A 56,261-nucleotide genomic window follows, 5' to 3' on the forward strand; every position below is an offset into this window, starting at 1 on the left:
GGCCGGAGCCACCGTCGCCGGGCGTTATGCCGAGCGCACGCTGTTCGATGGCGTCGGGCGCAGTCGATAAGCGGCGGGCATTTTCTTGGAACGGACGACAGCTCGCATTTCATGGCCGAAAAACGAATCGCATAGCTGGGCAGGGAGACGCCGAATCCCAAAATACTTCTGCACAATTCCTACACAGGCAAAAATCTCTGAAAATTACTTATATATTGCAATTACTTATATAAGTCCAAAAGAATGGAGCGGGTGAAGGGAATCGAACCCTCGCCATCAGCTTGGGAAGCTGAGGTTCTACCATTGAACTACACCCGCAGGTTAATTGCCCCTATTAGATAGCGCTTGGCGCCGTTCCTGTCAAAGGGGAACGCGCGCCCCGGGCGGGCGCATATCATAGCAGGGGGTCGGCCACGGCGGTGAGCCCTCCCACCCGATTCTGCTTAAAATAACCAGGGCGGCACGCCGGCCCCGGGGCTCCGCACGAAATCCCGGAATACGCGGAACGATCCAACAAAATCCGGTTGGCCCACAATCGACAGCGGCTAATTTCCCACGGACACCGATAGGGTGGCGGGGCAAGACACCTGGCGCCGCCGCGCCGGGCGGCCCGGGCCAGCTGCCGGCCCCGGTAACACGTTTTGGTATACAATGCGGAAAACACACGGATATTCCACTCAACCGGCATGCCCGAATGGTGATGGAGATAGTCCTGAACGGCGAGCCTCGGCAGGTGGCGGACGGGATCAGCGCCGCCCAGTTGCTGGATGAACTCGCGCTCGCTGGGCAACGGATCGCGCTGGAGGTCAATCGCGCGATCGTCCCGCGCAGCGCCTTCGGCGCCTGCCGCCTCCAGCCCGGTGACCAGGTGGAGATCGTGCGCGCCATCGGCGGAGGCTGACGCCCGCCGGCCCCGAGTCCGGCCTTCCCTGATCAAGAGGATCACCGTTCGTCATGTCCACCGTCATCGATACCCAGTCCCAGCGCCACTCAGACCCGCTTCGGGTCGCGGGGGTCGAATATCATTCGCGTCTCCTGGTGGGTACCGGCAAGTACCGCGACCTGGAGCAAACCCGACGTGCGGTAGAGGCCAGCGGCGCGCAGATCGTCACCGTGGCGATCCGCCGCACCAACCTGGGCCAGAACCCCGGCGAACCGAATCTGCTGGACGTGCTGCCTCCGGGGCGCTTCACCCTGCTGCCGAATACCGCAGGCTGCTACAACGCCGCGGACGCGGTACGCACCTGCCGATTGGCCCGGGAACTGCTGGACGGCCATGACTTGGTAAAACTGGAGGTATTAGGGGACGAGAAGACCCTGTTCCCGGACGTCGTGGAAACCCTCAAGGCCGCCGCGGAACTCATTCGCGACGGTTTCAAGGTGATGGTCTATACCAACGACGACCCGGTGCTGGCACGGCGCTTCGAAGAGTTGGGCTGCGTGGCGGTGATGCCGCTGGCGGCCCCCATCGGCTCGGGCCTGGGTATCCGCAACCCCTACAACATACTGACCATCGTGGAAAACGCCGGGGTGCCGGTGTTGGTAGACGCCGGGGTGGGCACCGCCTCGGACGCTGCGGTGGCCATGGAGCTGGGCTGCGACGGCGTACTCATGAACACCGCCATTGCCGGCGCCCGGGATCCGGTGCTCATGGCCAGCGCCATGGGTAAGGCGGTGGAAGCGGGCCGGGAGGCGTTTCTCGCCGGTCGCATCCCGCGCAAGCGGTTCGCCAGCGCGTCCTCGCCGATCGACGGGACATTTTTCTAGAACCCAGATCAAAACCCATCTCGGCCACGCATGCGGCGTTGCGGACCCCGCTGCGGTGCCCATTTACTACGTGTAAACTGCGTTCCTCGCAGGATCCACGCCGTGCCTGAACGTCCGATCCGCGATTTCTGCGATAGGCTCTAGGCAACCTGCTGGACTTAGGGGTCCGGCGCACGCGCCGGACCCAGACCGCCAGCCATTGATCCCGCGCTGGCCGGCACACCGATTCGCGGCACATACGATGCAGAGTCTCCTCCCCCCCTCCACAGACAGCCCCCACCGACGCACGGTGCGCAGTTTCGTGCGCCGGCAGGGACGCATTACCCACGCCCAGCGCCGGGCCCTGGAAACCCTGTGGGTCCGCTATGGCGTGGAACCGCAAGCCGCGGCCGTCCTGGATCTGGACCGCGTTTTCGGCCGCTGCGCCCCGCGGGTACTGGAGATCGGCTTCGGCAACGGGGACGCCCTGCTGGCCCTGGCCGAGCGTCACCCCGGGACTGACTTCCTGGGCATCGAGGTACACCGTCCGGGCATCGGCCACCTGTTCCTCGGCTTGGAGGCGCGGGGCCTGGGCAACGTGCGGGTACTTTGCGCCGACGCCCGGGAGGTGTTGGAACAGCACCTGGGGGATGGCGTGCTGGATCAAGTCTGCCTGTTCTTCCCCGATCCCTGGGTCAAGAAGCGCCACCACAAGCGCCGACTCGTCCAGGTGGACTTCGCGGAACTGGTGCGCCGGCGCCTCAAACCCGGTGGGCGTTTGGACATGGCCACCGACTGGGGCGACTACGCGGGCCACATGATGGAGGTAATGGGTGCCGCTCCGGGCTTCCGGAACCTCGCGGGGCCCGATGCCTACGCGCCACGCCCGGACTTCCGCCCGCCCACGCGCTTCGAACAGCGCGGGCAGCGGCTCGGCCACCGGGTCTGGGATCTGGCATTCCAGCGCGACGACCCGCCGGCCTCCGGGGGCGATCCAGAGGGGTGAGCGGCGGGCGCTTGCAATTGCCATAGCGCGCGGTACGGGACGCAAGGACACAGTCGGGCCCGCCCACTTTGATTCATCGTCACGCCGGTGGGTCGCGCCCTGGTGGCAACGGGGATCCTGTACTAGCGTGGTGTCCATGAGCGGCGTGGAGAATGCCGAGGTTCGCAGTCAGGGCCACGCCGCCCTGGCACGCACCCCATTGGCATGGCGGGACGGCACGTAAGGCCCGCTAGCCCGAGCGCCAACGCCGGGTGTGCCAGACCGGTCCCACAGGCCAGCGCTGAAGCACTCCGCCACCCGCATCGATCATGCAAGCAGCGGGGCAGCCCTTGCCGACCCCGCCCCTCCTGGGGCAAAATGGCCAATCCTGCGGCACTCGCCTTCGTGCCCGTCAGGCTGATCGAACGCGATCTCCCGGGCACCCAACCCCAGGTCCACCCAGCGCACGCGGCGCCCACACGGTGAACCCGCGCCCGGATAGAATCGCGTCGACGCTGTGAATTCATCAGGTTTTTTAAATCTTTCTGGACCAGGAGTGGCACATGTCGGAAAAGCATCCGATCGTCGCGGTAACGGGCTCTTCCGGGGCCGGTACCACTACCGTCAAGAGTGCGTTCGAACACATCTTCCGCCGCATGGGCATCAATCCCGTGGTGGTGGAAGGGGACAGTTTCCACCGCTACGACCGCGAGGCGATGAAGAAGGCCATCGCCAACGCCCACGGTGAACACCGCATCCTCAGCCACTTCGGACCGGAAGGGAATCTGTTCGACCGGTTGGAGTCGCTGTTCCACGAATACGGCGAACATGGGAGCGGCGAACGCCGCTTCTACCTCCACAACGAAGGGGAGGCGGCCCCCTACAATCAAAAGCCGGGGACCTTCACTCCGTGGGAACCGATTCCCGCGCAGACCGACCTGTTGTTCTACGAGGGGCTGCATGGGGGCGTGGTCACCGAAAAGGTCAACGCCGCGCGCCATGTCGACACCCTGGTAGGAGTGGCCCCCATCGTCAACCTGGAGTGGATCCAGAAGATTCATCGCGACTGCAAGGAGCGTGGCTACAGCGCCGAGGCGGTAACGGACACCATCCTGCGGCGCATGTACGACTACGTGCATTACATCACGCCGCAGTTCTCCCGTACCCATATCAACTTCCAACGGGTACCGACGGTGGACACATCCAACCCGTTTATCGCGCGCGACATCCCGACGCCGGACGAGAGTTTCGTCGTCATCCGCTTCCGCGACCCGAAGACGACGGACTTCTCTTACCTGCTGCGGATGCTGCACGACTCGTTCATGTCGCGGCCCAACACCATCGTGGTCCCGGCCGGCAAGATGGGGTTTGCCATGGAAATCATCCTCACGCCGATCATCGAGCGGATGATGGAGCGGAAGAAGCAGCTCCATAAGGGCTGACCCGTGCGCCGATGATGGGCGTGTTTCGGACGCTGCTCTCGCGTTACCACGCGCCGCTCGACGATCCGCGTATACTCTTGGTGCGGTTCCTGGGCCGCTACATGAACCGCACCATCATCGTCCACCGCGGACTCCCGGTACCGTGGCTGACGGAGTTGCTGAAGGAGCCCGGCGGGGCCGGCCACTTCCGCTTCGACGCGCGTCCGGCGCCGGGGCGACACCCGACCCCGATCGAGTGGCTCGCCCATCGTCACGTGCTGCCGTTCGGGCTCCCGGTGCCACTGATCGTACTGGTTCGCGAGGACGCCCTGCGGGTACGGCACCTGCTGCGCAAGGACCGCCTGATCCTCCCCAGCGAAATTCCCTGGCTACTGGACGAGATCGACACCCGGTATCACGCGCTGCTACGGCCCACCGAGCAAGGCCTGGCCGCGACGGCGGGAATCCCTCCGGACGACAACCGGATCGAAAGTCCCTACGGCGCGTAGCCCTACCCGCGGGGCAGGAACCCGGATCAGCCGCTGGATGGCCAACGCCGGCGGTGATCAGCAAATCAGGGCACCGGTCACCAGGTGCCGGAACCCCAGCGAACAGCAGGAGTAGAGTCCATGGGTTCATTTTCCTTCGCCCACAGCGCCGCGGGTCAGTGGCAGGAGGCCGCCGAGCACTGCCTGGCGGCCCTCGGCACACCGCCACCGGGAGCGAGTCTGGGGTTCCTCTACGCCACCGATGAACTTGCGCCGCACCTGGATGCGCTGCTGGAGCGGGTCCGGGAGCGCACCGGTGTCCCCCATTGGGTCGGCACCGTGGGGGTGGGAATCTGCGCCGGTTCCCAGGAGTATTACGAGCAGCCCGCCCTGGCCCTCATGGTCACGGACCTCCCCGGCGATTCGTTTCGGGTGTTCCCTCCGCTGCGTGAAGGGATCGAGGAGTTGGACGATGGGCTGGACGCCTGGCGGCAAGCCAGTGGCTCCCATGTGGCCCTGGTCCACGGGGACCCGCGCAACCCGGCGGTACCAGACCTGATCGAGGCGCTCGCCGGACGGGCCGCGGGCGGCTTCCTCGTCGGCGGGCTCAGCTCGTCGCGGGCCCACTACGCCCAGATCGCCGACGGGGTGGTCGACGGCGGCCTGTCGGGAGTGATGTTCGCCCGGGACGTGGCGGTGCTCACCGGCCTTACCCAGGGCTGTACCCTCATCGGCTCCAAGCATGTGGTCACCCGATGCCAACGCAACGTTGCGGTGGAATTGGACGGGCGCCCGGCACTGGAGGTCTTCTACGAGGAGATCGGCGAGGTACTGGCACGCGATCTCAACCGGATCGCGGGTTACATTTTCGTGGCCCTTCCGGTGCCGGGTTCCGACACCGGTGACTATCTGGTCCGCAATCTGGTGGGGATCGATCCCGCCAAAGGGCTGTTGGCAGTGGGCGACATGCTGCATACCGACGATACCCTGCAGTTCTGTCGCCGTGACGGTGCCAGCGCGCACACCGACCTGGTGCGCATGCTGCGTGACCTGAAACGCCGGGCGCCGGACCGCGCCCCCCGTGGCGGCGTGTATTTTTCCTGCCTCGGACGCGGGCGCAGCATGTTCGGCGCGGACTCTGCGGAGCTGCGCACCATTCAACGCGAGCTCGGCGAATTTCCGCTGGTCGGATTCTTCGCCAACGGTGAGATTTCACACGACCGGCTCTACGGCTACACGGGGGTGCTGGTGCTGTTTGCCTAGTACCTATCTCAAAATCGTGGATCGGGCGTTCAGGCAAGACGCGGACCCTGCGAGGGACGCAGTTTATCGGCAGCCAATAAGCACCGCAGCCGGGTCCACAACGCCGCATGCACGACCGCGATGCATGGTGAAATTGGTTCTAGGAGTCGGTCGGACTTAGGCGATCGTAGCGAGCAAGGTGGGAGAGTGAGGACCGTTTTTCGATCGTTTGAGGAGAATAGCCATCGCTATTGGACCAAACGGATCGGAAAAATGGACCGCTCTCCCACCAGCGCAGTAGATCAGTCCTAAGTCCGACAGACTCCTGGTGTAGTGTTTCACGTTTGGAGGCCCGCCATGCCCATGCGATACCGGAACCTCGGAGACACCGACCTGAAAGTCAGCGCCATATGCCTAGGCACAATGACCTTCGGGGAACAGAACAGCGAACACGAGTCCCATGGACAGCTCGACTACGCCCTCGACTGCGGCGTGAATTTCATCGACGCGGCGGAAATGTACCCGGTACCGCCGCGGCCGGAGACCCAGGGCCGCACCGAGACCTACATCGGTACCTGGCTGGCACAGCGGCGTTGCCGCGAGCGGATCATACTCGCGTCCAAGGTAGCCGGCCCCGGGGACGAGCTGCACTACCTGCGGCGCGGCAGAATCAGGCTCGACCGCCGCAATATTCTCGCCGCGCTGGACGCAAGCCTGGCACGCCTTCAGACCGACTACCTGGATCTCTATCAGGTCCACTGGCCGGACCGGCGCACGAATTTCTTCGGCCAGCTCGGCTATGCGCACGACCCCGAGGAGGACGCCGTGCCCATCGTGGAGACCCTGGAGACATTGGCGGAGGTGGTGCGTGCGGGAAAGGTGCGCTACATCGGGGTATCCAACGAGACGCCGTGGGGCGTGATGACCTATCTGCAGGCGGCGGAACGCCACGGATTACCGCGGATCGTCAGCGTTCAAAACCCCTACAACCTGCTCAACCGCACGTTTGAGGTCGGGTTGGCGGAGATCGCGCATCGGGAACGGGTTGGGCTGCTGGCCTACTCTCCCCTCGCATTCGGTGTGCTGAGCGGAAAATATCTGGGTGGCGCCCGCCCGGACGGAGCGCGACTCACACGCTTCGAGCGGTTCCAGCGCTACCACAACCCGCAAGGGGAGGCGGCCACCCGGGGTTACGTGGAACTGGCGCGCCGCCACGGCCTCGACCCGGCTCAGATGGCCCTGGCCTATGTGAACGCCCGCGGGTTCCTGACCGCCAACATCGTCGGCGCCACCTCCCTTGCGCAACTCGCATCGGACATCGCCAGCATCGACCTGACCCTATCCGAACCGGTGCTGGAAGGCATCGAGGCGGTCCATGGCCGACACCCGAATCCCTGCCCCTGAACGGATGACAGTGGTGCGCCCCGCACGCCCGGCTACAGTTCCAGCGCGCGCGTCAGCTCCGCCTGGATCGCAACGTCCGCCCCTGGTCCGTAACGGGTGTGTCCCGGCTGGAAGACGTCGGTAAAGGCGTATTCGTATTTCACATCCTGCAGCCCCAGTACACCGAGTAGACGATTTTCGTACGAGTCGTCGTCGGGACGGGGTATCAGGGTGGGCCAACCGGACTCGCCCGGGCTCAGGATCGGTCCGAAGAACACCACTCCGGGCTTGTTGCGCAGACGTAAAGCGCCACTGCCGCGGGTGCGCCCGGACATGAGCAGGAAATCGATGGTACGGGTGAGCCGGGACTTGCGGTGCAGGGGAATATCCACATGGCCTGCGATCGCCGGCGTCTCCGCCTCGAACGCCAGGGTCTGCGCCCCATAGCGGGCGCGCCAGGCATCCACGTCCCGCGCACCGAAATGGCTCGGCAGGAATACGTAGCGGGGGCTGGCCACCGCAGCGATGCGCCGTGCCAGCGCTTCCGAGAAAGGTGGGGTATTGACCAGGATCCCTCCCGCCTCCCGGTCCACCACCAAGTAGGCCGTGGCATCTTCCGCCGCTCCGTGGAGGCGGAAGATTTTGCGCCCAGGCACCACCAGGACCGATTCCATGCTACCCACCCCCAGCGTAGGGGATCGAAGTACGACCCACGGACCCGCTCATGGTGCCGGGCGGGCACCGGCGGCGCAAGGACCTAACCTAGCGTTGCTCGCGTAGGATAACCCTGAATCGGTCTCCACGCTTGCAGCGCTACATTTATGTCCCGCCTTGACGGCCGCACCGGGCGTCTTACTATAGGGGGGAAGCGGGCCCCTTGTGCGCCGCCAGAGAACGCCATGAAGCTCAACGAATATCTGGCCACCTGCCGGGAGCTGGCCGGGTTCTGCACTCAAAACGGCTGGATCGACAACGACACCTTGAGCGTCGACGTGCTGGAACGCAGCGACCGGGCGCTGGTGGCGGCGGTAACCTTCGATGAAGTGGTGATGGAAGGGTCGGGCTGCGTAGCCGATCGCGTCTCCTGTTATGGCCGCGTACGTGTGCTGCTGGACCCGAGCGGCGATGTGCAGGACCTGAAACTCCTGTAGACGCCGCTCCGCACCCGGAGCCGGCGCGGAGGGAACACACCGTGGCAACGGAAGCTGACGCCCGGAACCGGATACTGGACGCCGCGCTGGTGATCGCCGACGCACGCAGTTGGGAAGCCGTACGACTGGCCGAGGCCGCGCGGGACGCGGACATTCCGCTGGCCCAGGTGCCGACTTGGTTTCGCGAAAAGGAAGATTTGGTGGACGCCTGGTTCGCCCGGGCTGACCAGGCCCTGCTCCGCGATGCCGCCACCCGCGACTGCCAGGGATTGGCGCCCCGAGCACGGATGCACCGGGGTATCATGACTTGGCTTGGGGCCCTCGCACCCCATCGGCGCGTCACCCGCCAGATGGTCCTGGGACGGCTGGAGCCGGGACACCTGCACACGCAGTACCGCGCCCTGCGCGGGGTCAGCCGTACCGTGCAATGGCTGCGGGAAGCGGCGGGGCGCGATGCCCGTTATCCCTGGCGCGCCGTGGAGGAGACGGTGCTCACCGGAATCTTCATGACCACTTTCACCTACTGGTTGTGGGACGATTCCGCGGACGCGGTGCGCAGCGCCCGCCTTCTGGACCGTCTGCTACGCTGCGCCGAACCCATGGCCCGAGTCACACCGCTGGGCGCGCGCCCCGCTACGCATAGACCGGGGGCCGAAGATCCACCCCGGCGCAGCTCCAAGACGCCACCGCCGGCTGGCGCACCGGGGCCTTAACGGGCTTGGATCGAAAAACTGTCCTCACTCTCCCACCTTGCTCGCTACGATCGCCTAAGTCCGACAGACGCCTAGCGGATCAGGAACGCGGCCCGAATCCCGTCCAATACGAACTGGACCGCCAGGGCCGTCAGCACCAAGCCCAGGACCCGGCTCACCACATTAGCTCCAGTCTCACCCAGCCAACGCATCAAGTGCCCGGTCAACAGCAGCGCCCCGAGCGTCAGCAGCAACACCACCCCCAACACGAGAAGCACACCGGCGACGGCGGCGGGATCGCCACGGTGCCCTGCCAGCACTAACAGCAGGGTGGTAATCGCACCGGGCCCCGCGATCAACGGGAAAGCGAGGGGGAAAACGGAGATGTCGTGGCGGCGCACCGCCTCGCGCTGCTCGCTGCGAGTGGTGGAACGCAGGCCGGACTGGCGTGCGAAAACCATATCGATGGCCAGCAGAAACAGCAATGCCCCGCCCGCGATCTTGAAGGCCGGCAGACCGATCCCGAGGGCGGTAAGCAGACGGTTGCCCGCGAACGCAAACACCAGCAGGATAGCCCCCGCAAGCAACACCGCCTTGACCGCCATGCGGCGTTGCTCGAGCCGCGGGGACTCCTGGGTCAAGGCCCCAAACAACGGCACCAGGCCGACGGGGTCCACCACCACCAACATGAGGATAAACGTGTTGAACAGGAGATCAGACATCGCGCGCAGCACCGCCTCCTTACCGGGCCCACCGGTCTGCTACCGGCCGTGGACCGGAACTCTTCCGGCCGGCAGAGCGCAGACACCCGGGGGGGACCCGCTTCCAAACCCCCGGCGGGGGGCTTAATTTATGCGTGGGCGCGCCGAAACAGCCAGCACGGGTCCGCTTGCGTCGCCATGGGAATGGTCCTATAACTTAACCGTACACGGGACTTCGGACATCCTACGGCGCGCAGCGGCGTGCAGCAATGGACCAAACGCCGCGCGCGACACCAGGGTGAGTCGCACCCCGCGCAGCAGCATGAAGGGAGGTACCCAACATGCCAGGAGAACTTGAGCCGAGGGTCGGCGACTGGTACCGGATCACCGGCGGGGGACAGTTCGAAGTAGTCGCCGTCGACGAAGACGACGGCACCGTCGAGATCCAGCATTTCGACGCCACCGTGGAAGAGATGGATCTGGACGCTTGGTTCGAGATGGACCTGGAACCCATCGAACCACCGGAGGACTGGTCGGGGTCCCTGGACATCGAGCGCGACGACTATGGGGTCGACCTCGGGCCCGGACCAGAGGACTGGGCCAATCCCCTGGACGAGTTGGACTGACCGGGATTGACCCGAAGCCAGCCAACCCACTGCGGGCCAGTAGGGTCCGACCACGCTGACCAACCCAATGCCCCAGTACCGCGGGCGGGTTCCACCCCGCCGTCGCCGGAGTCCGGCCGGCGACGGCGCAACCCCACTGTTTCGCAATAAATTAATTTATTTTCAATATTTTATGATCTCCATGCAGGTATCCGACGGCAGCCCTCCGATGAACTATACTTCCAGTATCAAGCGTATCCGCACGCCGGGTGCGCTTGCCCCTATCACGGAGGAAGGAGGTCGTTATGCGCAGACGACTGTATTTCCTGCTGCGGGACACCGCCCAGGCGAAACGGGTGGTCAACGAGTTGCTGCTGGCCCGTGTTGAGGCCGGTCATATCCATGTGCTGGCCAAGCAGGGCACGCCCCTGGAGGACCTCCCGGAGGCGGGACTGCTCCAGAAGAGTGACTTCGTCCATGGCGTGGAGCAGGGACTCGCGCTCGGTGGTCTGACCGGTGCCATAGTCGGCGTGGTATTGATCGCCGTTGCCCCGAGCGGTTTAGACCTCAATGGCGTGGCAGTGCTCACCATGGCGCTGGCCGGTGCCCTGATGGGTGGCTGGGCATCGGGCATGATCGCCACGGACGTGCCCAACAGCCGCCTGAAACGATTCAAGGCGGCCATCGAACAGGGGGAAGTCCTGATGATGGTGGACATCCCCAAGACCCGAGTCCAGGAGGTCACCGCACTGATACGCAGTCATCACCCCGAGGCCGGCATGCACGGAACCGAGCCGACGATACCGGCCTTTCCATAAACCATCGGCCGGCACAGACGGTCAGCGGGAGCCATCCCGCTCTCTGCCCCCGGTGCCAGAAGCGCCGGGTTTTTTTTGTGGCCCCGCCACCGCGTTATCCCCCGTCGCCATCGTAGGGACGGTGGATCCGGGATGCGCCGAAACCGCTCACTCACCCACGTTCAGCAGCAGTCCGCGATGCCGCGTCACCCTTCGATACTGGCCCTGGAGTAGACCGCAAGGACCTCCCAGAAATCCGCCTGGACCTGATCCCTGGGCAGCCCCAGCAGACCTTCACGGGAAGCCTTCGCCAGGAACTCCTGGGCGTCGGGGTTACCGGACTGCGCGGCGCGTTGATACCACATGAGGGCCTGTTCCTCGTCCTTCACGACGCCGCGGCCTTCCGCAAACAGGGTCCCCAGGTTCGCCTGCGCGCCGCTGTGGCCCTGGAGTGCGGCGCTGCGAAACCAACTGGCCGCCAATCGATCATCCCGAGCCACGCCGTGTCCTGTGGCATAGAGAAACCCCAAGGCATTCTGGGCGTCGGCGTGCCGGAGCATCGCGGCGCGACGATAGCGCTGGAACGCCGCGCGATCATCCGCAGTAACCCCGATACCCAGTTCGTAACGGCGTCCTTCCTGGTAGTGCGCATGGGCCCGATCCTGGAGCGTCGCCCGCTCGTCTGCCCGTGGGTGTGATCGCATGGTATTCATTTTGGTCGGCCTCCCGTGACTTTCCACTCCGAGGAACCGGCCTGGGTCCCCACCCGAGCGGAAAGCAGTTGACGGTCTAGGCGCTCCCTGCCGTCACCAGTCCTATCGCCACTGTGGAGGTTCCCTGTGGAACAGCGCACGCCGACTCTGTGTTCCAGATCACAACTCACGTGCCTGCTCTGCGTTAAAGCATAAGGTGTGCCAACCTCATCGGGGTGACATAGAACAACCGCTTAGAAGGGATGCGGGCAGACCCGGAAATCCCGGGGTGACACTTGGCGTCACCATTTGCCCCTTACGGGCGGACGTTTGGCCTGTGTGGGGCCCTCAATCCCGCGCCCGGTATCCGGGACAAGACACCATCATGCATGAAGGCACCAGAGGACGCCGCTCCATCACGACGAGCCCACGGGACGGGGGTGATGCCCATCCCGGACATCACGGTCCAAGGGAGCAACGCGATAGCGGCCGCGCCGTGCAGGAACGGCAGTCAGTACCACTTCCAGCGGGACCCACAAGCGGAGCAACAAAATAATACCGCAAATCATGGAAACCGGTCCGGGTATCTAAGGTGGACGCTGGGGTCCAACAGGACGACGTGGCCGTCCCGCACCGCTATGTCCACCGGGATCAGGGAGCGCCCGTGACAAGGGCCGTGCACACAGTAGCCATCCTCGATCCGGAACAAGGCGTCGTGGTTGGCGCACTGAATCAGGGTGCGCTCGCGGTTCAAAAACTGGTCCGGAAGCCAGTTCAGGGGCGCCCCGGTATGGGGGCAGCAGTTGAGATAGGCGTACACCGTGGGCCCGCGGCGCACCAGAAACAGTTCCCGTGACCCTCTGGGGGTCTCCAGGAGAAACCCCCGGGTACCGTCCCGTGGAACCGTATCCAGGACACAAAGCGCCTGATCCTGGACCGGCCTCACGCAGCGCGAGCCCGCCACCATCCGCGGCGCGTACGCCGGGCCGGCGGCGCGATGCGCGCGGACCTTCGGGGACGGATTTTTCCCCTACGGGATGCGCGGCGAGCACCCAATGACCGAAGGCGCGTATCTTGGTCCGTGGATTCCATGGCCATTGTGGTGGTCCCCCGTAGTCTGCATGGCACGCAGCGCAATCCCTGGATTCCGGTCTGCGTCCAGGCTGCCCAAGCGCCAAATGTTGAAGCCGGACCAGACCATTGAGCTGATCCGCGGAACGCGCGGGAACCTCGTGCCTCTACGATATGCGCACTACGTCAGTGCCATTCCGCTCAGGCCCCACTGTCCACATTTCTGGCCCGCGAGCCGACAGGCCCGTGGAAGAGTCTCCTCCAGGGCCCACCCGCGGACCAAGCCGTCGATCACAGCGGCGTTGAATACATCGCCCGCCCCCAAGGTATCCACCACCCGTGCTGGGGGCACCGCGTCGCTGCGGACCGCTCCACCCCTCCGATCCAGGGCCGCAGCCCCCTCCGCACCCCAGGCACAAACCAGCCACTCCGCCGGTGTCTGGCCGCGCACCGCTTCCAGGAGGTCCAGGGGGTCGTCGTAGCCCGCGTGGCGCGCGTACGCCCGGGAGAACAGCAGGAGATCGGCGTCCGCGTAGAGGGACTCGATCCCCGGCCGTGGCTTCTCGATCTCCACTGAGCACGCCACCCGCGGGGCCACCTCCCGGACCCGCCGCAGCATGCGCCGGGTCTCTGGGACGTTGCGCCCTTCGAAGTGCAGCCAGTGAAACCGGCCTGGATCCACGGTGGAAAAATCCGCGCTGCTGAATTCCGGGAGATCGCGGTAGTGGATGATGGATCTGGACCCGTTGCGCTGGTTGATACAGATACAGGAAGTCGGTATGCCCCCCAGACCCGTGGCGGTGGCACGCTCCGGTGTCGATTCCGTAGCGTTCTAGATCACGGTCGATAAGTGCCGCGGCGGGCGCAGTGCTGAGCACCCCGGCGAAGCTGCACCGATGGCCCAACTGGCTGAGGACCACCAGGCTGTTGGAGGCGTTTCCACCCCGTTGCACGTGATGCGCCACGGACCGTACCTCCGTATCTTCCTCTGGATATCCATCAACCACGTTGATGACATCCAGCGTCGCGACGCCAACGCCCAGGATCTCCGTCATGCCCATCCCCCGCCCCGGCGTGCGCGCGGCCATGGCCCGCCTAGCGCCTGCGCGCCGCATCCCGTACCATTGCGATTCCAGAATCCGCACCGGCCCTCAGCCGATCCAGCCCCGTCACCGGAGCCCGCGCAGGTGTCCGACATCGAATTCGCCACCCCCCAGGAAGCCGAACAAGCCTTCTATCAGGCCTTCGAACGGGCCGATCTGCCCGCGATGATGTCAGTGTGGGCGGATCTGCCCAACACCGTATGCATCCACCCCCTCGGGCCCCGGCACCAGGGTCGGACCCAGATCGAGGCCAGCTGGCGCGAGATCTTGAGTGCGGGCCTGCGTCTGCGGTTCACCATAACGGAAACCCAGTATACCCAGGACGCCCTTCTTGCCGTGCATGTGGTCCAGGAGAATATCCAGGCTACGGGCGAGTCCGGACGCCGGACACCAATCCTCAGCACCAACATTTATCAGCTCATGGATTCGGGCTGGCGCATGATCCTGCATCATGCGTCCCCGGCCCCCCGGGCGGCAGAACACGGCCGGTCACCGTCACTCCACTGAGCCCGCGCGCGGCATTTACGGATTGGGCCCCAAGCCGCGGATACCGCACCGGTCTGCAACACGGGCTGGAGTAGCGCTAATGCCCGGGGCCTATTTTTGGGAACCGCAGCTCACGCACCGTCCAACGGGCGGCCGTGGCCTCTAATATCAGGCAGGAAGGCCCACCAAAGGTCCGTGCCCGCCCTCCCGCCCCAGGATTGAGCACCCACGGCCGTTGGCTCCGATCACACACCATCCGATGGCTGTGGCCGTAGCTGATCGCCCGAGCGTGGGGAAACGCGCGGCGCAGCCGGACATGCCGGTTGGCTGCAGGCACGCGATCGCCATGGACCACCACCAACCAGCCGCCGGGCAGTTCCAGCTCGGCCTGTAGGGGAAGACCGTCGAGGCACCGGCGTTGCGCACCGGTCCACCGATCAGGTACATCGTTGTTTCCCCGTACTGCCACGATACGGCCGGTCCGTGGCCTCAACGCCGCAAGCACGGCGACGCCGCCGATGTCACCGCAATGGACGACCATGTCGCACCCCGCCACCGCGTCAGCGACCTGTGGATCCAAAAAGCCGTGGGTATCCGCTATGATAGCAACGCACACCCTAACACTTGCGGTGTCGCACTGTGGCGTCATCGATCCCGCTCCGCCGCAACCCGGGGGCTGAATCCCAGGGGCGCCAACGCCACCCGCCGGGACCCGCCGGGACCATTCGATCCACGTGCCCTGGTCATTACCGTTCCCACTTTTCTTCCCGAAGCCGGCCCGCGCCACAGAACCGGAGCCGATCCCAACACAGTTGTTGCCAGCGGTAGATCAGCGGCTCGTCGGCAGCGCGTATCCAGCATAATTTCAGGCTTTACGCGCACGCAACATGTGCTATCTTTAGTGCGCCTGTTAACCTCAACCCAACCCTTATATAGAAGGAGCTCATCGATGGCCGCGAAGAAAAAGTCTGCTTCCCGAACTTCAAAGAAGGCTGCCGCCTCGAACAAGCCCGCCACGAAATCTGAAGTCTACTCGTACCTCTCGGACAAAACCGGTTTGACCAAGAAGGACGTTGGGGCCGTTTTCGACGCGATGTCGGGCCTGATCAAGCGGGACCTCAAGAAGGGGCCCGGCATATTCACGGTGCCCGGTCTGATGAAGATCAAAGTAGTGCGCAAGCCAGCCACCAAGGCACGCAAGGGCATCAACCCCTTTACCGGCGAAGAGGCCACCTTCAAGGCCAAGCCGGCCCGGAATGTCGTAAAGGTTCAGCCGCTCAAAAATCTCAAGGACATGGTATAGGGCGCGCCGCGCCTGATCCGTGTGGCTAGGGCCTGTTGACGCTATTCGCCCGGTAGCGTTACAGGCCCTAGTGTGGTGTTTCATGTTTGGAAGCCGATTCAGCGGTCCACGGACCGTTCAGACGCAAAGCGTGTCCGCGGGAAACTACCTTAAAACACCGGTCTTGCGTGCGTTGCGATGCTTTTGGGGAACCCTGAACGGGCCTCCAAACGTGAAGCACTACTCGGGCTTAGCGCCTGCACTCATAGGTCATCCCGGCGGGACTCATCGGCCGACGCTTCCTGGGCGGCGAGCTTCGCACGTATGAATTCACTGTGGGGAACGTACAGAAGGTCCGCGATCTTGCGCACCAAGTGTTCTTCGTATTTGTCGAGACGGGAATCGGCGAACGCGATGTCCCACAGCAGACGGATCACCTGGCTCTTCTGATCCTGAGAGAACTGTCCGTTGATCAACTGGGTGAACTCGTGGAGCGATACGGATTCCCGGGACGCCTGTTCGGACAGGGCCACCAGTTCCGACGTCTCTTCTTCGGATAAGCCAAACCGCAACCGCAGCAGCTCCGCGACCTTGGCGCGTTCCACGTCCTGAACGGCGAAATCGGCGCGCGCCATCTCCAGCAGCAGTGCGCCGGTAGCCAGCTGTACACCGCGCCCGCTTTCAACACCGGACGCGGACGAACGGACGCGATCTTGGAAAAATCTGCTCAATGCGGCCAACATGTCATAGCTCCGTGGAACTCCTATCCCCAGCATGGCCCAGGTATTCGGAGAATGATCCTATCAGGATACGCCGGGTAACCCTAAAGGACCGCTCGGGTCCGGCATCTTCCGGTACGCGGATAAATCGCACGGGATCGCACCCCCCACAAGATCCTGACGCCGCGCCGGGAAAATGGTTCCCAGCCAGCCGACTAGGCTCGCGCGACACCTGGGTTGCTGCTGTAATACCCCCATGACGGACTGGTCCATCATTCTGGTAAGTGGCGGGGTGGAAAGCATGACCCTGCTTCACCGGGAAGCGCGCCGCGCAAGCGTCGTTCCCTTGTTCGTCGACTACGGCCAACGGGCGCTGGAAGCGGAACGACGGACGGTTCGGAACCAATGCCGGATCCTGGACCTCGAGCCGGTAGAACTGGACCTGTCTCGCGTCGGCAGGCGCTTCCACGGCACCGCCCTCATGAGGGCCCACGTTCCCCTCCCCCATCGTAATATGGTCCTGTTGTCCCTCGGGTTCAGCTATGGGGCGCGAATCGGGGCTCGCCGGATATATCTGGCGCTCAACCGCGCAGATGCTCACGCCTACGCCAGCGCTGGGACACCATTTCTTGATGCGTTCCGGCATATGATCGACATCTTGGAACCGGACCTGGCGCTCTGTACGCCATTCATTGAACTTCACAAAGCGCAGGTCATCCAAATCGGCCAGTCCCTCGGGCTGGACTTTGCACGCACCTATTCCTGCCTGCTCGGGCACGCACGCCACTGCGGGGTGTGCCCGCAATGTTGCAAGCGTCGGGACGCGTTCCAGGCCGCGGGGTTAGCCGAACCGGAGCGGTTCTACCGCCGAACGCCGGGCTAGACCGGCGGTTGGGCACGGACCGGGGGCTGGAAATTTTCCCTACTGTAACACTCGCTTAGAAACGCCCTGTAGGATCTCGGCGGACATAACTCTGAGGCTTAGCCCGCATTTCTTAAAGAAACTACGCAACCGGCCGTTACAATGTTCGGTCACGGGGGATAGTCCCGAAAGGCAAGCCCCAACCAAGACCGCAGTCGCACTACGAAAAGTCCGCAGGATCTTACCCGCATAGGAATGCACAGGCGCCGGTCCGCTCACGGCATTGCCGTGAACGTCCCGGTACGGCGTGCTACGCCCCGACGCAGACCGCACGCGTACATTCTGGCTGGCCAGGAAGTTCAAAAATGATCGAGCAACGCAGTCGACCACGTAAGAACGTCGCGATTCAGGTAGAGGTGGCATTCCAGGGCAGTATGGTACGTGATGGCTACGCGAGCAATGTCAGCGCGGATGGCGCCTATATGGAATTTGGCTATCCAGTGGAACTGGCACCCGGGACCGATCTGCTCCTGAAATTCCGGATCTGGACCGGTCAGGAACACATCTGCCGGCTACTGAAGGCCAAGGTTACCCGCTGCGACACCACCGGTCTCGCGCTCGCATTCGCCGACCGGGACTTGATCTCCCACGCGGTGGTGGAGGACATCCGCTTCTACCAGGGCTGCGAGCGCCGATCCCAACCGCGCCTCCAGGCTACCGCTATTCCCGCGTGAAATGGCGAATCCGCGGATCCGGCGCCGTCGCGCCGAGTCCGCGGACCGCTCACCCAGCCGGCCCCGACTCCAGAGCGCGGGTCACGCCAAGCCGTCCGGTCTGCCACGAACTCGTGATCGAATCTGTTAGAATCCGGCGACATGGATGTCAGCCACCTCCTAGACCCCCTGAATGACGCGCAACGCGCCGCGGTCAGCGCGCCTCCGGGACCGGTGCTGGTGCTCGCGGGGGCGGGTAGCGGCAAGACTCGGGTGCTGACTCATCGGATTGCGTGGCTGATCCAGGTGGAAGGAGTCTCTCCCTACGGAATCCTCGCCGTCACCTTCACTAACAAGGCCGCCGCAGAGATGCGCGGGCGCACCGAACGGCTGCTGGGGACCCCGGTGGGCGGCATGTGGATCGGCACCTTCCACGGCTTGGCGCACCGGCTGCTGCGGACACACTGGCACGAAGCGGGCCTACCCCAGAGCTTCCAGATCCTCGACTCCGAGGATCAATACCGGCTCATCCGCAGGGTCTTGAAGTCCCTGGACCTCGATGAGGACCAGTGGCCACCGAAACAAGCGCAGTGGTTTATCAACGCACGCAAGGATGAGGGCCAGCGTCCCCAGGGCATGCCGGACCAGGGTGACCTGCATGTTCGCCAGATGCTGCGGATCTATCAGACCTACGAGGAACACTGCCGCCGCGGCGGACTGGTGGATTTCGCGGAACTGCTGTTGCGCGCCCATGAACTCCTCAAGGAGCGCCCGGAACTGCTGTCCCACTACCGGGAGCGTTTCCGGCACATCCTGGCGGATGAATTCCAGGACACCAACACGATCCAATACGATTGGCTGCGACGACTGGCGGGCGGCACCGCCCAGGTATTCGTGGTGGGTGACGACGACCAGTCGATCTATGGCTGGCGCGGTGCCCGCATCGAAAACATCCAGCGCTTTACCAAGGATTTCCCTGGCACCCAGCTGGTACGGCTGGAACAGAACTACCGATCCACCGGCACCATCCTCGCCGCCGCCAACGCGCTGATCTCCTGCAACCAGGGCCGTATGGGCAAGAAGCTCTGGACCGACGGTGCGCACGGCGAGCCGATTCTGCTCTATACCGCCTTCAACGAGCTGGATGAGGCGCGTTTCGTGGTGGATCGTATTCAGCAGTGGGTTGCGGATGGCAACGCAAAACGGGAAATCGCAATCCTGTATCGGTCCAACGCCCAGTCGCGGGTATTCGAAGAGGCCCTGCTCTCCACCGGCATTCCGTACCGGGTGTACGGTGGCCAGCGGTTCTTTGAACGGGCGGAGATCAAGGACGCCCTGGCCTACTTGCGCCTGCTGGCCAATCCGGACGATGACGCCGGCTTCGAACGAGTCGTCAACATGCCCGCGCGGGGCATCGGCGAACGCACCCTGGCAGCAGTACGTCAGGGCGCACGGGAACGCGGGGTATCTCTTTGGCAGGCCACCCGGTTCGTGCTGGAGTCCGGCACCCTGGCGGCCCGAGCCGCCAATGCCCTGCAGGCATTTCTGGTGCTGATCGAGCGACTGCGCGGGGAGACCGCCGGGCTCGAGCTGCACGAGCGTGTGGATCACGCCATGACCGCCAGCGGATTGCTGGAGCACTATCGTAACGACCGCTCGGAACGAAACCGCGCGCGGGTGGAAAACCTCGAAGAACTGGTAAGCGCAGCGCGCCACTTCGAACCCGGCGCGGAAGACGCGGCCGACGATCCCCTATCGGCGTTCCTGGCCCACGCGGCCCTGGAGGCCGGCGAGGGTCAGGCGGATGCCGCGGACGATTGCGTCCAGATGATGACCCTGCATTCCGCCAAGGGACTGGAATTCCCCCTGGTGTTTCTGTGCGGCCTGGAGGAAGGCCTGTTTCCCCACCAGCGCTCGGTCTTGGACCCGGCCCGGCTCGAAGAGGAGCGCCGGCTATGTTATGTCGGGATCACCCGCGCCCGGCTACGCCTGTACGTCTGCCACGCCGAAAGCCGCCGTTTGCACGGCTCCGATACCTATTCGCGTCCATCGCGCTTCATCGGCGAACTGCCCGCCGAGCTGGTACAGGAAATACGCCCGCGTGCCGCGGTCACGCGTCCGGTCTACATCCCCCCCGGCCCACGCGCCCGCAACGGCGGGGCCGCCCCCGCGGGCCTGGCCCTCGGACAGCGGGTACGCCACGCCAAATTCGGCGATGGGGTCATCCTGCAATACGAAGGTGATGGGGGACACGCGCGGGTACAGGTCAACTTCGAGCGTGCCGGCAGCAAATGGCTTGTGCTGAGCTACGCGAACCTGGAAAAGCTCTAACCCGAATTCTGCCCGGTCTCCTGCTGCGGCCGCCGCTACCCAACAGGCTGCCAACGGACTCGCAAGCATGAAACATTCCGCTAGGCGATCGCCTGGCGCTGGATCTCCGCATGGGGACGGCCGACGTAGTAGCCCTGCGCATAGTCAACGCCGTAGTCCCCCAACAGTTTCAGGGTGCGGGCGTCCTCCACGTACTCAGCGATCGTCACCTTCCCGAGCGCGTGGGCAACCTGATTCAGCGACTGCACCATCGCCTGATCCACGGGGGTTCGTGCCAGGCCCTGGACAAACGAGCCGTCGATCTTGAGTTTATCCACCGGAAGGTGTTTCAGATAGGTAAACGAGCAGAACCCGGCGCCGAAGTCGTCGAGCGCAAAATGACAGCCTATTTCCTTCAAGGCGCGGATAAAGCGGACCGCAGCGGACAGGTTCGCTATGGCGGCGGTCTCGGTAATCTCGAACGTCAACCACGCCGGATCCAGCTGCGTATCGCGCAACATATCACGAATCAGTGGCAACAGGGCGTCGTCCTCAAACGCGCGCCCCGATAAATTGATCGAGAAGCAGACCGCCATTCCCGAGGCCCGCAGTTCCGCAAGGCGCAGGATCGCCTTGCGGGCCATCCACCGGTCCACGCTGTGGATCAGCCCGAACCGCTCTGCGGCCGGCATGAAGCCGCCAGGCAGGATGATCTGCCCATCGTCGCAGACCATGCGCATCAGGACTTCGTAGTCGTGCACATGGCCGTCGGAGATCGATACAATCGGCTGAAAGACCATCTGGAAACGATCGTTTTCCAGCATGTCCCGGACGCGTGCCGCCCAGCCCATGTCCTCCGCCATACCTGCCTTGTCACGATCCGCAGGGTCATAGAGATTTACGCGGTTGCGGCCTTGGGCCTTCGCGATATTGCAGGCGATATCAGCATGCGACAATACCTCGTCCGCGGACTGTGCGCTCTCACTCACGAGCGCGATTCCAACGCTACAGGTTACGTTGAACGAATTTCCACCTTCCAGGAACTTATATTGCTCGAGCAGCGAGCGTATATTTTCCGCCGCGCGCAACGCGTTCGCCCGGTCAATGTTGTCGAGTAGCAGGGTAAATTCGTCCCCCCCGAAACGCGCAAAGACGTCCCCATCGCGGACATGAGATGCGATGAGTGCGCTGATCTCCACCAGCAGCCGATCTCCGGCCGCGTGACCCAGGGTATCGTTGATGTATTTGAACTGGTCCAGGTCCACATAAAACACGGCGCAGGTGGCACCGCTGCGTGCAACCCGAGCCACCAGGCGTTCAAGTTCTTGCTGAAAGAAATGCCGGTTGAACAGGCCGGTAAGCGAATCGTGTTCCGCTTGGTAGGTCAGCTGCCGCTCGAAGGCCTTCTGTTCGGTGATGTCCCGCGCGGTCCCCGTGATGCGGACCACGGCACCGGATTCGTCGAGTAGTGGCTTCGCGTTGAAGCTCAGGTAATGGGGTTTCCCATTGCGGTCCAGATGTACGGTCTCGTAGTGTACCCATTCCCGGCCGAGCAGGATGTCGCGGAACGCGGTCGCGTCCTGGTGCTCCCGATCGGGAACTTGGAATTCTCGCACCGCCCGCCCTACCATTTCCTCCGGGCTGTAGCCGTAGATGGTCCACGCCGCACGGTTCAGGTAGGTCCAACGGCATTCCGGGTCCATGCTCCACACCAGATCGTGTGCGGTTTCCACCAGATCGCGGTAACGGGCCTCGGCTTCGGTCAGCTCACCCTCGGCCGCCTTACGTTCGGAGATATCGGCAACCAGGCAGGTATACATGGGCAGGCCGCTGACAACCATCCGGCTGACCCGCACCGACATCGGGATTGGATGTCCCCCGCGATGCATCCCTTCCACATCCTGCTCACCCTCCACCACGCGCGGTACCCCTGCGTCGGTGGACAGAGTCGGCAACAACGCTGCGAGCGGACGTCCGCGGATGTCCTGCGCGCTATAGCCGAAGAGCTGCTCCGCGGCCGCGTTGAATGTGTCGATGCGGCCGTGGCCGTCCACCACGATAATTCCTTCCGCCGCGGTATCCACCACCGCGCGCATATGGGACTCCTGGTCACCCAGGCGCTGGAACAGGCGCCCCAACATCTGAGTCATATAGCCGATCTCATCGCTGGAGTGCGGCCGCACATCGGCGAGTTCGGCATGCGTCGATGCGCCGCTGCGCCCGAGCATCTCCTGCACCGGAGCCAACGCCTGTGTCATGCCACGGATGGCCAAGGTGGTGATCAATCCCGTGACCAGCACCAAGCCGCCCCAGACCGCCAAGTCCTCTATGGTGGCACTGCCGGTGCGCAAGTAGTGGTACTGGAGCAGGATCGCATAGGACAGGAACGGCACGAATCCCGCTACCAGTATCAGCTTGGACTTGATGCTGACATGGACCTGATGCAGGCCCAGAACGGCCACCAAGGTCCCCAGCCGATCCAGGGCGAGCAAGAACAGCGGCACTCCGACGAGCACTGCAGCAGAGAGTTGCAACAGGAGAAACTGGGCGATGCGGAACGGCTCGGCGTACAACAGGTCCCCGCGGATGGAAAGGGCATATACGGGTACCAGCAGGAGCGAGTAGATAAGGAAAAGTACCCAGTACTGGCGGTGAAACCCGAGCAGGCGACGGTGCAGGGAATCGGGTGTCTGACGGCCACCCGGATTCAGGGCAAGCCAGCCGAACAGAGGCGCCAGGAAAAGCCGCATACGGTAACCGGCCAAGGCGCACATCAGGACCACGAACGCCGGTAATGTACCCGCCGCGACAGCGGTCTTCACCTGTTCTGGATCCGTAAGGCCGAACAGTAATGCGCCGCCGATGCCCGCAATCGGGACCAAGGCAAACGCCACGACGACCAGGATGACCAAACCGTCGCGGGTACGCCTCAGATACTCATCCGGCATGATCAGGAGACCGCAGCTTCCGCAGAAGGATACATGGCCCGGGGAACCGCCACCGCGGATCGGGCACCGAGGCCGACGACCGTGGTTCGCACAAAGTCATGTGCCTCTATAATTGCAAAAAGCTGTGGATATTACCAGCGCATTCACCCATGGCACCAAGGCACTGCAGAATCGGAAAAATGGACCGCTCTCCCACCAGCGCAGTAGATCAGTCCTAAGTCCGACAGATGCCTAGGGAACCGAGGGGATCTGGCGGGTCTCGCTGCGATCCACCGTGGTGTGACCCGTGGATTACAGGGGCCGCGGGAGGAGAAACAGCGCCGCGGCGGCGCCGGATCGGATGCCACGGGGGCGAGTCTGCCCAAACCTACGCGCCGGAACGGTAGCTAAAGAAGATCAGTCATAACCGGTTCAATGGCGCCCGACCGTGACACGGGGGCGCGGGCGCGTCAGTCGCGGCGACCGGCCCGCTTCAGCCAGTGACGACGGTCCGCGGCGCCCCCGAGCCCGTCACCACCGGAACAGGACCCACTGAGGCACCATGATTTTGGGATTCAGATGACTCATGCGTGCGTCGAGATGACCGTCTCCGGTAGTATCCACCAAGTAATAGGGTGGACCGAATTTCGGGATGATTTTAACCATGTAGAGCTGCCCGTTGATTCGGTACTCCTCGACCTCGCGCCCCTTTTCATGGCGGATGGTCACCCGTGGTTGCAGGGCGGAACGATCCGCGTTCGGGTTTGGTACGGCCGGTCCCGGCGCCGGGACACGGGCCGGGAGAGGGGGCGGTGGTAACGGCGCCGCCCCGAATATCGGCGCCGCTCCGAAGCTCGGCGCCGCGCACAGCCAGAGTGCCAGTATCCACGATCCGCGCATGTTATTGCTCATGATGTCCCTATAGCTCCAGGAGCATCTCCTGCTCCCGGGCGGAAGGCTCAAAGCCCCGATGCTCGTAGTGCTGGAAGATCGCATCCACGACCTCTTGGGGCTCGTTGACTACGTGGAACAGCTTCAGGTCATCCGCGCTGATAGTATTCTCGGACACCAGGGTAGCCTCGAACCAACGCAGCAGACCGTCCCAGAACGGACGGTTGACCAGGATAATGGGGATACGGCGGGTCTTCCCGGTCTGCACCAGGGTCAGGATCTCCGCCAGCTCGTCCAGGGTTCCGAACCCACCCGGCAGCACAACGTAGGCCGATGCGTATTTGACGAACATCACCTTGCGCGAGAAGAAATGCCGGAAGTGCAGCGAGATGTCCTGGTAGGGGTTGGCCTTCTGCTCATGGGGTAGCCGGATGTTGAGTCCGATGCTCGGTGAACGGCCGGCGAATGCGCCCTTGTTCGCGGCTTCCATGACCCCTGGCCCGCCGCCGCTCACCACGGAGAAGCCCGCGTCCGACAACACCCGGGCGATATTCTCCGCGAGCTCGTAGTAGGGGTGCCCAGGCGGCGTCCGTGAGGAACCAAAGATGCTTACAGAAGGCTTGATACGCGCAAGTCGTTCGAAACCCTCCACGAACTCGGCCATGATCTGAAAGATCTTCCACGACTCCCGTGTGAGCAGGGTGTCGTCGATGGGCATCAAACCGGGGTGGGCAGCTTTGCTATGTTCGTCCATAATCCCTGTCAGCGGCAGAGGGGGTTCCCTTGGGCCCGCGTCCCGATATTCGCGGGCTGACCGTATTCTTGTATCACATTTCGGCGTCGGAAACACCCGGGCGGGAGCGGCGTCGCGTCCCCATGTTTTGGCGGCGCATACAGGTTTTCGGCATACACCGGACACCCTTGAACCCATGACTACATCACCATCCGATCCCTTGGTCCTGGTAGACGGCTCCTCCTATCTGTACCGGGCCTTTCACGCCCTTCCGCCCCTCACCAACTCCCGGGGGGAACCCACCGGCGCGGTCTATGGCGTGGCCAACATGCTGCGCAAACTCCACAATGACTCCGGCGCCCGTCACATGGCCGTGGTATTCGACGCCAAGGGCAAAACCTTCCGCGACACCCTGTTCGAGCAGTACAAAGCGAATCGGCCGCCGATGCCGGACGATCTACGGCGCCAGGTCGAACCGCTGCTTGAACTCGTGGAAGCGATGGGATTTCCGGTATTGGTAGTCGCCGGAGTGGAGGCGGATGACGTCATCGGGACCCTCGCCACGCAGGCGGCTTTCCAGGGGATGCCGGTACTGATCTCCACCGGGGACAAGGACATGGCGCAGCTGGTCAATGAGCGCACTACCCTGGTGAATACCATGACTGGGACGGTGCTGGACCGGGACGGCGTAATCTCCAAATTCGGGGTCGCGCCAGAACGGATCGTGGACCTGCTGGCCCTGATGGGGGACAGCTCCGACAACATCCCCGGAATACCGAAGGTCGGACCGAAGACCGCGGCCAAGTGGTTAACGGAATTCGGCTCCCTGGACGAAGTGGTGGCCCATGCCGACACCATCCCGGGCAAGGTGGGTGAAAGCCTGCGCCAGTATCTGGACCAGCTGCCTCTGGCCCACGAGCTGGCCACGATCCGCACCGACCTGAAGCTCGATGTGCAGCCCGCCGACCTCACGGTGCGCACGGTAGACCCCAGCCGCTTGCGGGAGTGCCTGGCCGACTTGGAATTCCACCGCTGGATCGAGCAACTCGCTCCGCCGCAACCTACCGACCCCGCACATCGTAGTGAAGCTGACGCCGCTCGGAGGCCGATGCACTACGAGATCGTCCTGGAAGCGGCGGCGCTGGACCGCTGGGTGGAGCGCCTGGAGCGCGCGGTGTTGTTCGCCTTCGACACCGAGACCACAAGCCTGAACTATATGGTCGCCGAGCTGGTGGGTGTGTCTTTCTCCGTGGAACCCGATACGGCGGCCTACGTTCCGCTGGCCCATGACTACGCGGGCGCCCCGGTGCAGCTGGACCGGGAAGTAGTCCTGAAACGGTTGCGGCCGCTGCTGGAGGATCCAGAGCGCGCCAAGTTAGGACAGAACCTCAAGTACGACATGAGCGTATTGGCGCGGTACCAGATCAATCTCCAGGGCGTGCGGTTTGACACGATGCTGGAGTCCTACGTCCTCGACAGCACCCGCCCGGGACACGACATGGACAGCTTGGCCATGAAATTCCTCGGGCACAGGACGATCCACTACGAGGATGTCGCGGGCAAGGGTGCCCATCAGATCGGCTTTGCGCAGGTCCCCATCGAACAGGCCGGGCCCTATGCGGCGGAAGACGCGGACATCACCCTGCGCCTGCACCAAACCCTCTGGCCGCGGTTGCAGGAGACACCGTCGCTACTGCGCCTCTTCGAGGAAATCGAGATGCCGCTGGTGCCGGTGCTCTCGCGCATCGAACGCGCCGGGGTGCTAGTGGACTGCGAGATGCTCCGCCGGCACAGCGGCGAACTGGCGCAGCGTCTTGCGGCACTGGAACGGGAGGTATACGAGAGCGCGGGGGAAACCTTCAACCTGGGCTCTCCCAAGCAGTTGCAGGAGGTCCTGTTCAGCAAGATGGGACTCCCCGTCCTGCAAAAGACCCCGGGCGGCCAGCCGTCCACGGCGGAGCCGGTATTGCAGGAACTGGCCCTGGATTATCCGCTGCCACGCCTGATCCTCGAGTACCGGGGCCTGAGCAAACTCAAGTCCACCTATACCGACCGACTGCCGGAACAGGTGAACCCCGGGACTGGGCGGGTGCATACCTCCTACCATCAAGCGGTGGCCGCCACCGGGCGGCTGTCCTCCTCGGATCCGAATCTTCAAAACATCCCGGTGCGCACCGCGGAAGGCCGGCGCATCCGGCAGGCCTTCGTGGCGCCCGCCGGCCTCCGGATCGTGGCTGCCGATTACTCCCAGATCGAACTGCGCATCATGGCCCACCTCTCCCGGGACAGCGGCCTGTTGAGCGCGTTCGCGGCAGGGGCGGACATCCACCGCGCCACCGCCTCGGAGGTGTTCGGCGTCCCGCCGGCGCAGGTCAGCGACGACCAGCGCCGTTCCGCCAAGGCGATCAACTTCGGCTTGATCTATGGGATGTCGGCCTTCGGTCTGGCACGGCAGCTTGGGATCGACCGCGGGGCCGCCCAGCAGTACGTGGACCGCTACTTCGCGCGCTATCCCCAGGTGAAGGAGTTCATGGATCTGACCCGGGAGCAGGCGCGGACCCTCGGGTACGTGGAGACCCTGTTCGGCCGTCGATTGTATCTGCCGGAAATACGCTCCCGGAATCAACAACGCCAACGGGCCGCGGAACGCACCGCCATCAACGCCCCGATGCAGGGCACCGCCGCGGACATCATCAAGCGTGCCATGATCCGCGTGGACCGCTGGCTTCAGGAATGCCGGATACCCGCCCGCATGGTCATGCAGGTTCACGACGAGCTGGTGTTCGAGGTACCGGAGGATCAGGTGGAACCAACGATCGCCGGGGTTCGCCAACACATGGCCGAGGCGGCGCAACTTTTGGTCCCACTGGTGGTCGATATCGGGGTCGGTGACAACTGGGACGAGGCCCACTGACCCGAATGGCGCTTGCTTCATCTCGGTCGCTCATGCGGCGTTGCGGCCCCTGCTGCGGTGTTAATTACTGGGTGTAAACCGCGCTCCTCACAGGGCCCGCGCCTTGCCTGAACGCCCGATCTGCGATTGTGAGATAGGTTCTAGATGGGCCGTACACTAAGCGCCATTCACGCTAGCCCCGTTTCGCACCGATATTCGTCGCGAGCGCATGAAGACGTAACCGACCCTACGTCGCGGCGAAATACGCCCCACCCTGGCGAGTGCGGCAGCGGCCACAGTAGACGACCGGTAAGATACGCGGGCGGGCCAGTGCGGGTAAGAAAAAAGGGCGCTTACGCGCCCTTTTCAATAGGCCTGGCAATCTATCAGTGCTTCGCAACCACGGAGGGCCCCACCGGTCTACATGTAGGCACACACCTCCCGCTTCGGTTCGCAGACCGCGAACCTACTGCTGGGCTTTTCTACGGTGTACTTACGTTGAGTACACCACACACCCACCGGGCTCAACGCCGAGCGTAACGGTCTCCGTCCCGGGGGGCTGGATCCCGGGTCAAATGAACAGCGTGACGCTGGCCGTCTGTGCGGTGGGCAGGAAGGAAGCCGCACCCACGTAGTCCTGCACCTCCGGAATGAACTGGGCCCGATTGTAGCCGAACAACTCCACCGTCATCTGACAGGCGATCAGTTTGACGTCCGCCTCAATGCACAGGTCCCGCAGTTCGGTCACGGTTGCGACACCGGTGTTCTTGATGGTCTTCTTCATCAGGGCGGTCGCAACCTTCTCAAAACCGGGGATGTTGGCCATCAGCACATTCGGCATGTTCCAGTTGATGTTCTTGAACCACTTGGGGCCGAACGGCATCTTCATGGGCATGGCGGGGTTGCCCAGGGGACTAATGTTGCCGTTGTAGTCCTTCAGGAGCAGGGATAGCCCGTAGAAGGTGCAGAATATGGAGACGTCCCAGCCCAATGCGGATGCCGTAGAGGCCAGGATGAACGGGGGATAGGCCCAGTCCAGGGTGCCTTTGGTAGCCACAATGGCCATGGACGGGGTTTTGCTGGACTCGATCTCCTCCAGCTTCTTTGGCAACATCTCGTCGAGACGCTTGCTGATCAGTTCATCCAGCCGGCCATTCAGCTTTTCCACCAGCTGGTCGGCCTGCATGTTTTCTGCGGTCGTTGACATGTGGCGCTCCTCCTTCGTGAGTCTGGTCTATTTGATTTCCGGTGTTACGGTCTCACTCGGTCCAGGCCTTGACGGCGGAAGCAAACCCGCGTTCCCTCCCGATGCGCCCTCCACCGGGAAAGCTGAGGCCAAGGTAGATTCCGCCATCTCGCATTATACGATCGAGCCGAAAACGGGTCAACCGCCGGGGCCCACAAATATGCCGGGAGGTCCGGCATGAAGTCATTGTTTTACCATTTATTTTTGGTACTTAATTGAGGCATCCAGGCCGGACCCACGGTCTGGAGTCAAGAATGTCACGCAACCCCTATCAATAGCCGCCGGGTCCGCCTTGTTTCGGTGGGGTGACCGGTGGGCCGCCAAACCCCACCAGGGACGCGAGCACCCGTTTGGCTGCGCCGGAAGCCAACGCGGTAAAAGCAAGCGCTACGCCAGCATCCACGCTGGCGGCGAGTTCCGCCACATACAAGGCAGCGCCGGCGTTGAGGGCCACAATGTCACGGGCTGGGCCGGGCCGGTCCTCCAGTACCTCCCGGATCCGGGCCAAACTCTCCCGACGGTCGCGCACGACCAAGGCCCCGGTGTCCGCCGGCCGGATACCGAACTGCTCCGGGTGCAGCCGGTAGGTACTGACCCGACCGTCGCGCAACTCGGCCACCTGGGTCGAGCCGCTGATGCTGATCTCGTCCATGCCGTCGTCCCCATGCACGACCAGGACCCGGCGGCTCCCTAGTCGCCTCAGGACCTGGGCCATGGGCTCCAGCCATTCCGGGCTGAATACCCCCACCACCTGATACGGTGCTCCAGCCGGGTTGGTGAGTGGTCCCAAGAGATTGAACAGGGTCCGGATCCCCACTTCCCGGCGCACCCCCACCGCGTGCCTCATGGCACCGTGGTGGCGCGGCGCGAACAAGAAGCCTACGCCCACCTCCCGGATACAACGCGCCACCTCGCCGGGCTCCAGATCGAGGGGCACACCTGCGAGCTCCAGCACGTCAGCACTCCCGCTGCGGCTGGACACCGAGCGGTTGCCGTGCTTGGCCACATGGGCCCCAGCGGCGGCGGCCACCAGCGCACTCGCTGTCGAGATATTGAACGTCCCGGTGCAATCGCCGCCGGTGCCGCAGGTATCCACCAGATGCGGGAGGTCCACTTCCACCCGGGTCGCCAGCGAGCGCATCACCTGCGCCGCGGCGGTGATCTCTTCCACGGTCTCTCCCTTTAACCGCAAGCCGACCAGAAACGCCCCGATCTGGGCGGGAGTGGCAACACCGGTCATGATGCCACTCATGACCTCGGCCATTTCCTCCGCGCTCAGGTCGCGGCGATCTACCACCGCCTGAATGGCCTCCTGCAGATTCATCGGGGTTGGGCGCTCAAGGATCAGGATCCGGGATTCGACTTCGGGCCGGCGGGCGAGCCGGCTACGGATGCAGGAAACGACGCAGCAAGTCGTGGCCGTGCTGGGTCAGGATTGATTCCGGGTGAAACTGTACCCCCTCCACCGCGAGTTCGCGATGGCGCAACCCCATAATCTCCCCGGTACCACCGCTGGTGTTTTCGGTCCAGGCGGTTACCTCCAGTCCGTCAGGCAGGCCCTCCCGTTCCACCACCAGGGAGTGGTAGCGGGTGGCCGGGAACGGACTGGGCAACGCCTGGAACACGCCAGTACCGTGGTGATGGATCAAGGAGGTCTTCCCGTGCATGATGGCCTGCGCATGACCTATGCGGCCACCAAACGCCTGGCCAATACACTGATGCCCCAGGCATACCCCGAGTATCGGAACCCGCCCCGCGAACCGGCGGATCAACTCCACCGAAATCCCGGCCTGGTCCGGGGCACAGGGGCCCGGCGAAATCACAATGTGATCCGGCGCCAGCGCCTCCACCTGGTCCAGCCCGATCTGGTCGTTGCGGAACACGCGCACGTCTTCCCCCAACTCCCCCAGGTACTGAACCAGGTTATAGGTGAAGGAATCGTAGTTGTCGATCATCAGCAGCATCGAACACCCAACACGTTGTTGTCTGGATCCGGTATATGGTGCAGCCTTGGGTGCGGACCGCGGGACCCGCCCGGGAGGAGGCCCCTGGCCGGATGCTGGGAAAATGGGTACCCGGCGTTTTCCGGCTCGCTGTGCCGCGGCCCCGCCTTACTGGCTTACTAAATTTCCAAACGCCTGCGGGTCCGGGAAATGACGCCCGGCCAACCGTTCGTCCGCGACCTGTTAGCCGGTCCATCCCGCCAGGGTGAGCAGCGCCAGCACCGTCAGCCAGATCAGGAGTGCGCGGCGCACCAGCCGCAACCCGTTGGCAAGATCCGCCGGCTCCACCCCTGCCGGCTGGTCCGCATCCAGATCCAAGGCGCCGAAACCCGAATATATCAAAGTACCGGGCGCAGACACGGGCACGCCCTCGTGCTGGGATTCCGACGCGCGGCGCCAGCCGTGATAAGCGCCGTCGAAGCTGCCGGAAAGCGCGTAGCCCAGGACCAGCAACCGTGCCGGAATCCACGCCAGGAGCTCGTAAAAAAACCCCGCCGCGGCCTGGTAGCCGGCTCCGACGTGGCGCTCATTCTGGTCCTGCAGCAAGGCCGCCATACGGAACACGGCAGCCCCCGCGGCCCCCAGGAGGACGAACCAAAAGAACACCCCGAAGACCCGCTCGTTAGCCTGCTCCAGCACACCGCCGAGCAGCGCCCGATCCCGCTGTGCCGGATCGGTGGGCACTGCGCCACTCAGGAACGCCTCCGCGAGATGCTGCGCCCGGGCCTCGTCCCCCACTTCCCGCGCGTCCAGGTAAGACTGCACATCACCTTCCAGGTCGCGCGGTCCGATGCAGTACACCAGGACCCCGATTGCGAAGACAAACCCCGGCAACCCGAACAGGACGGTCCCCAACAATGCCTGCAGCAGCACGACCACGGTCAGCGCCGGTACCAGTACCAATGCCACCGTCGCGGGCCCGCCCCAGTCGCTACCGAAACGCTCGCGCATTTCGTCCGCGTAACGGAGAAACCAGCCCGGCTGGCGCAGTTCCTGGAGGTGGCCCAGAAAATACTCCAAAACCAGTACGATCAGGATCGCAATCAGTTTCATGGGTATTGACTCGCGGTATCCCTGGCCGGTTGCTGTCGCGATGCGGACTCCACCGGCAACGCCCCTCGAGACAAGGCGGACGGGGCGGGATGGGGCCGCGCCGCCGCGGGTGTGGAGGCCCCTTCCCGATGCATTCTGCCAACTCGCCGGCACAAATGCCACGGCACACCTTGCGGGGCGCGCTGGCTTGGAACCGCGCCGACCTCCTCAAGGGGCCTGACCACCGCTCCGGACCGCAACCTACGGGGCCCCCAACCGGGCGTGCAGGCGGGCCCAGTCGAACGCCGGGCCCGGGTCGGTCTTTCTACCCGGCGCGATGTGCGAGTGGCCCACGATCCGGTCACGCCCGATGCCCGGGAAGGCCGCCATCAATGCCCCTATCACCGCGGCCAAGCGCTCGTACTGAACGTCCTCGTAGGGAGTCCGGTCGTCGCCTTCCAGCTCGATGCCAATGGAAAAGTCATTGCAGCGCCGGCGCCCTTCATGGCACGACTCGCCCGCATGCCATGCGCGCAGGTGAAACGGCACGTACTGCACCAGCGTGCCATCGCGCCGGATCAGCAGGTGGGCCGAGACGGTAAGGCCCGCGATCTCCTGGAAATAGGCGTGCCGCTCCGGGGGTAGGCAGTTGCAGAACAGGGCGTCGATCCAGGGCCCACCGAACTCGCCGGGGGGCAGGCTGATGCCGTGGACCACGATCAGGTCGATGGCAGTATCCGGCGGCCGCGCGTCGCAATTGGGCGACGGCAGCCGACGCGCCGTGTCGATCCACCAGCCCTGGGGGTCTACCCGCACGGGTGCCGCAGATCGCGTATCGGCATATCAGCCGGGTCGCGCCAGCACCAGGGAGAAATAGCCGTCCGATGGCTCGAAATGTCCCTCGGTGTCCAGACCCGCCGCCTCCAGGAGGGCCCCCAGGGACGCCGGGGTGAATTTGCAGCTGATCTCGGTGAGGATGCGCTCCTCCCGCTCCAGATCGATCCGGCACTCGAGCTTCCCGATCCGCACGCGCTGCGGCGCGGTGGCTACCAGGTACATCTCCATCCGCTGGTGGTCCTCGTGATACACGGCCTCATGGCGAAAGGCGGCCACTGCGAAGTCCGCATCCAGCTCTCGATTCAGGACATGGAGCACGTTGCGGTTGAACTCCGCGGTGATCCCCTGGGCATCGTTGTAAGCCGCTCGCAGCACCGCCGGATCCTTGACACGGTCTACCCCAAGCAACAGCCGGTCGGCCGGGGTCATGATGGCGCGCAACTCACGCAGCAGATCCACGGCCTCGGCAGGGGTAAAATTGCCAATGGTACCTCCGAGGAACACGAACAGGCGACTGCCGTCCAGTTTCGGTAAATAACGGAACCCACCGGAATAATCACCGAGCAACGGGTTGACTGTCAGCCACGCGTAGCGCTCGGACAGGTGGGCACCGGCATCCAGCAGCATCTCCTCGCACACGTCGAACGGCCAGTAATCCGGTGTGTGGGGCGCGTGCTCGCACGCCCCGAGCAGGTGGCGCGTCTTGCGCGAGGTGCCGCTGCCCAGTTCCAGGATATGGGAGGGTCGGGCCAGCTTAATGATATCCACGGCATGGCGCCGCAGCAGTTCATCTTCGATCCGGGTGGGGTAGTACTCCGGCGTGTGGCAGATGGCATCGAACAGCCGTGATCCACGTTCGTCGTAGAAGTACTTGGGGGGCAGACTGCGCGGACGGTGCAGCAAGCCGCGCCGGGCATCCGCCGCCAAGCCCGGCACGGGCCGTGCCGGGGTGATCACGCGGCAACGCAGCGCCCCGGAACCCGTTTCTGAGCCAGCGGCGGTCTCCATATTCCAACCTCCCGCAGATGTGCCATTCCTCCGGACATAGGCTAACATCCTCAACTTGGAGTTTGTACCGGCGCCATCCCGCGGGAGGAACCACCATGTGCCGCCTGGCCGCCTACATCGGCCCGGAGATCCGCCTGCAGGAATTCCTGCTGGAACCGAGCCATGGGCTCGTGGAGCAGGCCTGGAAACCCCGGGAGCTCCTCTATGGGAGCGCCAATGCGGACGGCTATGGGATCGGCTGGCACGATCCACAGGGACGTCCGGCGGTCTATACCAATCCACTGCCTATTTGGTCTGACGTGAATCTGGCCCACCTGGGCCGCAGCCTCTCCGAACCGCTGTGGCTCGCCATTGTGCGCAGCGCCACCGCCGGCTTCCCAGTACACCAGGCAAACACCGCCCCGTTCTACGATGAACAACTGCTCTACGCCCACAACGGTTTCATCCGGGAGTTCAGCACGCGGCTGCGTCCAATACTCTGCCAGTACCTGGCCCCGGAGATCCTGGCGGGCATTCAGGGGAATACCGACTCCGAGCATGTGTTCGCCCTGCTGCGCCACTTGGTCGCGGGCGATCCGGAGTTCGCCATCGAAGAGGCGCTGGGAGAGCTGTTCGCGCTGCTTGAGGACTGGGTGGACGAATTGCCGGCCCTGCTGAACATCACCGTAAGCGACGGCGAACGGATCTATGCGACGCGCCACGCATTCAACCATACCTGTCCGTCTCTCTACTATACGACGGACGATGAGATGTTTCCGGGTGGACAGGTGGTGGCCTCGGAGCCGCTCACCGACGGCGGATTCTGGCAGCCGGTCCCCGAACACCATCTGTTGATCCTCGACCCCGAACAACCCCCGCAACTGTTGAGCCTATGATCCGGGAAACCACCCTGGCGGCCCTGCAAGAAGCGCAGGCGCTGACCGGCGCGCTGGTGGAATCTCTGAGTGACCACGACTATCGCCACCAGTTTCACCCGGGCCTGAGCCCGCTGGGGTGGCACGTGGGTCATTGCGCATACACCGAGTCCTACTGGTTGCGGGAGGTGATCCTGAGCGACGACCGCAGCACCGCCGCGCTGCATGACCTGTACGTGCCGGAGCGGATCCCGAAGCCCCTGCGGGGCCCACGCTTGCCACCGCTGCCGCAGCTGCTGCGCTGGACCCATGACCTGCAGCGGGAAAACCTGGCGCTGCTGCGGTCTCCACCAAGAGCCATGGCACAACACCGGCTGCTGCGAAACGAATATCTACCTTGGTTCCTGATCCAGCACTACAGCCAGCATTTCGAGACCATGCAGATGATCCTGGCCCAACGTAGCGGGCAAACCCCGCCGTCCGGGAAGCTAGCGCCGGGTCACTTCGCAGCTCGGACGATCGCGGCCCGGGCAGTGGCGCTGACGAAGGGGGACTACATCATCGGCTCCGACGGGTCGCCGGCAGCCTACGACAACGAGTTGCCGTCCCACCGGGTCACAGTAGGGCCCGTGTGCATGGCGCCGCGGCTGATATCCAACGCCGAGTATCTCGGGTTCATCGACGCAGACGGTTACCGCCGCCCCGAACTATGGAGCGCCGAGGGCTGGCGCTGGCTCGGTGAACAGCCGTTGCGCCATCCGGAGTACTGGCGTGCGTCTGCCGACGGGGGCTGGTACGGCGTAGATGGTGCCGGCTACCACGACCTGTCCGCGGACGCGCCCGTGTGCGGAATCAGTCGTCATGAGGCAGTAGCGTTCGCGCGTTGGGCCGGTGCGCGCCTGCCTCACGAATACGAGTGGGAAACGGCCCAGCGGGCGGGAATCCTTGCAGATGCGGGCGCGGCCTGGGAGTGGTGCGCGAATCCGTTCCACCCCTACCCCGGATTCAAGGCCTTCCCCTACGAGGGCTACTCGACTCCCTGGTTCGACCAGGACCACTACACATTGCGCGGGGGTAGCCGGTATACCCAGGCGCCGATCCGGCGTCCGAGCTTCCGAAATTTCTATACCCCAGATTGCCGCTATTTGTTTGCGGGACTGCGGCTGGCGTTTGACGGCTAGCCCGTATTTCCCCACCGGAGTTCGTCGCGTGGGTGCCGGGCGCCAACGGGACGGGGCGTACGGATCGTAAGGCGCCGATAACCTAGCCCCCCCTACGCCACAGTGGCAGACATTCCCGCTACGCTGTCACGCGCACGGCGGCGGGCACAACCGACGGCGGGCGCGTACTCAGCGCTAGGCGGAAACCCGCGCGCTGCGCAGGTTCGAGATCACCGCCTCCAGCGCCTTGTCGAACAGCTGGCTGTCATCCATGATGCTGGCGGTCCCGCGGCGCAGCTCCACCACCAGATTCGCCAATGTCTTCTCCGCGACCTTGAAGCCGGCGCGGTTGACAAATATGTACTTGCCGGCGCGCTCGATCCGGGCGGACAGCTTGGCCCGGATACGTTCCCCGTCCGGATCCACGAACTCCATCCAGGTGCCGATCGCGAGACTGCGCACCAGCCGCAGGTGCTCGTCATCCTCCGGAGATATCGGCGTTCCCGCCTCCTCAGGCTCCAATTCGCCCTGCAGCACGATCTCCTCCACTGTTCCAGCATCCCAGCTCCGGTCCGCCTCATCCAGGCGCGGCTCGGAAACCGGGTCGTGGGCGGCGATCCCATCCGCCTCCGCACGCGGGGTCACGGGGACTGGCACCTCCGCGGGGCTCGCCACCATCGGGGCAGGGACGGACAGTGGGGGTAACGGGAGCGCGGGGCGCGGGACCAGTTCCGGCAGCGGCGCGCTCGGGTCCTTAATGCATTCGATGTGGCATTCCTGCAGGGCCTGGAAGTACGCACTCAGTTCCTTGGAGGAAACCGACACCCGAACCAAGCCCTCCCGCAAGCCGCGGAGCAGGCCCGGAATAGCATCGATCAGCCGCTTGCGTTCCTCGTATCCAGCCTTGGGTGCGATGCTCCACAGCACCCGGTCGACTACCTCGAGCCCGTTGCGCCATGCAGCGCTGTCGACGCCGTCGGTCAGCAGGACCTCCGTCAGCACCTCGGCCCAGGCGTCGCGCAGCAGCGCCATCACCCGCGCCGGGATCTCGCGGCTGCCGATCCGCTGCAAGACCTCTTCCCGCACCCGCTCACGGGCCAATTCCACCGGATCCCGGGGGGGCGGCGCTCCCGCATCCTCAACGGCCTGAGACGCGGGCTCCGACACCGTGGTGGCGGCCATGAATTCCTCCAGCACCGCCTCGAATATTGTGACGTCACTTTCAAATTCCTGGAGTACCCGTTGCACCGCACGGGCGGTATTGCGGTAGAGCTCGTCCTGGATCTGCGGGGCGTCGCCAGTGGCCAGCATCGTGGTCTGGGCCAACTGATTGAGCAGCTGACGGGCCGGGTGCTGGCGGCTGCTGAAGAACGATTTGTCCAGCATGGCCACCTTCACCATGGGGATCTGCAACCGCGCCAGCAGGGCCTTGGTCCGGTCCGGTACCGACGGGTCGTCGAGGATGAAGTCGAAAAGCATGCTCACGATATCGATGATGTCCTGATCGGCCCGCTCCAGGACCCGGCCGGATGCGCCGCCCGGCAGGCCCGCCAGGGCGCTGCCCAGAACAGCGCGCAGGTTCAGCAACCCCGGGCCCGTGTCCGCGCCCTCGAGAAGCGACAGGTCGTGTTCCGACTGCAGCGCGGTCAGGGCCCCGAGCACTTCCTCTGCCACGAACGCTTGGGTCATCCGCGGGGAGCCGTCACCACTGCCGGTCAAGGAGGCGCCCCCGCGATAACCGGCGAGCAGTTCCTGCAGGGTATAGAAGGCGTCGCCGTCACTACCGTGCGACCCACCGGCCTGCAGCCCCGCTCCGGGGCCCGGTTGCAGGGCATCCGCCGCCGTGGTGTGAGGAGACGTCAGACGCCGCAAGCCTGGACCACCGCGGTTACGCCCTATCACCTTGATCTTAAGCAGGGGCAGTACACCAGCATCCACCAGCATCCCATTGATCTGACTGTACAACTCCCCAAGGGCATCCATTACGTGCTTGTCGAAGAGTTTGTACACGACGAGCTTGGCGCGCACCTCCAGGTCCAGGGCCTGGGCAGCATGCCGGAACGACCCGCAGAGCCGCTCCGGGTCCATTGGGCCGGCGGCCTCGTCCAGCTTCGCCCCGCCAAGCAGGTGCTCGAGGCGCGCCTTGAGGGGGGAAAGGGCTTCGGAGTGACGGGCACGGGCCTTGGAGATCATTCCGCTGACCGCCAGGGACTCCTCCAGGTCGTCATGCTCCACCAGGGACAGCGCGTCGGAGGACCAGTCGCTGATCTCGGCCGATGCCGCCGCGGATGCATTGCCGGCGTGGATCCGTACCGCCCGGAATCCGTCCAGGATTGCGGCACGGAACCGGGTCTCCATATCCTGGCGTTTCAGCCGGACTTCGCGCATGGAGTCGAAATACATGCTCTGGACACTGTTGTTCTCAGCCTTATCGGCCAACGCAAACAGCGCGTCGTCGGTGTTGTCCAGCATCCCCGCCAGGAGCTCGGTGGCGCGCCGGACGAAATGGTCCTGTACGCCCTGGAGGAGATTGCGGGCCCTGCCGTGCGGGTCCTTCGCGCCGCCGCCCTTCGCCGCCTCGCCGAAGTACACGATGTTCGGGTCCGTACCCATAGGTTTCACCATCGCTGCATGCCATCGACTGCGGGAAGGGGTGAAAAACGGGCGGGACACGGCGCTGAACGTCGGCCCGTCACGCTTCCCGCGCCTGGAACGTCCACGATCCCTGTAGCTCCGACTAAGCTATCGACCTATGCACTCCCGTATTGATAGAGTCCCATGTGACCGACTTGGCAAAACCGGTGCCCCCTGAGCCTTGACCGCCGCCCCCGAACGTGCCTTACGGACGCTGACGCCTTAACCCGTTCATAAAGGGCCGCGGACAATGGCGTGGATCGCCCCACCGGGGGGGACAATGGCCGTGACTGGCGTAGTGGTTCTCCCTTGGACCAAATGGCGTCTATTTAAGGCTCCGGGTGTTGGAACCGGACCAAACCGTTGGGTCGCGCCTACATTCGTAGGCGCGGTAGTCTGTTATTTTTGCGCTACGGACCTGTAAAGTGTCATTCGGCTAGAGGAAGGTGTAGAGACACCAGGCTCGTGTGGAAATCCGCCCGCACCGGGACCCGCGGGCCACGGGGGCGCCACTGGCGTGAGATGTGCGGCATGCGTCAGGCGGATTCCGCGCCACGATCCTCGGTTCCCCACCCGAACGGTCGGCCGACTTCATAAATAGGGCCGGTTAAGCGGGTCTCGTCGTCCTGCTAAGATGGAATCGGTCGCGTTCTGCGCGCCCGGCCGACCACAACCGCTTGGGAGCCGAACCGTTGGACAAACAGCACACCCCCGAATATCCGGAAAAGGCGCCGTGGGAAGGCGCGTTCAACCGGCTTTTGACACCCCTGGACGAATTCATTCGCCACGAAGCCGCGAGCGGGTTTCTCCTAATCGGGTGTGCGGCGCTCGCGATGATCCTGGCCAACTCCCCGGCAGCCGGTTCGTACCAGCACATCATTCACAGCCAGATCACGCTTACCATCGGCGGGTGGACCCTGGAAAAAAGTGTCCAGCACTGGATCAACGACGGGCTCATGACCCTGTTCTTCTTCGTGGTGGGCCTGGAGATCAAGCGTGAGGTCTTGGTGGGCGAACTGGCCAGTGTGCGCAAGGCGGCGCTGCCGGTAGTCGCGGCCGCCGGTGGCATGGCCGTGCCGGCGCTCATCTACTTCGCGCTGAACCCACACGGCCCCCAGGCGGCCGGCTGGGGCATCCCCATGGCCACCGACATCGCTTTCTCGGTGGGCGTGTTGGTCCTGCTGGGTAAGCGGATTCCGAAAGGGCTGATCACGTTTCTGCTCGCGCTGGCGATCGTGGATGACTTGGGCGCGGTACTGGTGATCGCCGTGTTCTACACCAGAGAAATCTCCCTGCCGCATTTAGCAGCCGCGGCGGCACTGTTCGGTGTCTTGGTGATCTTCAACCGGGCGGGGATCCGCAGGGCCCTGCCCTATTTCATTACCGGGAGCATCCTGTGGCTGATGCTGCTCTATTCGGGCGTCCACGCCACCGTCGCAGGCGTGCTGCTGGCGATGGTGATTCCTGCCCGACCCAAGTACGATCCACGCCGCTTCAGCGATCACGTGCGGGGGCTCATGGACCGCTACGACCGTTGCGCAGGCGACGATCCGGCCCTGTTGGCAAAGAACGATCGGCTGTCCATCGTCCATGCCCTCCAACACGGCGTAAGCGGAGTCGAAACCCCCCTGCAACGCCTCGAACATACGCTGCACCTTCCCGTGGCGCTTCTGATCATGCCGCTGTTCGCACTCGCCAATGCGGGGGTGCCCGTGAGCCTGGATGCGCTACGCACGACCCTCGCCCATCCGGTAACGCTAGGTGTAGGGTTGGGGTTGGTGCTGGGCAAGTTCGTCGGAATCACGGGCGCTACGTGGGTTGCGGTGCGCCTCGGAGCGGTGCGGCTTCCGTCCGGGATCCACATGCGGCACATTGCCGGAATCGGGATGCTCAGCGGCATCGGATTCACTATGTCGATTTTTATCGCGGAACTGGGGTTTTACGGCGCACCGGCATCCCTGGTCATGGCGAAGACCGGGATTCTGCTAGCCTCCCTCCTCGCGGGGATCGGCGGTTACCTCTGGTTGCTGGCCGCCACCCGGCGTGCGGCCGGATAATGCCCTCCGGGAGGATCTGCGCGTTCCGGATTCCCTATCCGCGACTTCCGTCATGCGCTGGAATTGGTGGACGGACGGTACAACGATCGCCAGGACGTGGGAAAGGTGTCCCGCTTCCAGGCCCTGTCGACGACGCTCTCCGTCGCCATCGGGGCTGGGAACATCACCGGCGTGGCCACGGTTCCTCGTCCATGGGCCACGCCGCGGCGCGCGCGCTCCTGCCCCACCGGCTGGAGTACACGGCGGTGGTCGCATTCGGCGCCACGGCGCCATCGTCTGATGTAAGATGCGGTGCCGGGGCCCTGCGGTCGGCAAGCCGTTCCAGCCCCCAAGAACACGCGCATGACGCCGCCGAGCCGGCGTTTCCCGCTGGTGTTCGGCGCACGGGCCGCGAGGGAATGGGGCGGCCACAGCAACGGCCAGAGCAGGAGACCGGTAACAAATGCGGCCTAGCCCTACTCCCCCTGACATTAAGGTCGTTGTGGACGACGTGCGGCGCGCGCTGGCCGAGGACGTGGGCGACGGCGATCGTACCGCGAATCTGGTACCGGCGGATCGCAGTGGACACGCCTGGGTAATCAGCCGCGAGGCCGCGGTACTGTGCGGGGTGCCCTGGTTCACAGAGGTATTCCAGCAGTTGGACTCGGCAGTCCAGATCCAGTGGTCGGCGCACGACGGGGATCGGCTTCAGGCAGGACAGAGGATCTGTGCACTGGAGGGTCCCGCCCACGCACTGCTCACGGGTGAGCGGACCGCCCTGAACTTTCTGCAACTGCTTTCGGGGATCGCGACCCGGGCGCGACGCTACGCCGACGCGGTCGCGGGCCTGCCGGTACGCATCCTAGATACCCGCAAGACCCTACCAGGCCTGCGCGCCGCCCAGAAATACGCGGTGCGCTGCGGCGGATGCCACAACCATCGCATGGGTCTCTACGACGCGGTGTTGATCAAGGAGAACCACATTGCCGCCTGTGGGTCGATCACGACAGCGGTACAGGCCGCACGACACCGTGCACAGACCCCCGTAGAAGTGGAAGTGGAGAACCTTGAGCAACTCCAGGAAGCCCTGAACGCGGGCGCTGACCGCCTGCTCCTGGACAACTTCGAGCCCTGGCAGCTGCGCGAGGCGGTGACCCGCAACGGCGGACGGGCACGGCTGGAGGCATCCGGCGGGATCCGGCTCGAGTCGATCCGGGAAATCGCGGCCACCGGGGTCGACGAGCTGTCCGTCGGGGCCTTGACCAAAGACGTAGAGGCAGTGGACCTTTCCATGCGTTTCGCGCCGCCGACCGGGGTGCACGGGAGCCGGGATGAATCTGCAGGCAATCCGTAAAGAAATGCGTGCTCGGCGCCGGGCGCTGACCGACGCCGAGCACGATACCTGCGCGGAATCCATGGCGCGCCGGCTGGCGGCCACCAACTGGTTCCAACGCAGTCGTCGGGTGGCCTGCTATCTTGCCGTGGACGGTGAGCTGGACCCGGAACCGGTAATTCAGCGCGCGTGGGCGCTCGGCAAGACCGTTTATCTTCCGGTACTCGACCCCCTCTGCGACCGGCTGTGGTTTGCGTCCTACGATCCGGGGGATCGGCTGGCAAAGAACCGGTTCGGGATACCGGAACCGGTGCATCTTGACGGGCGGCGGATCCCGCCATGGACCCTGGATTTGGTACTTACGCCGCTGGTGGCGTTCGCGGCACACGGGGAGCGCCTGGGCATGGGCGGCGGATTCTATGATCGCACCTTCGCCTACCTGCGCGGGCGCCGTTGCTGGCACAAGCCGCGCCTGGTCGGGTTGGCCTATGAATTCCAAAAGATCCCGTCGCTGACACGGCGCGAGTGGGACATCCCTTTGCACGGCTGCGCCACGGATCAGGGCCTGTACCGTTGGCGACTTTAGCCGGACACCGGACCGCGGATCACCGCGCCGAATCGCCTACAATGGATTGGGGCGCGAGGCCATTGGGCACCGAAGAGACTGCCGGTACGCCATCGAGGTTGGCGGGAAATGGGGGCCGAAATTCCACCACCGTAGTCGCGGCGCTTCGCCTCGGGCGGGCTAGCCACACCAACGCACGGATCGGACCAACATGAATTACTGGCTGATGAAATCCGAGCCCAGCACCTTTGGTATCGAGGACCTGCGGCGGGCACCGCGCGGGGTCGAACCCTGGGACGGGGTACGCAACTACCAAGCGCGCAATATGATCCGTGACCAGATGAAACGCGGGGACATGGCGTTTTTCTACCATTCCAGCTGTGCGGAACCAGCGATCGTTGGAATCATGGAGATCGTTCGGGAGGCCTATCCCGATCCCACCGCGTTCGACCGCAAAAACCACCATTACGACCCCGAGAGCGACCCCCGGCAGCCACGCTGGTACGTGGTGGACGTACGCTACCGGCGCACGCTCAAACGCCCCGTAACACTCCAGGAGATGAAGTTGCTACCGCAACTGGCAGACCTGCCCCTGGTCCGCCGTGGGAACCGGCTCTCCATCATGCCTGTGGCCCAGCCCCAGTGGGATCTGATCCTTGGCCTCGCAGATTAGCCGGTGCCCACGCTGTACCATTTTTGGTCGGTCCCGGAGGCGCAGCGGATCCGCTTGGCACTGGGTTACAAGGGAATGCCATGGGAGGATTGCCCGCTCGAATACCAGGACGACGCGACCTTCTTCGATCTGGGAGTCGAGCGACGGGTACCGATCCTGCGCCTGGACGACGGCCGTCTCCTGCGGGACTCCCAGGAAATCCTCGAGCGTATCGATGAATTGCTGCCCACCGGAGCGCCCCTAGTGGGCGGACAGATCGCTGCGGCGGCGTGGTCGGCCCTGCTGGCATGGAGGACAAAGGTAGACGCGGTGCTGCAGCGCTTGTACGCGCCAGCACGGCCAGCCTACCGGGATGTGGGGACCGAACCGGACTCCTTGACCGCGTACAAGGCAGAAATCGAGGGACGTTACGGACTGAGCGTCGAGGCGCTTGCCAACGACCGGTACGCAGGCTACGCACAATTCGAGCGCATCACCCGCCTAGGCGCCCTGACCCGCCATCTCGTGGAACAGCGGTTCTATACCGGCCGAATCAGCGTTGCGGACCTGCTGCTAACCGCGGACTTATTCCCGCTCCAGCTCCTCGACGGTATCTCGCTCCCCGTCGACCTGATGTACTATTTTTCCAGGGTCGAAGAGGCCTGTGGGCTGGACCTCCGGGAGGGATTGCTGCTGGCGGGCTGAATACCGGTCAGGGCACCACTGCCACCGAAACCGAGGGATACACAATGACCCTTTCCGAGCTGCTGCGGTATCTCGACACCAACACCGACTACCCGATCCTCGACGGAAGCGTGGAGGAGACCCTGGTGAAAGCCCGCGCGGGTTCGCACCGCGACGCCCTGGTGGGAACCATTGTGGCCGCGTTCACGCAAGCCTTCGGCTGTGAAAGCCCGGATTGCCTCGTGGACCGCGCCGGCACAATCAAGGCCATGGGGCCAATCCGGCTCAAGTACATGGGCGACGACGCCCCGCTGGAAGCATTCCGACTGGTGCAGCACCTTGTGGTCGTAATCGACGGCGCATTCAACGAAGAAGCATTACGCCTCAAGGGCAGTTGATCCATGGTCGCGATACGCAGCACGGCCTGCGATACACAACTGTCGACACGACAAACGACGTCGTGACCAACGACGCGCACAACGTGCGCTGAGCACCTGTCCACTAGATTGTCAAAAATTGCTAGCATTTTGAATCGGGTTGTATATACTCAGGAGCGGGCAACTGATAGTAACTCGGGAGGTTACTATGGCAAAGAAGAGAGCAACTGCGAAACGGAAGACAGCAAAGAAGAAAGCGGTAGGTCGGAAGAAAGTCGCGAAGAAGAAGGTAGCAAAGAAGAAGGTCGCAAAGAAGAAGACCACTGCCAAGAGGAAGACCGCAAAAAGAAAGACCGCCAAGAAGAAGAGGTAGTAAACCTCAACCAACTTGACGGTTCGGTCATCGGAGCAACGTGGTACCGATGGCGCTTTTTCCGGAACCAATCAAAGGCCCGCAGTCTGCGGGCCTTTTTTTATGTTAATCCGTATCTTATCGACCGGGCTAATGCCCCAGAAACAGCTCGTACGCAGGGTTTCCGGTCTCCTCGCGGCACGGGTATCCGAGCCCGTCCAGGAACTCCTGGAACCGGGCCCGGTCACCCTCGGGTACCTGGATTCCGGCCAGTACCCGGCCATGGTCCGCGCCGTGATTCCGATAGTGAAACATGCTGATGTTCCATCGGTGTCCGACGCGGGTCAGGAAACGCAGGAGCGCACCAGGGCGTTCAGGGAACTCAAAACGGTACAGCCGTTCGTTCTCGATCGTTGAAGCGCGGCCGCCCACCATGTACCGGATATGGAGCTTGGCAACCTCATCGTCGGTCATGTCCACCACGGGATAATCCCGCGCCCGCAGCTCCCGGATCAGCAAATCCCGCTCCGCCTCCCCGTCGTCCAGCCGGACCCCCGCGAACACGCACGCCGAGCGGGCGTCCGCGTAACGGTAGTTAAACTCCGTGATACTCCGATGCCCGATGGCACGGCAGAACTCCCGGAAACTGCCCGGACGCTCGGGGATCGTCACCGCCAGCAGCGCCTCGCGGTGCTCCCCCAACTCGGCCCGCTCAGCCACGTGGCGCAGGCGATCGAAATTGATATTGGCGCCACTGTTCACCGCCACCAGGTCTAGATCCCGAACCCCGGTCCGCTCCACGTAGCGTTTCAGCCCGGCGATCGCCAGCGCACCAGCGGGCTCCACAATGGAGCGGGTATCGTCGAAAATATCCTTGATCGCGGCACAAATTTCGTCGGGCGTAACCAGGAGCACCTCGTCTACCAGCCGCCGTGCGATCCGGAACGGCTCGCGCCCGACTTGGCGCACCGCGACGCCGTCCGCGAAGATTCCCACCTCCTTCAGGGTAACCCGCCGGCCCGCTTCCAGCGCGCGGTACAGGGTCGCGGCGTCGTTGGGCTCCACCCCGATCACCTTGATGTCCGGCCTCAAGGACTTCACGTATGCCGCTATGCCCGCGATCAGGCCACCACCACCCACCGGTACGAAAATTGCGTGCAACTTCGCCGGGTGTTGGCGCAGCAGCTCCATAGCGATCGTTCCCTGCCCCGCAATGACCTCCGGATCGTCATAGGGATGGATAAAGGTCATTTTCCGGTCCCGCGCCAAACCGACCGCATGCCTACAGGCCTCGTCGTAGGTATCTCCGTGAAGTACGATCCGCGCACCCAGGTTGCGCACCGCCTCCACCTTGATGACCGGGGTGGTGCGCGGCATGACGATGAGTGCCTTGATCCCCAGACGCTGGGCGGCGAGTGCCACCCCCTGGGCGTGGTTGCCCGCGGACGCCGCGATCACGCCCTGACGGGCCGCCTCCGGCGACAACCCGGCCATCTTGTTGTAGGCACCACGCAGCTTGAACGAAAAGACGGGTTGCAGATCCTCGCGCTTGAGCAGGATCCGGTTGCCTAACCGGGACGACAGCAGCGGGGCAATTTCAAGGGGGGTCTCCACCGCGACGTCATAGACCTGCGCGGTTAGAATCTTCTCGATATAGCGTTTTGGCATCGTGATACGGTAGCAGGACACCGAAGCTTGTGCCAGAAGATCGGCGGACTTGGACTTTCCCGGCCCCAGCACCCACGGTATCATCAGCGATGCAGGTGCCTTGCGGAGACGGCAATGACCGAAGACGACATGAAAAAACAAGCGGCGGAGGCGGCGCTGGAATACGTGGAAGCCGGAACTGTCGTGGGCATAGGTACCGGATCCACCGCCAACCATTTCATTGACGCTCTTGCCCGAGCCAAGGGTAAGATCGACGGCGCCGTCGCGAGCTCCATCAGCTCGTCGCAGCGACTCAAGACGCACCAGATCCCGGTGCTGGACCTAAATTCCGTGGGGGAACTACCCCTTTATGTAGACGGAGCCGATGAGGCCAACCGCCATATGCAGCTGATCAAAGGCGGCGGCGGGGCGCTCACCCGCGAGAAGATCGTCGCGGGTGCGAGCCGGCGTTTCGTCTGCATCGCACACGAATCCAAGTTGGTGGACATGCTCGGGCAGTTTCCGCTTCCGGTGGAGGTCATCCCCATGGCCCGGAGCTTCGTGGCCCGTGAGCTCGTCCGCCACGGGGGACGCCCGGTGCTGCGCGAGGGATTCGTCACCGACAACGGCAACGTGATCCTGGACGTGCATGGGCTGCAGATCCAGGAACCCGCCCACCTTGAGGCCGCGCTCAATAATATCCCCGGCGTGGTCACCAACGGGATCTTTGCCCTGCGCCCAGCGGACGTGCTGATCCTGGGTGGGGAGAACGGGGTGCGCACCCTTAGGTAGCGTGGCGATGGTATCGCGCTAGCGGCCTAGCACCAGGCCTGCGGAGACGGACTCGTGTCGCGAACCCTGATCATCGTCGGCCTCCTGGTGGTAATAATGGGGGTGTTGTGGCCGTGGCTCGGACGGATCGGGTTCGGGCGGCTACCGGGAGATCTGACCCTCGGGAAGGATGGCTTTCGGTTCTATTTTCCGATTACCACGTCAATCATCGTAAGCCTGATCCTGACCCTCCTCCTCTGGCTATTCCGAAAATGACCCCGGAGATGGCTCTCTCCCCGGGTGTAGGTCTGGCGCGGCAGCCAACGCGGCCTGGAGCCCGTTAAAAAAACGGGGCCCGCAGGCCCCGTTAGTTTACCGCTGTCCACTGCGGGATCAGAAGCTGTGCTGCATCCCCACCGTAATCGTGTCGATGTGCTTGATACCGGAGAGTGCCTCGTTGTTGGACGCGACGCGAGCCCAGCCGCCATAGGCGAAGGTGCGCTGGCCAAAGGCGTATTTTGCACCCACCAGATACGTCTTGGTGTTGTTGCCCACGTCCACCCCTCCCGCATTGCGGCTGTCGTTACCCTGCCCGTACTCGGCCACCAGAGTGGCATTACCCAGGCCATAGGACGCTCCCGTGAACCAAGTGTCCCCGCCGTTTACATTCAGGTTGTTCTGGGCAAGGGCACTGGCCGGGGCAACTAAGGCGCCACTGGCGGAAACTCCGAAGCTACGGCTGATAAGACCACCGTCGCGCTCCCACTGCCCGTAAACCGCCATACCGGACACAAAGCTGCTCAGATCAATCTTCGCGCCGAACTTGTATGCTCTGTCTTTGCCGCCGGCTCCATTGGTCATGTAGTTGCCATAGGCCAGCACTGGACCCTGATCGTAGAGCAGTCCCGCACTCCAAGTGTCATGGCCGGATATTCCCGCCGCTTGGTTGGTATGCAACGTGTAGTGGCCCAGCACTTGGAAACCCATGATTTTAGCCGAGGTGAAACGCAGGCTCTTGTTGGCGAAGGCCTGGCCGTCTTCGCCGGACATGTCGTTCTGCAGCGCCGACTCCATGCCGAAATTGCGCGCCTGCAAGGCCGTGTTGTACATCGGGTCGACGAGGCTACCGGTGTACGCATAGGGCGTCAGCACGGTGCCAAAGGTCACGCTGCCAAAGCTAGCGCTCTGCAGACCCAGCCATTGCTCACGACCGTATACGCTGCCGTTTACGCTGCCGTTGTTTGACCCGGGCGTATTTTGGCAGCTGCCGTTGTTGCTGGCACCGAACGTACAGGTGGGATCAATGCCCCATTCTACCTTGTAGATGGCCTGCAGGCCGTTGCCCAAGGCTTCAGAGCCCTTCAGGCCCACTACGCTGTCGTTGCTCAACATGTCGACGTTGTTGCCCCGCATCATGTTCAGGCCACGCAGGTTGAAATTGGCGCCGGGGAAAGAGCCATTCGCGGCAGACGATGTCTGGGTATCCCAGGCGTTGGCGCTGATGTCCAAACGGCCGTACAGGGTCGTGCCGGCCTGGGCCGTCAACGGTGCGAAAATCGCCGCCGCCACGGCGTACGTGATCAGCTTCTTTTTCATCGGATCGCTCTCCATAACGAAGCAAAGATGGTGGGTGAACCTGCCGTACTTTATAGCAGCTTAGTGTAGGAACGCAACAAAATTGATTAACTCTGCAACAGTTGGAAATATGTTGCTTATATGCAACATTTCATCTCGGAATCGGGGCCACTGCGCCCGGCGAATATGACCGCATCCGGGTCATGATGTGGAAATGGCCCAACCGGTCACCCCATGGGCAAAGGGGAACGATTGGCTGGGGGACGTGGATTCGAACCACGGTTAGCGGAGTCAGAGTCCGCTGTCCTACCGCTAGACGATCCCCCAGTGGTAACCGATTGCGCGCCGCCGGAGCCAGCGGACCGCAGCAACCCGCGACACCCGCGGGCGTACCCCGAAGGGCGGGGGAACCCGGAAGCGCGGGACCACGTCCTGAAGGACGCGGTCAGCGCGGGAGGCATACACCCATTCTGGTACTCCGTTCGTCGGTTGCACAAACGCTCGGCCGGGGGCGCGGAATCCGAATAACCGGGTCCGCGCCGGGGCGCTCTAGCGCTTCGAGTACTGGGGCGCGCGACGGGCCTTATGGCGCCCTACCTTCTTGCGCTCCACTTCCCGAGCGTCGCGGGTCAGAAAACCGATCTTTCGAAGCGGGACGCGCAGTTGTTCATCATAGGCGACCAATGCCCGAGCCACGGCGTGGCGAATCGCCCCTGCCTGGCCGGTGCTGCCCCCGCCCCGAACCAATGCATGGACGTCGAACCGGTCCGCCAAGGTCACGGCCTCCAGCGGCTGACGCACCACCATACGCGCCGTTTCGCGGCCAAAGTACTGCTCCACGGGCCGCTGATTTACGGTAATCGCGCCGGTTCCAGGCCGAAGGTAGACCCGCGCCGTGGAGGTCTTGCGACGACCGGTACTGTAGGCCACCTGCTGAGTCATAGGGAGGAATCCTCTGTGTTACAGTTCGAGCGGCTTGGGTTGCTGCGCCACGTGCTTGTGTTCGGGGCCCGGATACACTTTGAGTTTGCGCATCATGGCGCGCCCCAGAGAGTTCTTGGGGAGCATGCCGCGTACCGCATGCTGGATGACCCGCTCCGGAGCGGTCGCCAGCTGCTTGCCCAATGTGATGGATTTCAGGTTCCCGATGTATCCGGTGTGATGGTAATACACCTTGTCGGTCAGTTTCGCGCCGGTGGCCCGCACCTGACCCGCGTTGACCACTACCATATAGTCCCCGGTATCCACATGGGGCGTGTATTCCGGCTTGTGCTTGCCGCGCAGCCGCCGAGCCAGCTCGGACGCCAGACGACCGAGAGTCTTGCCGGACGCGTCTACTAGGTACCAGTCGCGGATCACGGTCTCCGGCTTGGCTACGAAGGTCTTCATCACACTCTCTCCAAAATACCGCGGCGGGGCCGCGGGAGGGGCGCAAATGGTACAAAAACCGTACGCAAGTTACAAGCCTGGGACGGCAGGACCGGCGGGGCGGCAGAAAAAAACGCGGCCTTGAGAGGCCGCGTGAAAACCACCTAAAGGAGGATGGAGGAGTCGCTGACATACGGATTTGCGGGGTCCGGACATCAGCTGATCAATATATTCTAATATTTAATTCCGATTGTCAACCCGGCGCCGGACCCCATCGGCCAGCGCACCTCGGCACCCCAGCTATGTATGTAACTAATTAAAAATTAGAATATATTCTGAGAGCGCCGGGCCGCGGCCTGGATCGGACCCCGCCGGTCTCAGATACGTAGCCGGTCCACTACCCGTCCGTGGATCAGATGTTCTTCGATGATCTCGTCGATGTCCTCGGTATCCACATAGGTGTACCAAACCGCCTCCGGATACACCACCAGCACCGGACCCTGGCTACAGCGGTCCATGCACCCGGCGAGATTGATCCTCACCCCGCCCGCGCCCGTCAGACCCAAGGCCTTGGTCCGGGCCTTGGCGTAGTCCCGCACCGCCCGGGCATCATGATTCTGGCAGCAGGCGCTGCCGTCCTCCCGCTGGTTGGTACAGAAGAACACATGGTAACGGTAGTAGGACATCGGGCGATTATATGGGCTCGGCAAGCCAGCGGGAACCATCGACGCCAGCCGGAACCCCTCAGAAACGGTAGACCAAGTTCACAGAGCTGAGATAATCGGTCTTTTTGGTCCCCACCGGGACGCTGCTGTTGAATTTGACGGTCTCCGCGACCTTCACGGCCAAGTTGCCCACCACCTGGCTCTGTAGCGAACTCACCGACTCCACGGTGGTATTGCTGCGTCCGCCCTCTACCCGCAGGCGCTGGTTGAGCTTGGCGCTGTCGCTGAGTGCCCAGGTAAGCCCGGCAGCGGCGCGGACAATCACCTCATTCCGCCCGCGCTCACCCTCCTGGCGGCTCTGGCGCAGACCGGGGCCCGCTTGGAGATCCGCGTGTACTGACGCGTAGGGATGGAAGCGGTGCCCGTAACCGAAACTCTCCGACGCCTGGTAAGCATAACCACTGAACCGGTCCGCGTCATAGCGCAAGTTGCCAAACCAGAACGAGGCGTGGCTGAAGTCGTACGCGGTCTTCAACTCGCCGACGTAGCGCTCAGCGGTAGTGGTCCCCTGGTTAGCGCTGTTGAGCGCCTCCAGCCTGAGATCGTCACGCCACTGGGTATGCTGATGTTCGACGTCGAGCGCCGCATTCAGGGTACTGGTATTAGTATTGCCCTGGGTCGCGACCAACCCGAGATCGGCCTCGCCGTTCCAGGACGCGGCACTGGCAACGGTCGGGACCAGCGCCAACGCGCTCAGCATGATCCATCGCACCACCGTTTGAACCCCCCCTGACGGGCGTGGTTTTACCCGCAATGCAGTAAGTCGAGCGGCGTATACTAACAGCCCAGCCCAGTGCTTCAACGTTGTTGCGCGGAGAGACCACGGAGCGCGTGACAATCCAGCCCCCTGGTAGCGACGATCGACCGATGCAGAACCCCCGCGCCCGTCCACCAAACGCCACCCGCCCACCGGAAGGACCGCGCGCCGCAGCGCTGCTAGCGGCCGCGGACCACTGTGTGCAATGCGGTCTGTGCCTTCCCCACTGTGCCACTTATGCCGTGAGCCGCGACGAGGGAGAATCGCCGCGCGGTCGCATCGCTCTGATCCAGGGCCTGCTGACCGGACGCCTGCAGGCGCAGCCACGCCTGCTCGCCCACCTGGACCACTGCCTCGTATGCCGCGCTTGCGAATCGGTGTGTCCCTCTCGGGTCCCCTACGGCACGATCATCGACGGGATCCGCGCGGAGTTGGAACCGCGGCGTGGGCGCAGCGCGGCACAACGCCTGCTGCGCCGGGTGACCCTGGATGGCATCGTGACGCACCGCAAAGCCTTGCATTTTACCGTAGCCCTGCTGCGCCTCTATCAACGCTCTGGCCTGCAGATCGCGGCACGCCGTAGCGGCCTGCTGGACCGGCTGGGACTCGCCGGCCTGGAGGCGTTGCTACCCGCGCTGCCACCCATGCGCCCATGGAAGTCCCGGTACCGCGCGCACGGCAGCAGCCGTGGCACCGTGGCCCTATTCACCGGGTGCGTCGCGACGGTGTTGGACCGCGTGACCCTGGAGGCCGCCATTCGCGTTTTGAACCGGATCGGCTTCGACGTAACGGTGCCCGCCGGCCAGGCCTGTTGCGGCGCTCTGCATCGCCACAACGGGGCATCGGAGGGAGCCCGCTCCCTGGCGCGGCGCAATCTCCGGGCATTCGCGGATCCGGCATTGACCGCCGTGGTGGGAGTGGCAAGCGGCTGCACCGCAGAGCTGTCCGAATACGCGCAACTGCTCTCCGACGAGGACGACACCGCCTTCCCGCAGCGGGTATGGGACATCACCCGGTTTGTGGCCGATACGCCGTGGCCAGCCAGTGTCACGCCCGCGCCCCTCGCGGCGCGCGCTCTGGTGCACGATCCATGCACCCTGACCAACGTACTCCGCGTGCCGGACGCGCCTTACCGTCTGCTGAAGCGGATTCCGGGGCTGAAGGTGGACCCGCTGCCGGGAAACGCCCATTGTTGCGGCGCCGCCGGCAGTCAGTTGTTGACTGACCGGGCACAGGCCCAGCGGCTGCTGGAGCCGAAACTCGTGGCGCTGCGCGCCGCGCGGCCGCAGTTTCTGATCACCTCCAATGTGGGTTGCGCGTTGCACTTCGCCGGGGCCTTGGGCCATGGACTGAACGACCTGGAACTTCTCCATCCAGTGGCCCTGCTCGACCGGCAACTCACCGCCGGTGCGCAGCGGGACGGTGATGAGCTTCCCGGTGCAACGCACAGCGGCGTCATGGAATAGCCGCGCGTGAAACCATCGATGATCCTCGACATCCGATAGCCTGAGGCAGTATCTTGGAGCGATGGGTGAACACCACTATTCCGCAACGGACCGGCTGATCGCACAGGTGGACCAGGCACTGCGTACCCTGTTCGGCAACCCCACCACCACCGGCCGCCCGGACCCGGCCGCCGCTGTGGAAGACGGCACGCTCTCCACCGCGGAGCAACATCAGTCTGCCCGGTTGATACGGGTCGACCACGCCGGCGAGGTCTGCGCGCAGGCCCTCTATCAGGGCCAAGCGCTTACCGCACGGAGGCCGGAAATCCGTGCCAAGATGCAACAGGCGTGCTGGGAGGAGAACGACCACCTGGACTGGTGCGCCGGCCGCCTACGCGCCCTCGGACACCGCCCAAGCTTGTTGAACCCGTTGTGGTATGCCGGTTCCCTGGCCATCGGGGCGGCGGCCGGTCTGGCTGGGGACCGCTGGAGCCTGAGTTTCGTGGCTGAGACTGAAGCCCAGGTGGGGCATCACCTAGACGGGCATCTTAGCCGTCTGCCGACGCAGGATCACAAAAGCCGGGCCATTCTGGAGCAGATGAAACGGGACGAGGCGCGGCACGCCACCGTGGCATTGGAGTCCGGCGCGGCACCGCTGCCGGCGCCGGTGCGCGGCATCATGGCGCTGACTTCGCGCATCATGACCACCACCGCCTACTGGTTCTGAAACCCGGTTCCCGGGAATACAAGCGGCGGCCGTGCCGGATCAACGCCGGATGTTGCGCCCGTAGAACATCTCCACCATCTCCCGCTGCAACAAGCCCCGGATGCGCTTTTCCTCGCGCTGCGACAGATCCTCCCGGTCGATTCCGAACAGATAGTTGTCCAGGTCGAACTCCTTCAGGATCATCTTGGTATGGAAGATGTTCTCCTGGTAGACGTTGACATCCACCATCTGATAGCGTTCCCGGGTGTCCTTGGCGATGAAATTTTGGATCGAATTGATCTTGTGGTCGATGAAATGCTTCCTGCCACTGACATCGCGCGTAAAGCCACGCACCCGGTAATCCATAATGACGATGTCGGACTCGAAGCTGTCGATCAGGTGGTTCAGGGCGCGCAGCGGTGATATGCGCCCGCAGGTGGAGACATCGATATCCGCACGGAACGTGCTGATGCCGTTATCCGGGTTGGGGTGGCTCTCCGGGTAGGTGTGGACGGTAATATGGCTCTTGTCCAGGTGGGCGACGACGGCCTCTGGTAGGGCGACGCCGGCCACGCTCGCCAGCTGCTCGGACGATATCGCGTCCTCGGCGATCAGCATGGTGACGCTGGCGCCCTGCGGGTCGTAGTCCTGGCGCGCGATGTTGAGGATGTTCGCGCCGATGATCCCGGTCACGTCGGTCAGGATCTGCGTCAAGCGTTCCGCGTTGTAGGCCTCATCAATATACTCGATGTACTCCCTGCGCTGAGCCGCCGTCTTGGCATAGCAGACGTCGTAAATATTGAAACTCAGACTCTTCGTCAGGTTGTTGAAGCCGTGCAGCCGAAGCTTTTGGGTTGCCCTCGCCACGACCACGCCCTCCCACGCTACGCCCAACAACGCCCGGCCGCACCCCCGCCCTACAGAGCGGGCGGCCGATCAACCCAGGGGCGCCATTATGCCCGATCTTCGGCTATGGGGGGATGGTAAATCATCTGCACGAGATTTCCAGCCGGATCCTGGCAGTAGAAGCTGCGCGCCCCGTCCCGGTGAGTGCGCGGAGCAGACCGGACGGGCACACCCCGGCCCACAAGGAACTCATGCCATGCGTCCACATCCGCAGGGCTGCGGAGCAAGAACCCAATATGATCCAAACGCTGATCGCCCTGCGGAGCGAAGTGCCCGGCGGGCCGGTGGAGGGCCAGGTTGTCGGCCCCTGAGGTCAGGTAGACGTTATCCGGGTCCGGCCGCCACTCCACACGCATGCCCAGGAGTTCCACGTAGAACCGCTCACAGGCAGCCAGATCCGCGACCATGAGCGCCACATGCCGCAGTCCAGCCGTGGGCGCGGGACGGGTACCGCGATCCTTAGCTTTCGGCGTCGACGATTTCGAAGTCATGGGTCATCGTCGCGGTCTTGCCGAGCATCACCGACACCGAACAGTATTTCTCCGCTGAGAGCTGCACCGCCCTGTGGACCTGGTGTTCCGCCAAACCCCGCCCGCTGACCACGTAGTGAACGTGGATTCCCGTAAAGACTTTGGGTACGGAGGTAGACCGTTCCGCGGACACCTCCACGACACAGTCCATGACCGGCTGGCGCGCCTTGGCAAGGATCTGCACCACGTCGAAGCCCGTACACCCAGCCAGGCCCAGCAGGACCATCTCCATGGGACGCGGCCCCAGGTTGTGCCCACCGGCCTGCGGGTCACCGTCCATGATGAGGGCGTGCCCACTCCCGGCCTCGCCGACGAACATCACGTCCCGCACCCAACGGGCGGAGACCTTCACGCTCGCCGCCCCGTGCCGCTATAAGTATGGATCCACACCGTTCGACAACCCTCAAGACATTGGCTTACACTTAGCCGGTGATTTTTCGGGGTATTCCGGGGCGCGGCGCCCCCGAGGGCAAGCCATGGCCAAACTGACGGCTCCTAAGGTAAACCCGACCATCGAGCGGTTCCTGGTCCACTGCCATCGTCGCCGCTATCCCACCAAGAGCGTGATCATCTACGCTGGAGATCAACCGGATGCCCTCTACTATATCATTGAGGGCTCGGTCACCGTACTGATCGAAGACGAGGACGGACGCGAGATCGTCCTCGCCTACTTGAATCCCGGTGACTTCTTTGGAGAAATGGGGCTGTTCGATGAGCAACAGAACCGCAGCGCGTGGGTCCGGGCCCGAACCCGCTGCGAACTGGCGGAGATCAGCTATACCCGGTATCGTCAATTATCCGAGGAAGATCCCAGTATCCTGTTCGCCTTGGCCTCACAAATGGCGCTGCGGTTGCGCAAAACCAGCCGCAAGGCCGGCGATCTCGCGTTCCTGGACGTGACGGGCCGGGTCGCCCGAACCCTGCTGGAATTGTGCAAAGAGCCCGACGCCCTCACCCATCCCGACGGCATGCAGATCCGTGTTACCCGTCAGGAGATCAGTCGCATCGTAGGCTGCTCGCGCGAAATGGCGGGCCGCGTGCTTAAGAGCCTGGAAGAGGAGAATCGGATCTCGGTGAAGGGCAAGACCATCGTGGTGCACGGTACCCGTTGACGCGTCCCATGACCCACCTCGGCACCCGCGGCGCGTAAACGAGGGCACGCGCA

General features: G+C 63.9%; 56 protein-coding genes, 2 tRNA genes and 1 pseudogene. 31 read left to right on the plus strand and 28 right to left on the minus strand.

Annotated elements, in window-relative coordinates; all coding sequences use genetic code 11:
• Positions 1-244: 244 nt before the first annotated feature.
• Positions 245-318: transfer RNA gene (locus B7Z66_02130), tRNA-Gly, on the minus strand.
• A 382-nt stretch (positions 319-700) separates the two neighbouring features.
• Here B7Z66_02130 and B7Z66_02135 point away from each other — a divergent pair.
• The 7 genes from B7Z66_02135 to B7Z66_02165 all read left to right on the plus strand — a co-directional run bounded on the left by B7Z66_02135 (position 701) and on the right by B7Z66_02165 (position 7,286).
• Complete coding sequence (locus B7Z66_02135) at positions 701-901, plus strand: thiamine biosynthesis protein ThiS (protein OYV77939.1); 201 nt, start codon at positions 701-703, stop codon at positions 899-901.
• 53 nt (positions 902-954) lie between these two features.
• Complete coding sequence (locus B7Z66_02140; GenBank protein ID OYV77820.1) at positions 955-1,767, plus strand: thiazole synthase; 813 nt, start codon at positions 955-957, stop codon at positions 1,765-1,767.
• Positions 1,768-2,008: 241 nt separating this feature from the next.
• Positions 2,009-2,752, plus strand: a complete 744-nt coding sequence (locus B7Z66_02145) for a tRNA (guanosine(46)-N7)-methyltransferase TrmB (protein ID OYV77940.1) — start codon at positions 2,009-2,011, stop codon at positions 2,750-2,752.
• Between the two features lie 542 nt (positions 2,753-3,294).
• Entirely contained in the window at positions 3,295-4,173 is an 879-nt protein-coding gene (locus B7Z66_02150; protein OYV77821.1) for a phosphoribulokinase, read from the plus strand.
• A gap of 101 nt (positions 4,174-4,274) precedes the next feature.
• Positions 4,275-4,661, plus strand: a complete 387-nt coding sequence (locus tag B7Z66_02155; protein OYV77941.1) for a hypothetical protein — start codon at positions 4,275-4,277, stop codon at positions 4,659-4,661.
• Between the two features lie 120 nt (positions 4,662-4,781).
• Positions 4,782-5,903: a histidine kinase gene (locus B7Z66_02160; protein OYV77822.1), complete on the plus strand. Its 1,122-nt coding sequence runs from the start codon at positions 4,782-4,784 to the stop codon at positions 5,901-5,903.
• 342 nt (positions 5,904-6,245) lie between these two features.
• Complete coding sequence (locus B7Z66_02165) at positions 6,246-7,286, plus strand: NADP(H)-dependent aldo-keto reductase (protein ID OYV77942.1); 1,041 nt, start codon at positions 6,246-6,248, stop codon at positions 7,284-7,286.
• Positions 7,287-7,318: 32 nt separating this feature from the next.
• Here the strand turns inward: B7Z66_02165 and B7Z66_02170 are convergent, their stop codons facing one another.
• Positions 7,319-7,939, minus strand: a complete 621-nt coding sequence (locus B7Z66_02170) for a hypothetical protein (protein OYV77823.1) — start codon at positions 7,937-7,939, stop codon at positions 7,319-7,321.
• A gap of 225 nt (positions 7,940-8,164) precedes the next feature.
• Here B7Z66_02170 and B7Z66_02175 point away from each other — a divergent pair, with 225 nt between their 5' ends.
• Both B7Z66_02175 and B7Z66_02180 read left to right on the plus strand, forming a co-directional pair.
• The gene (locus B7Z66_02175) at positions 8,165-8,416 is read left to right on the plus strand and encodes a hypothetical protein (protein ID OYV77824.1); all 252 of its coding nucleotides are present in this window, start codon (positions 8,165-8,167) and stop codon (positions 8,414-8,416) included.
• Between the two features lie 41 nt (positions 8,417-8,457).
• A complete protein-coding gene (locus B7Z66_02180; protein ID OYV77825.1) occupies positions 8,458-9,129 on the plus strand; it encodes a hypothetical protein in 672 nt (223 codons plus the stop codon).
• Positions 9,130-9,200: 71 nt separating this feature from the next.
• Here the strand turns inward: B7Z66_02180 and B7Z66_02185 are convergent, their stop codons facing one another.
• Complete coding sequence (locus tag B7Z66_02185; protein ID OYV77943.1) at positions 9,201-9,830, minus strand: MarC family transcriptional regulator; 630 nt, start codon at positions 9,828-9,830, stop codon at positions 9,201-9,203.
• A 320-nt stretch (positions 9,831-10,150) separates the two neighbouring features.
• Here B7Z66_02185 and B7Z66_02190 point away from each other — a divergent pair, with 320 nt between their 5' ends.
• Both B7Z66_02190 and B7Z66_02195 read left to right on the plus strand, forming a co-directional pair.
• A complete protein-coding gene (locus B7Z66_02190) occupies positions 10,151-10,435 on the plus strand; it encodes a hypothetical protein (protein OYV77826.1) in 285 nt (94 codons plus the stop codon).
• A 284-nt stretch (positions 10,436-10,719) separates the two neighbouring features.
• On the plus strand, positions 10,720-11,232 hold the full coding sequence (locus tag B7Z66_02195; protein ID OYV77827.1) for a DUF1269 domain-containing protein: 513 nt from the start codon (positions 10,720-10,722) through the stop codon (positions 11,230-11,232).
• A 185-nt stretch (positions 11,233-11,417) separates the two neighbouring features.
• Here B7Z66_02195 and B7Z66_02200 read toward each other — a convergent pair whose 3' ends face one another.
• From B7Z66_02200 to B7Z66_02210, 3 genes and pseudogenes are all read right to left on the minus strand, one after another.
• Entirely contained in the window at positions 11,418-11,915 is a 498-nt protein-coding gene (locus B7Z66_02200; GenBank protein ID OYV77944.1) for a hypothetical protein, read from the minus strand.
• Between the two features lie 553 nt (positions 11,916-12,468).
• The gene (locus B7Z66_02205; GenBank protein OYV77828.1) at positions 12,469-12,870 is read right to left on the minus strand and encodes a hypothetical protein; all 402 of its coding nucleotides are present in this window, start codon (positions 12,868-12,870) and stop codon (positions 12,469-12,471) included.
• Between the two features lie 285 nt (positions 12,871-13,155).
• Positions 13,156-14,062, minus strand: a pseudogene (locus tag B7Z66_02210) (hypothetical protein).
• Here B7Z66_02210 and B7Z66_02215 point away from each other — a divergent pair.
• Positions 13,955-14,584 carry a hypothetical protein gene (locus B7Z66_02215; GenBank protein OYV77945.1) on the plus strand — a complete coding sequence of 210 codons (630 nt, stop codon included), beginning with the start codon at positions 13,955-13,957 and terminating at the stop codon, positions 14,582-14,584. The pseudogene B7Z66_02210 and the gene B7Z66_02215 sit on opposite strands and share 108 nt — an antisense overlap.
• A 76-nt stretch (positions 14,585-14,660) precedes the next feature.
• On the opposite strand, the gene B7Z66_02220 is transcribed toward B7Z66_02215, so the two are convergent.
• Positions 14,661-15,212, minus strand: a complete 552-nt coding sequence (locus tag B7Z66_02220) for a YfcE family phosphodiesterase (GenBank protein ID OYV77829.1) — start codon at positions 15,210-15,212, stop codon at positions 14,661-14,663.
• Positions 15,213-15,512: 300 nt separating this feature from the next.
• Between B7Z66_02220 and B7Z66_02225 the strand changes: the two genes are divergently transcribed.
• Positions 15,513-15,866, plus strand: a complete 354-nt coding sequence (locus B7Z66_02225; protein OYV77830.1) for a DNA-binding protein — start codon at positions 15,513-15,515, stop codon at positions 15,864-15,866.
• A 242-nt stretch (positions 15,867-16,108) separates the two neighbouring features.
• Here B7Z66_02225 and B7Z66_02230 read toward each other — a convergent pair whose 3' ends face one another.
• Complete coding sequence (locus B7Z66_02230) at positions 16,109-16,621, minus strand: hypothetical protein (protein ID OYV77831.1); 513 nt, start codon at positions 16,619-16,621, stop codon at positions 16,109-16,111.
• A 199-nt stretch (positions 16,622-16,820) separates the two neighbouring features.
• On the opposite strand from B7Z66_02230, the gene B7Z66_02235 reads away from it, so the two are divergent.
• The 3 genes from B7Z66_02235 (at position 16,821) to B7Z66_02245 (ending at position 20,470) form a co-directional block, all read left to right on the plus strand.
• Positions 16,821-17,447, plus strand: a complete 627-nt coding sequence (locus tag B7Z66_02235; GenBank protein OYV77832.1) for an ExsB family protein — start codon at positions 16,821-16,823, stop codon at positions 17,445-17,447.
• A gap of 344 nt (positions 17,448-17,791) precedes the next feature.
• Positions 17,792-18,160 carry a hypothetical protein gene (locus tag B7Z66_02240; protein ID OYV77833.1) on the plus strand — a complete coding sequence of 123 codons (369 nt, stop codon included), beginning with the start codon at positions 17,792-17,794 and terminating at the stop codon, positions 18,158-18,160.
• Positions 18,161-18,301: 141 nt separating this feature from the next.
• A complete protein-coding gene (locus tag B7Z66_02245; GenBank protein OYV77834.1) occupies positions 18,302-20,470 on the plus strand; it encodes a DNA helicase II in 2,169 nt (722 codons plus the stop codon).
• Between the two features lie 80 nt (positions 20,471-20,550).
• Here B7Z66_02245 and B7Z66_02250 read toward each other — a convergent pair whose 3' ends face one another.
• The 3 genes from B7Z66_02250 to B7Z66_02260 all read right to left on the minus strand — a co-directional run bounded on the left by B7Z66_02250 (position 20,551) and on the right by B7Z66_02260 (position 25,021).
• The gene (locus tag B7Z66_02250) at positions 20,551-23,397 is read right to left on the minus strand and encodes a hypothetical protein (GenBank protein ID OYV77835.1); all 2,847 of its coding nucleotides are present in this window, start codon (positions 23,395-23,397) and stop codon (positions 20,551-20,553) included.
• A 510-nt stretch (positions 23,398-23,907) separates the two neighbouring features.
• Positions 23,908-24,276: a hypothetical protein gene (locus B7Z66_02255; GenBank protein OYV77946.1), complete on the minus strand. Its 369-nt coding sequence runs from the start codon at positions 24,274-24,276 to the stop codon at positions 23,908-23,910.
• 19 nt (positions 24,277-24,295) lie between these two features.
• The gene (locus B7Z66_02260; protein ID OYV77836.1) at positions 24,296-25,021 is read right to left on the minus strand and encodes a Rossman fold protein, TIGR00730 family; all 726 of its coding nucleotides are present in this window, start codon (positions 25,019-25,021) and stop codon (positions 24,296-24,298) included.
• A 175-nt stretch (positions 25,022-25,196) separates the two neighbouring features.
• Between B7Z66_02260 and B7Z66_02265 the strand changes: the two genes are divergently transcribed.
• Positions 25,197-27,914, plus strand: a complete 2,718-nt coding sequence (locus tag B7Z66_02265; GenBank protein OYV77837.1) for a DNA polymerase I — start codon at positions 25,197-25,199, stop codon at positions 27,912-27,914.
• Positions 27,915-28,464: 550 nt separating this feature from the next.
• Here B7Z66_02265 and B7Z66_02270 read toward each other — a convergent pair.
• The 6 genes from B7Z66_02270 to B7Z66_02295 all read right to left on the minus strand — a co-directional run bounded on the left by B7Z66_02270 (position 28,465) and on the right by B7Z66_02295 (position 34,019).
• Positions 28,465-29,079: an NADH-quinone oxidoreductase subunit F gene (locus tag B7Z66_02270; protein ID OYV77838.1), complete on the minus strand. Its 615-nt coding sequence runs from the start codon at positions 29,077-29,079 to the stop codon at positions 28,465-28,467.
• Positions 29,080-29,410: 331 nt separating this feature from the next.
• Positions 29,411-30,463 carry an anthranilate phosphoribosyltransferase gene (locus B7Z66_02275; protein OYV77839.1) on the minus strand — a complete coding sequence of 351 codons (1,053 nt, stop codon included), beginning with the start codon at positions 30,461-30,463 and terminating at the stop codon, positions 29,411-29,413.
• A gap of 61 nt (positions 30,464-30,524) precedes the next feature.
• The gene (locus B7Z66_02280) at positions 30,525-31,103 is read right to left on the minus strand and encodes an anthranilate/aminodeoxychorismate synthase component II (GenBank protein OYV77840.1); all 579 of its coding nucleotides are present in this window, start codon (positions 31,101-31,103) and stop codon (positions 30,525-30,527) included.
• 222 nt (positions 31,104-31,325) lie between these two features.
• Positions 31,326-32,195 (minus strand): hypothetical protein, encoded by an 870-nt coding sequence (locus tag B7Z66_02285; protein OYV77841.1) that lies wholly within the window; start codon positions 32,193-32,195, stop codon positions 31,326-31,328.
• Between the two features lie 240 nt (positions 32,196-32,435).
• Complete coding sequence (locus tag B7Z66_02290; GenBank protein ID OYV77842.1) at positions 32,436-32,990, minus strand: N-acetylmuramoyl-L-alanine amidase; 555 nt, start codon at positions 32,988-32,990, stop codon at positions 32,436-32,438.
• 27 nt (positions 32,991-33,017) lie between these two features.
• Complete coding sequence (locus B7Z66_02295; protein OYV77843.1) at positions 33,018-34,019, minus strand: L-histidine N(alpha)-methyltransferase; 1,002 nt, start codon at positions 34,017-34,019, stop codon at positions 33,018-33,020.
• 95 nt (positions 34,020-34,114) lie between these two features.
• Here B7Z66_02295 and B7Z66_02300 point away from each other — a divergent pair, with 95 nt between their 5' ends.
• Together B7Z66_02300 and B7Z66_02305 are read left to right on the plus strand one after the other, a co-directional pair.
• Positions 34,115-34,894 carry an ergothioneine biosynthesis protein EgtC gene (locus tag B7Z66_02300; GenBank protein OYV77844.1) on the plus strand — a complete coding sequence of 260 codons (780 nt, stop codon included), beginning with the start codon at positions 34,115-34,117 and terminating at the stop codon, positions 34,892-34,894.
• The gene (locus tag B7Z66_02305; GenBank protein ID OYV77845.1) at positions 34,891-36,054 is read left to right on the plus strand and encodes a hypothetical protein; all 1,164 of its coding nucleotides are present in this window, start codon (positions 34,891-34,893) and stop codon (positions 36,052-36,054) included. Before B7Z66_02300 ends, B7Z66_02305 begins: the two co-directional genes overlap by 4 nt.
• Positions 36,055-36,228: 174 nt before the next feature.
• Here the strand turns inward: B7Z66_02305 and B7Z66_02310 are convergent, their stop codons facing one another.
• On the minus strand, positions 36,229-38,658 hold the full coding sequence (locus B7Z66_02310; GenBank protein ID OYV77846.1) for a hypothetical protein: 2,430 nt from the start codon (positions 38,656-38,658) through the stop codon (positions 36,229-36,231).
• Between the two features lie 701 nt (positions 38,659-39,359).
• Here B7Z66_02310 and B7Z66_02315 point away from each other — a divergent pair.
• The 7 genes from B7Z66_02315 to B7Z66_02345 all read left to right on the plus strand — a co-directional run bounded on the left by B7Z66_02315 (position 39,360) and on the right by B7Z66_02345 (position 44,687).
• Positions 39,360-40,724 carry a Na+/H+ antiporter NhaA gene (locus B7Z66_02315; protein ID OYV77847.1) on the plus strand — a complete coding sequence of 455 codons (1,365 nt, stop codon included), beginning with the start codon at positions 39,360-39,362 and terminating at the stop codon, positions 40,722-40,724.
• Positions 40,725-41,166: 442 nt separating this feature from the next.
• The gene (locus B7Z66_02320) at positions 41,167-42,057 is read left to right on the plus strand and encodes a nicotinate-nucleotide diphosphorylase (carboxylating) (protein ID OYV77848.1); all 891 of its coding nucleotides are present in this window, start codon (positions 41,167-41,169) and stop codon (positions 42,055-42,057) included.
• Positions 42,035-42,622, plus strand: a complete 588-nt coding sequence (locus B7Z66_02325; GenBank protein ID OYV77849.1) for a 5-formyltetrahydrofolate cyclo-ligase — start codon at positions 42,035-42,037, stop codon at positions 42,620-42,622. Before B7Z66_02320 ends, B7Z66_02325 begins: the two co-directional genes overlap by 23 nt.
• 190 nt (positions 42,623-42,812) lie before the next feature.
• Positions 42,813-43,274, plus strand: coding sequence for an EVE domain-containing protein (locus B7Z66_02330; GenBank protein ID OYV77850.1), 462 nt, complete (start codon positions 42,813-42,815; stop codon positions 43,272-43,274).
• A gap of 3 nt (positions 43,275-43,277) precedes the next feature.
• Positions 43,278-43,958: a glutathione S-transferase gene (locus B7Z66_02335; GenBank protein OYV77851.1), complete on the plus strand. Its 681-nt coding sequence runs from the start codon at positions 43,278-43,280 to the stop codon at positions 43,956-43,958.
• Between the two features lie 44 nt (positions 43,959-44,002).
• On the plus strand, positions 44,003-44,335 hold the full coding sequence (locus B7Z66_02340) for a hypothetical protein (protein ID OYV77852.1): 333 nt from the start codon (positions 44,003-44,005) through the stop codon (positions 44,333-44,335).
• 133 nt (positions 44,336-44,468) lie between these two features.
• On the plus strand, positions 44,469-44,687 hold the full coding sequence (locus B7Z66_02345) for a hypothetical protein (GenBank protein ID OYV77853.1): 219 nt from the start codon (positions 44,469-44,471) through the stop codon (positions 44,685-44,687).
• Positions 44,688-44,816: 129 nt separating this feature from the next.
• On the opposite strand, the gene B7Z66_02350 is transcribed toward B7Z66_02345, so the two are convergent.
• Complete coding sequence (locus B7Z66_02350; GenBank protein OYV77854.1) at positions 44,817-46,418, minus strand: threonine ammonia-lyase, biosynthetic; 1,602 nt, start codon at positions 46,416-46,418, stop codon at positions 44,817-44,819.
• A gap of 30 nt (positions 46,419-46,448) precedes the next feature.
• Here B7Z66_02350 and B7Z66_02355 point away from each other — a divergent pair, with 30 nt between their 5' ends.
• A complete protein-coding gene (locus B7Z66_02355) occupies positions 46,449-47,105 on the plus strand; it encodes a ribose 5-phosphate isomerase A (protein OYV77855.1) in 657 nt (218 codons plus the stop codon).
• Between the two features lie 54 nt (positions 47,106-47,159).
• On the plus strand, positions 47,160-47,360 hold the full coding sequence (locus tag B7Z66_02360; protein ID OYV77856.1) for a hypothetical protein: 201 nt from the start codon (positions 47,160-47,162) through the stop codon (positions 47,358-47,360).
• Positions 47,361-47,477: 117 nt separating this feature from the next.
• Here B7Z66_02360 and B7Z66_02365 read toward each other — a convergent pair whose 3' ends face one another.
• The 6 genes from B7Z66_02365 to B7Z66_02390 all read right to left on the minus strand — a co-directional run bounded on the left by B7Z66_02365 (position 47,478) and on the right by B7Z66_02390 (position 51,452).
• Complete coding sequence (locus B7Z66_02365) at positions 47,478-48,695, minus strand: hypothetical protein (protein OYV77857.1); 1,218 nt, start codon at positions 48,693-48,695, stop codon at positions 47,478-47,480.
• Positions 48,696-48,912: 217 nt separating this feature from the next.
• Positions 48,913-48,986: transfer RNA gene (locus B7Z66_02370), tRNA-Gln, on the minus strand.
• 222 nt (positions 48,987-49,208) lie between these two features.
• On the minus strand, positions 49,209-49,601 hold the full coding sequence (locus B7Z66_02375; protein ID OYV77858.1) for a 30S ribosomal protein S9: 393 nt from the start codon (positions 49,599-49,601) through the stop codon (positions 49,209-49,211).
• A gap of 18 nt (positions 49,602-49,619) precedes the next feature.
• Positions 49,620-50,048: a 50S ribosomal protein L13 gene (locus B7Z66_02380; protein ID OYV77859.1), complete on the minus strand. Its 429-nt coding sequence runs from the start codon at positions 50,046-50,048 to the stop codon at positions 49,620-49,622.
• Between the two features lie 356 nt (positions 50,049-50,404).
• The gene (locus B7Z66_02385) at positions 50,405-50,713 is read right to left on the minus strand and encodes a 2Fe-2S ferredoxin (protein ID OYV77860.1); all 309 of its coding nucleotides are present in this window, start codon (positions 50,711-50,713) and stop codon (positions 50,405-50,407) included.
• A gap of 58 nt (positions 50,714-50,771) precedes the next feature.
• The gene (locus tag B7Z66_02390; GenBank protein OYV77861.1) at positions 50,772-51,452 is read right to left on the minus strand and encodes a hypothetical protein; all 681 of its coding nucleotides are present in this window, start codon (positions 51,450-51,452) and stop codon (positions 50,772-50,774) included.
• A gap of 167 nt (positions 51,453-51,619) precedes the next feature.
• Between B7Z66_02390 and B7Z66_02395 the strand changes: the two genes are divergently transcribed.
• Together B7Z66_02395 and B7Z66_02400 are read left to right on the plus strand one after the other, a co-directional pair.
• A complete protein-coding gene (locus tag B7Z66_02395) occupies positions 51,620-52,975 on the plus strand; it encodes a hypothetical protein (GenBank protein OYV77862.1) in 1,356 nt (451 codons plus the stop codon).
• A 61-nt stretch (positions 52,976-53,036) separates the two neighbouring features.
• Positions 53,037-53,681, plus strand: coding sequence for a demethoxyubiquinone hydroxylase family protein (locus tag B7Z66_02400; protein OYV77863.1), 645 nt, complete (start codon positions 53,037-53,039; stop codon positions 53,679-53,681).
• A gap of 39 nt (positions 53,682-53,720) precedes the next feature.
• Here the strand turns inward: B7Z66_02400 and B7Z66_02405 are convergent, their stop codons facing one another.
• The 3 genes from B7Z66_02405 to B7Z66_02415 all read right to left on the minus strand — a co-directional run bounded on the left by B7Z66_02405 (position 53,721) and on the right by B7Z66_02415 (position 55,448).
• Complete coding sequence (locus tag B7Z66_02405) at positions 53,721-54,527, minus strand: S-adenosylmethionine decarboxylase (GenBank protein ID OYV77947.1); 807 nt, start codon at positions 54,525-54,527, stop codon at positions 53,721-53,723.
• An 86-nt stretch (positions 54,528-54,613) separates the two neighbouring features.
• A complete protein-coding gene (locus B7Z66_02410; GenBank protein ID OYV77864.1) occupies positions 54,614-55,057 on the minus strand; it encodes a glyoxalase in 444 nt (147 codons plus the stop codon).
• Positions 55,026-55,448: a hypothetical protein gene (locus B7Z66_02415; protein ID OYV77865.1), complete on the minus strand. Its 423-nt coding sequence runs from the start codon at positions 55,446-55,448 to the stop codon at positions 55,026-55,028. The genes B7Z66_02410 and B7Z66_02415 overlap by 32 nt, the downstream gene beginning before the upstream one ends.
• 124 nt (positions 55,449-55,572) lie before the next feature.
• On the opposite strand from B7Z66_02415, the gene B7Z66_02420 reads away from it, so the two are divergent.
• Positions 55,573-56,208: a transcriptional regulator Crp gene (locus B7Z66_02420; GenBank protein OYV77866.1), complete on the plus strand. Its 636-nt coding sequence runs from the start codon at positions 55,573-55,575 to the stop codon at positions 56,206-56,208.
• The last annotated feature ends 53 nt before the right edge of the window (positions 56,209-56,261 follow it).

This window comes from Chromatiales bacterium 21-64-14 (assembly GCA_002255365.1).
Taxonomy (GTDB): Bacteria; Pseudomonadota; Gammaproteobacteria; order 21-64-14; family 21-64-14; genus 21-64-14.

What these genes read in the sequence shown, in the direction of transcription:
- B7Z66_02395 (OYV77862.1), top strand. Translation starts at nt 51,620, where the DNA reads ATGCAGAACCCCCGCGCCCGTCCACCAAACGCCACCCGCCCACCGGAA.
- B7Z66_02235 (OYV77832.1), top strand. Translation starts at nt 16,821, where the DNA reads ATGACGGACTGGTCCATCATTCTGGTAAGTGGCGGGGTGGAAAGCATG.
- B7Z66_02265 (OYV77837.1), top strand. Translation starts at nt 25,197, where the DNA reads ATGACTACATCACCATCCGATCCCTTGGTCCTGGTAGACGGCTCCTCC.
- B7Z66_02355 (OYV77855.1), top strand. Translation starts at nt 46,449, where the DNA reads ATGACCGAAGACGACATGAAAAAACAAGCGGCGGAGGCGGCGCTGGAA.
- B7Z66_02305 (OYV77845.1), top strand. Translation starts at nt 34,891, where the DNA reads ATGATCCGGGAAACCACCCTGGCGGCCCTGCAAGAAGCGCAGGCGCTG.
- B7Z66_02300 (OYV77844.1), top strand. Translation starts at nt 34,115, where the DNA reads ATGTGCCGCCTGGCCGCCTACATCGGCCCGGAGATCCGCCTGCAGGAA.
- B7Z66_02275 (OYV77839.1), bottom strand. Translation starts at nt 30,463, where the DNA reads ATGAATCTGCAGGAGGCCATTCAGGCGGTGGTAGATCGCCGCGACCTG.
- B7Z66_02255 (OYV77946.1), bottom strand. Translation starts at nt 24,276, where the DNA reads ATGCGCGGATCGTGGATACTGGCACTCTGGCTGTGCGCGGCGCCGAGC.
- B7Z66_02410 (OYV77864.1), bottom strand. Translation starts at nt 55,057, where the DNA reads ATGACTTCGAAATCGTCGACGCCGAAAGCTAAGGATCGCGGTACCCGT.
- B7Z66_02195 (OYV77827.1), top strand. Translation starts at nt 10,720, where the DNA reads ATGCGCAGACGACTGTATTTCCTGCTGCGGGACACCGCCCAGGCGAAA.
- B7Z66_02220 (OYV77829.1), bottom strand. Translation starts at nt 15,212, where the DNA reads ATGACGCCACAGTGCGACACCGCAAGTGTTAGGGTGTGCGTTGCTATC.
- B7Z66_02330 (OYV77850.1), top strand. Translation starts at nt 42,813, where the DNA reads ATGAATTACTGGCTGATGAAATCCGAGCCCAGCACCTTTGGTATCGAG.
- B7Z66_02245 (OYV77834.1), top strand. Translation starts at nt 18,302, where the DNA reads ATGGATGTCAGCCACCTCCTAGACCCCCTGAATGACGCGCAACGCGCC.
- B7Z66_02320 (OYV77848.1), top strand. Translation starts at nt 41,167, where the DNA reads ATGCGGCCTAGCCCTACTCCCCCTGACATTAAGGTCGTTGTGGACGAC.
- B7Z66_02200 (OYV77944.1), bottom strand. Translation starts at nt 11,915, where the DNA reads ATGCGATCACACCCACGGGCAGACGAGCGGGCGACGCTCCAGGATCGG.
- B7Z66_02280 (OYV77840.1), bottom strand. Translation starts at nt 31,103, where the DNA reads ATGCTGCTGATGATCGACAACTACGATTCCTTCACCTATAACCTGGTT.
- B7Z66_02240 (OYV77833.1), top strand. Translation starts at nt 17,792, where the DNA reads ATGATCGAGCAACGCAGTCGACCACGTAAGAACGTCGCGATTCAGGTA.
- B7Z66_02270 (OYV77838.1), bottom strand. Translation starts at nt 29,079, where the DNA reads ATGCAGGCCGACCAGCTGGTGGAAAAGCTGAATGGCCGGCTGGATGAA.
- B7Z66_02160 (OYV77822.1), top strand. Translation starts at nt 4,782, where the DNA reads ATGGGTTCATTTTCCTTCGCCCACAGCGCCGCGGGTCAGTGGCAGGAG.
- B7Z66_02150 (OYV77821.1), top strand. Translation starts at nt 3,295, where the DNA reads ATGTCGGAAAAGCATCCGATCGTCGCGGTAACGGGCTCTTCCGGGGCC.
- B7Z66_02420 (OYV77866.1), top strand. Translation starts at nt 55,573, where the DNA reads ATGGCCAAACTGACGGCTCCTAAGGTAAACCCGACCATCGAGCGGTTC.
- B7Z66_02325 (OYV77849.1), top strand. Translation starts at nt 42,035, where the DNA reads ATGAATCTGCAGGCAATCCGTAAAGAAATGCGTGCTCGGCGCCGGGCG.
- B7Z66_02365 (OYV77857.1), bottom strand. Translation starts at nt 48,695, where the DNA reads ATGGAGAGCGATCCGATGAAAAAGAAGCTGATCACGTACGCCGTGGCG.
- B7Z66_02145 (OYV77940.1), top strand. Translation starts at nt 2,009, where the DNA reads ATGCAGAGTCTCCTCCCCCCCTCCACAGACAGCCCCCACCGACGCACG.
- B7Z66_02375 (OYV77858.1), bottom strand. Translation starts at nt 49,601, where the DNA reads ATGACTCAGCAGGTGGCCTACAGTACCGGTCGTCGCAAGACCTCCACG.
- B7Z66_02340 (OYV77852.1), top strand. Translation starts at nt 44,003, where the DNA reads ATGACCCTTTCCGAGCTGCTGCGGTATCTCGACACCAACACCGACTAC.
- B7Z66_02185 (OYV77943.1), bottom strand. Translation starts at nt 9,830, where the DNA reads ATGTCTGATCTCCTGTTCAACACGTTTATCCTCATGTTGGTGGTGGTG.
- B7Z66_02250 (OYV77835.1), bottom strand. Translation starts at nt 23,397, where the DNA reads ATGCCGGATGAGTATCTGAGGCGTACCCGCGACGGTTTGGTCATCCTG.
- B7Z66_02230 (OYV77831.1), bottom strand. Translation starts at nt 16,621, where the DNA reads ATGCTGGGGATAGGAGTTCCACGGAGCTATGACATGTTGGCCGCATTG.
- B7Z66_02295 (OYV77843.1), bottom strand. Translation starts at nt 34,019, where the DNA reads ATGGAGACCGCCGCTGGCTCAGAAACGGGTTCCGGGGCGCTGCGTTGC.
- B7Z66_02140 (OYV77820.1), top strand. Translation starts at nt 955, where the DNA reads ATGTCCACCGTCATCGATACCCAGTCCCAGCGCCACTCAGACCCGCTT.
- B7Z66_02155 (OYV77941.1), top strand. Translation starts at nt 4,275, where the DNA reads ATGAACCGCACCATCATCGTCCACCGCGGACTCCCGGTACCGTGGCTG.
- B7Z66_02165 (OYV77942.1), top strand. Translation starts at nt 6,246, where the DNA reads ATGCGATACCGGAACCTCGGAGACACCGACCTGAAAGTCAGCGCCATA.
- B7Z66_02380 (OYV77859.1), bottom strand. Translation starts at nt 50,048, where the DNA reads ATGAAGACCTTCGTAGCCAAGCCGGAGACCGTGATCCGCGACTGGTAC.
- B7Z66_02400 (OYV77863.1), top strand. Translation starts at nt 53,037, where the DNA reads ATGGGTGAACACCACTATTCCGCAACGGACCGGCTGATCGCACAGGTG.
- B7Z66_02260 (OYV77836.1), bottom strand. Translation starts at nt 25,021, where the DNA reads ATGGACGAACATAGCAAAGCTGCCCACCCCGGTTTGATGCCCATCGAC.
- B7Z66_02175 (OYV77824.1), top strand. Translation starts at nt 8,165, where the DNA reads ATGAAGCTCAACGAATATCTGGCCACCTGCCGGGAGCTGGCCGGGTTC.
- B7Z66_02225 (OYV77830.1), top strand. Translation starts at nt 15,513, where the DNA reads ATGGCCGCGAAGAAAAAGTCTGCTTCCCGAACTTCAAAGAAGGCTGCC.
- B7Z66_02350 (OYV77854.1), bottom strand. Translation starts at nt 46,418, where the DNA reads ATGATACCGTGGGTGCTGGGGCCGGGAAAGTCCAAGTCCGCCGATCTT.
- B7Z66_02205 (OYV77828.1), bottom strand. Translation starts at nt 12,870, where the DNA reads ATGGTGGCGGGCTCGCGCTGCGTGAGGCCGGTCCAGGATCAGGCGCTT.
- B7Z66_02385 (OYV77860.1), bottom strand. Translation starts at nt 50,713, where the DNA reads ATGTCCTACTACCGTTACCATGTGTTCTTCTGTACCAACCAGCGGGAG.
- B7Z66_02135 (OYV77939.1), top strand. Translation starts at nt 701, where the DNA reads ATGGAGATAGTCCTGAACGGCGAGCCTCGGCAGGTGGCGGACGGGATC.
- B7Z66_02310 (OYV77846.1), bottom strand. Translation starts at nt 38,658, where the DNA reads ATGGTGAAACCTATGGGTACGGACCCGAACATCGTGTACTTCGGCGAG.
- B7Z66_02390 (OYV77861.1), bottom strand. Translation starts at nt 51,452, where the DNA reads ATGCTGAGCGCGTTGGCGCTGGTCCCGACCGTTGCCAGTGCCGCGTCC.
- B7Z66_02190 (OYV77826.1), top strand. Translation starts at nt 10,151, where the DNA reads ATGCCAGGAGAACTTGAGCCGAGGGTCGGCGACTGGTACCGGATCACC.
- B7Z66_02285 (OYV77841.1), bottom strand. Translation starts at nt 32,195, where the DNA reads ATGAAACTGATTGCGATCCTGATCGTACTGGTTTTGGAGTATTTTCTG.
- B7Z66_02170 (OYV77823.1), bottom strand. Translation starts at nt 7,939, where the DNA reads ATGGAATCGGTCCTGGTGGTGCCTGGGCGCAAAATCTTCCGCCTCCAC.